47 protein-coding genes and 2 rRNA genes (1 of these 49 running past the window's edge) are annotated in these 56,239 nt (G+C 41.3%); 32 read left to right on the top strand and 17 right to left on the bottom strand.

The window, feature by feature from the left end:
- Together BMY70_RS30240 and rrf are read left to right on the top strand one after the other, a co-directional pair.
- Positions 1-285 (top strand): 23S ribosomal RNA (locus tag BMY70_RS30240); the annotation flags it as partial.
- Positions 286-429: 144 nt separating this feature from the next.
- Positions 430-541, top strand: a 5S ribosomal RNA gene (rrf, locus tag BMY70_RS30235).
- Between the two features lie 274 nt (positions 542-815).
- On the opposite strand, the gene BMY70_RS30230 is transcribed toward rrf, so the two are convergent.
- From BMY70_RS30230 to BMY70_RS30200, 7 genes are all read right to left on the bottom strand, one after another.
- Complete coding sequence (locus BMY70_RS30230) at positions 816-1,610, bottom strand: class I SAM-dependent methyltransferase (RefSeq protein ID WP_090342334.1); 795 nt, start codon at positions 1,608-1,610, stop codon at positions 816-818.
- Between the two features lie 553 nt (positions 1,611-2,163).
- Positions 2,164-2,586: a secondary thiamine-phosphate synthase enzyme YjbQ gene (locus tag BMY70_RS30225; protein ID WP_090342328.1), complete on the bottom strand. Its 423-nt coding sequence runs from the start codon at positions 2,584-2,586 to the stop codon at positions 2,164-2,166.
- A 128-nt stretch (positions 2,587-2,714) separates the two neighbouring features.
- The gene (locus tag BMY70_RS30220; RefSeq protein WP_090342324.1) at positions 2,715-4,139 is read right to left on the bottom strand and encodes an amidohydrolase family protein; all 1,425 of its coding nucleotides are present in this window, start codon (positions 4,137-4,139) and stop codon (positions 2,715-2,717) included.
- A gap of 30 nt (positions 4,140-4,169) precedes the next feature.
- On the bottom strand, positions 4,170-4,865 hold the full coding sequence (locus BMY70_RS30215) for an ankyrin repeat domain-containing protein (protein ID WP_374754733.1): 696 nt from the start codon (positions 4,863-4,865) through the stop codon (positions 4,170-4,172).
- An 82-nt stretch (positions 4,866-4,947) separates the two neighbouring features.
- A complete protein-coding gene (locus tag BMY70_RS30210; protein WP_090342318.1) occupies positions 4,948-5,784 on the bottom strand; it encodes a helix-turn-helix domain-containing protein in 837 nt (278 codons plus the stop codon).
- 90 nt (positions 5,785-5,874) lie between these two features.
- Entirely contained in the window at positions 5,875-10,446 is a 4,572-nt protein-coding gene (locus BMY70_RS30205; RefSeq protein WP_229209831.1) for a carbohydrate-binding protein, read from the bottom strand.
- A gap of 176 nt (positions 10,447-10,622) precedes the next feature.
- Entirely contained in the window at positions 10,623-10,964 is a 342-nt protein-coding gene (locus tag BMY70_RS30200) for a four-helix bundle copper-binding protein (RefSeq protein ID WP_090342309.1), read from the bottom strand.
- Positions 10,965-11,109: 145 nt separating this feature from the next.
- Here BMY70_RS30200 and BMY70_RS30195 point away from each other — a divergent pair, with 145 nt between their 5' ends.
- The 4 genes from BMY70_RS30195 (at position 11,110) to BMY70_RS30180 (ending at position 14,242) form a co-directional block, all read left to right on the top strand.
- Positions 11,110-11,691: an ASCH domain-containing protein gene (locus BMY70_RS30195; RefSeq protein WP_090342305.1), complete on the top strand. Its 582-nt coding sequence runs from the start codon at positions 11,110-11,112 to the stop codon at positions 11,689-11,691.
- 143 nt (positions 11,692-11,834) lie between these two features.
- Positions 11,835-12,257 (top strand): response regulator, encoded by a 423-nt coding sequence (locus BMY70_RS30190; RefSeq protein WP_090342359.1) that lies wholly within the window; start codon positions 11,835-11,837, stop codon positions 12,255-12,257.
- Positions 12,258-12,272: 15 nt separating this feature from the next.
- Positions 12,273-12,818: an O-acetyl-ADP-ribose deacetylase gene (locus BMY70_RS30185; protein WP_090342302.1), complete on the top strand. Its 546-nt coding sequence runs from the start codon at positions 12,273-12,275 to the stop codon at positions 12,816-12,818.
- 134 nt (positions 12,819-12,952) lie between these two features.
- On the top strand, positions 12,953-14,242 hold the full coding sequence (locus BMY70_RS30180) for an MFS transporter (RefSeq protein WP_090342299.1): 1,290 nt from the start codon (positions 12,953-12,955) through the stop codon (positions 14,240-14,242).
- Positions 14,243-14,310: 68 nt separating this feature from the next.
- Here the strand turns inward: BMY70_RS30180 and BMY70_RS30175 are convergent, their stop codons facing one another.
- A complete protein-coding gene (locus BMY70_RS30175; RefSeq protein ID WP_090342295.1) occupies positions 14,311-15,120 on the bottom strand; it encodes an alpha/beta hydrolase in 810 nt (269 codons plus the stop codon).
- Positions 15,121-15,249: 129 nt separating this feature from the next.
- On the opposite strand from BMY70_RS30175, the gene BMY70_RS30170 reads away from it, so the two are divergent.
- From BMY70_RS30170 to BMY70_RS30160, 3 genes are all read left to right on the top strand, one after another.
- The gene (locus BMY70_RS30170) at positions 15,250-16,209 is read left to right on the top strand and encodes a YjgN family protein (protein ID WP_090342291.1); all 960 of its coding nucleotides are present in this window, start codon (positions 15,250-15,252) and stop codon (positions 16,207-16,209) included.
- 7 nt (positions 16,210-16,216) lie between these two features.
- Positions 16,217-17,305 (top strand): M48 family metallopeptidase, encoded by a 1,089-nt coding sequence (locus BMY70_RS30165; protein ID WP_090342286.1) that lies wholly within the window; start codon positions 16,217-16,219, stop codon positions 17,303-17,305.
- Between the two features lie 69 nt (positions 17,306-17,374).
- Positions 17,375-18,142 carry an SHOCT domain-containing protein gene (locus BMY70_RS30160; RefSeq protein WP_090342356.1) on the top strand — a complete coding sequence of 256 codons (768 nt, stop codon included), beginning with the start codon at positions 17,375-17,377 and terminating at the stop codon, positions 18,140-18,142.
- Between the two features lie 100 nt (positions 18,143-18,242).
- Here BMY70_RS30160 and BMY70_RS30155 read toward each other — a convergent pair whose 3' ends face one another.
- The 4 genes from BMY70_RS30155 to BMY70_RS30140 all read right to left on the bottom strand — a co-directional run bounded on the left by BMY70_RS30155 (position 18,243) and on the right by BMY70_RS30140 (position 21,685).
- Complete coding sequence (locus tag BMY70_RS30155) at positions 18,243-18,716, bottom strand: ferritin-like domain-containing protein (RefSeq protein WP_090342281.1); 474 nt, start codon at positions 18,714-18,716, stop codon at positions 18,243-18,245.
- A 177-nt stretch (positions 18,717-18,893) separates the two neighbouring features.
- On the bottom strand, positions 18,894-19,859 hold the full coding sequence (locus BMY70_RS30150) for a lipid A deacylase LpxR family protein (protein WP_090342277.1): 966 nt from the start codon (positions 19,857-19,859) through the stop codon (positions 18,894-18,896).
- Positions 19,860-19,919: 60 nt separating this feature from the next.
- Complete coding sequence (locus tag BMY70_RS30145; protein ID WP_090342274.1) at positions 19,920-21,020, bottom strand: DNA topoisomerase IB; 1,101 nt, start codon at positions 21,018-21,020, stop codon at positions 19,920-19,922.
- A 218-nt stretch (positions 21,021-21,238) separates the two neighbouring features.
- Complete coding sequence (locus BMY70_RS30140; RefSeq protein ID WP_090342269.1) at positions 21,239-21,685, bottom strand: response regulator; 447 nt, start codon at positions 21,683-21,685, stop codon at positions 21,239-21,241.
- Positions 21,686-21,992: 307 nt separating this feature from the next.
- Here BMY70_RS30140 and BMY70_RS30135 point away from each other — a divergent pair, with 307 nt between their 5' ends.
- The 20 genes from BMY70_RS30135 to BMY70_RS30040 all read left to right on the top strand — a co-directional run bounded on the left by BMY70_RS30135 (position 21,993) and on the right by BMY70_RS30040 (position 42,736).
- Positions 21,993-22,556, top strand: a complete 564-nt coding sequence (locus BMY70_RS30135; protein ID WP_090342266.1) for a DUF4142 domain-containing protein — start codon at positions 21,993-21,995, stop codon at positions 22,554-22,556.
- A gap of 201 nt (positions 22,557-22,757) precedes the next feature.
- On the top strand, positions 22,758-24,194 hold the full coding sequence (locus tag BMY70_RS30130; RefSeq protein WP_090342260.1) for a phytoene desaturase family protein: 1,437 nt from the start codon (positions 22,758-22,760) through the stop codon (positions 24,192-24,194).
- Between the two features lie 25 nt (positions 24,195-24,219).
- Complete coding sequence (locus tag BMY70_RS30125) at positions 24,220-25,299, top strand: formylglycine-generating enzyme family protein (RefSeq protein ID WP_090342256.1); 1,080 nt, start codon at positions 24,220-24,222, stop codon at positions 25,297-25,299.
- Positions 25,300-25,518: 219 nt separating this feature from the next.
- On the top strand, positions 25,519-26,073 hold the full coding sequence (locus tag BMY70_RS30120) for an RBBP9/YdeN family alpha/beta hydrolase (protein WP_090342254.1): 555 nt from the start codon (positions 25,519-25,521) through the stop codon (positions 26,071-26,073).
- Positions 26,074-26,230: 157 nt separating this feature from the next.
- Complete coding sequence (locus tag BMY70_RS30115) at positions 26,231-26,839, top strand: YceI family protein (protein ID WP_090342352.1); 609 nt, start codon at positions 26,231-26,233, stop codon at positions 26,837-26,839.
- Between the two features lie 220 nt (positions 26,840-27,059).
- Positions 27,060-28,202: a beta-1,2-mannosidase gene (locus BMY70_RS30110; protein WP_218148692.1), complete on the top strand. Its 1,143-nt coding sequence runs from the start codon at positions 27,060-27,062 to the stop codon at positions 28,200-28,202.
- Positions 28,203-28,344: 142 nt separating this feature from the next.
- The gene (locus BMY70_RS30105; protein WP_090342245.1) at positions 28,345-28,905 is read left to right on the top strand and encodes a fasciclin domain-containing protein; all 561 of its coding nucleotides are present in this window, start codon (positions 28,345-28,347) and stop codon (positions 28,903-28,905) included.
- 393 nt (positions 28,906-29,298) lie between these two features.
- Positions 29,299-30,060: a 3-keto-disaccharide hydrolase gene (locus BMY70_RS30100; protein ID WP_229209830.1), complete on the top strand. Its 762-nt coding sequence runs from the start codon at positions 29,299-29,301 to the stop codon at positions 30,058-30,060.
- Positions 30,061-30,123: 63 nt separating this feature from the next.
- On the top strand, positions 30,124-30,975 hold the full coding sequence (locus BMY70_RS30095) for a sugar phosphate isomerase/epimerase family protein (RefSeq protein WP_090342238.1): 852 nt from the start codon (positions 30,124-30,126) through the stop codon (positions 30,973-30,975).
- Positions 30,976-31,084: 109 nt separating this feature from the next.
- Complete coding sequence (locus tag BMY70_RS30090; protein WP_090342234.1) at positions 31,085-31,912, top strand: sugar phosphate isomerase/epimerase family protein; 828 nt, start codon at positions 31,085-31,087, stop codon at positions 31,910-31,912.
- A gap of 142 nt (positions 31,913-32,054) precedes the next feature.
- Positions 32,055-32,873, top strand: coding sequence for an alpha/beta fold hydrolase (locus BMY70_RS30085; RefSeq protein ID WP_090342230.1), 819 nt, complete (start codon positions 32,055-32,057; stop codon positions 32,871-32,873).
- Between the two features lie 84 nt (positions 32,874-32,957).
- Positions 32,958-34,034, top strand: coding sequence for an aldose 1-epimerase family protein (locus BMY70_RS30080; RefSeq protein ID WP_090342228.1), 1,077 nt, complete (start codon positions 32,958-32,960; stop codon positions 34,032-34,034).
- A 22-nt stretch (positions 34,035-34,056) separates the two neighbouring features.
- Entirely contained in the window at positions 34,057-35,271 is a 1,215-nt protein-coding gene (locus BMY70_RS30075) for a class I mannose-6-phosphate isomerase (RefSeq protein ID WP_090342224.1), read from the top strand.
- Between the two features lie 77 nt (positions 35,272-35,348).
- On the top strand, positions 35,349-36,383 hold the full coding sequence (locus tag BMY70_RS30070) for a sugar phosphate isomerase/epimerase family protein (RefSeq protein ID WP_090342221.1): 1,035 nt from the start codon (positions 35,349-35,351) through the stop codon (positions 36,381-36,383).
- Positions 36,384-36,424: 41 nt separating this feature from the next.
- The gene (locus BMY70_RS30065) at positions 36,425-37,588 is read left to right on the top strand and encodes a Gfo/Idh/MocA family protein (protein WP_090342218.1); all 1,164 of its coding nucleotides are present in this window, start codon (positions 36,425-36,427) and stop codon (positions 37,586-37,588) included.
- Between the two features lie 220 nt (positions 37,589-37,808).
- A complete protein-coding gene (tnpA, locus tag BMY70_RS30060; RefSeq protein WP_090342349.1) occupies positions 37,809-38,261 on the top strand; it encodes an IS200/IS605 family transposase in 453 nt (150 codons plus the stop codon).
- A gap of 68 nt (positions 38,262-38,329) precedes the next feature.
- Complete coding sequence (locus BMY70_RS30055; protein WP_090342215.1) at positions 38,330-39,823, top strand: sugar ABC transporter ATP-binding protein; 1,494 nt, start codon at positions 38,330-38,332, stop codon at positions 39,821-39,823.
- Between the two features lie 55 nt (positions 39,824-39,878).
- Positions 39,879-40,829, top strand: coding sequence for an ABC transporter permease (locus tag BMY70_RS30050; RefSeq protein ID WP_090342212.1), 951 nt, complete (start codon positions 39,879-39,881; stop codon positions 40,827-40,829).
- A gap of 53 nt (positions 40,830-40,882) precedes the next feature.
- A complete protein-coding gene (locus BMY70_RS30045; protein WP_090342209.1) occupies positions 40,883-41,827 on the top strand; it encodes a sugar ABC transporter substrate-binding protein in 945 nt (314 codons plus the stop codon).
- 336 nt (positions 41,828-42,163) lie between these two features.
- The gene (locus BMY70_RS30040; protein ID WP_090342206.1) at positions 42,164-42,736 is read left to right on the top strand and encodes a DUF4136 domain-containing protein; all 573 of its coding nucleotides are present in this window, start codon (positions 42,164-42,166) and stop codon (positions 42,734-42,736) included.
- Positions 42,737-42,804: 68 nt separating this feature from the next.
- Here the strand turns inward: BMY70_RS30040 and BMY70_RS30035 are convergent, their stop codons facing one another.
- Both BMY70_RS30035 and BMY70_RS30030 read right to left on the bottom strand, forming a co-directional pair.
- On the bottom strand, positions 42,805-43,608 hold the full coding sequence (locus BMY70_RS30035; protein ID WP_090342202.1) for a DUF2490 domain-containing protein: 804 nt from the start codon (positions 43,606-43,608) through the stop codon (positions 42,805-42,807).
- 189 nt (positions 43,609-43,797) lie between these two features.
- A complete protein-coding gene (locus BMY70_RS30030) occupies positions 43,798-45,258 on the bottom strand; it encodes a TlpA family protein disulfide reductase (protein WP_090342197.1) in 1,461 nt (486 codons plus the stop codon).
- Between the two features lie 238 nt (positions 45,259-45,496).
- Between BMY70_RS30030 and BMY70_RS30025 the strand changes: the two genes are divergently transcribed.
- Positions 45,497-48,448 carry an FAD-binding and (Fe-S)-binding domain-containing protein gene (locus BMY70_RS30025; RefSeq protein WP_090342195.1) on the top strand — a complete coding sequence of 984 codons (2,952 nt, stop codon included), beginning with the start codon at positions 45,497-45,499 and terminating at the stop codon, positions 48,446-48,448.
- Here BMY70_RS30025 and BMY70_RS30020 read toward each other — a convergent pair whose 3' ends face one another.
- Complete coding sequence (locus BMY70_RS30020) at positions 48,449-48,703, bottom strand: hypothetical protein (protein ID WP_090342190.1); 255 nt, start codon at positions 48,701-48,703, stop codon at positions 48,449-48,451.
- A gap of 253 nt (positions 48,704-48,956) precedes the next feature.
- On the opposite strand from BMY70_RS30020, the gene BMY70_RS30015 reads away from it, so the two are divergent.
- Positions 48,957-49,685, top strand: coding sequence for a hypothetical protein (locus BMY70_RS30015; protein ID WP_143072182.1), 729 nt, complete (start codon positions 48,957-48,959; stop codon positions 49,683-49,685).
- Positions 49,686-49,778: 93 nt separating this feature from the next.
- Here the strand turns inward: BMY70_RS30015 and BMY70_RS30010 are convergent, their stop codons facing one another.
- The gene (locus BMY70_RS30010; protein WP_090342183.1) at positions 49,779-51,239 is read right to left on the bottom strand and encodes a SusD/RagB family nutrient-binding outer membrane lipoprotein; all 1,461 of its coding nucleotides are present in this window, start codon (positions 51,237-51,239) and stop codon (positions 49,779-49,781) included.
- A 24-nt stretch (positions 51,240-51,263) separates the two neighbouring features.
- On the bottom strand, positions 51,264-54,407 hold the full coding sequence (locus BMY70_RS30005) for a SusC/RagA family TonB-linked outer membrane protein (protein WP_090342178.1): 3,144 nt from the start codon (positions 54,405-54,407) through the stop codon (positions 51,264-51,266).
- Positions 54,408-55,044: 637 nt separating this feature from the next.
- Between BMY70_RS30005 and thrA the strand changes: the two genes are divergently transcribed.
- Positions 55,045-56,239: the beginning of a bifunctional aspartate kinase/homoserine dehydrogenase I gene (gene thrA / locus BMY70_RS30000; protein WP_090342175.1), read on the top strand. The gene runs 1,262 nt beyond the window's last position; 1,195 of the gene's 2,457 nt are visible here — the first part of the coding sequence; its start codon is at positions 55,045-55,047; the stop codon falls past the right edge of the window.

Raw genomic sequence — 56,239 nt, 5'->3', positions numbered from 1 at the left:
GTTCGGTCCCTATCTGTGGTGGGCGTAGGAAGATTGACGGGGGCTGCCCTTAGTACGAGAGGACCGGGGTGGACCCACCGCTGGTGAATCGGTTGTCCCGCCAGGGGCATGGCCGAGTAGCTATGTGGGGAATAGATAAGCGCTGAAAGCATCTAAGTGCGAAACTAGCCCGAAGATGAATCTTCCACACAAGGGTCGTTGTAGACTACGACGTTGATAGGCTGCAGGTGTACGTGTAGAAATACATTCAGCTGAGCAGTACTAATTACCCAACAGCTTGCATAACTTTTACCTCATTCTCTTTTGCTTCCAATATGACATTGATTATACACTCACAAAGATATTGTTGGTGACTATTGGAATGGACGGTGCGACGATTCGCTTCACCTGTTTCCATCCCGAAGTCACAAATTACCAACAGAAAATCTTGTTGGTGACTATTGGCCTGGTGTTCACCTCTTCCCATCCCGAACAGAGAAGTTAAGCCCAGAACCGCCGATGATACTTGGGTCAAACCTGGTAAAGTAGGTAGTCGCCACAATACTATTATAACAAAAAGCCACTCTGCATAAGGGTGGCTTTTTGCGTTTTTGACCTCTTCCCATCCCGAACAGAGAAGTTAAGCGCGGCTGGCCAAGCCGGGGGCGCCTATATCAGCGTGATCCCGGCCAAAACCGCCGATGATACTTGAACTAGGCGTTCCCGTTCAAACCTGGTAAAGTAGGGGGGACGCCTGGTGTAGTCGTCACAATACCATTTAAAAAAATCCCATCTTCATAAGGAGATGGGATTTTTTTGGTTAACACCATATTAACCTAAACCTGGAGAATAGCAATACTTGTTCCACCTATGTGCTTAATGTTTTTGTATCTGGAATCAGATTTATAAAGCTCGTTTAAGGCAGTCCAAACTCCTTCCCAGTTGGTATAATCATGCCAAATAATTAATCCACCCGGACGCATAATTGACAGAACTTTATTACTGTCATTTAAAACATACTCGTAAGCATGAGATCCATCAATAAAAGCCAGATCGATGGAGTTATGATGGTCTGTAAATGGGTATGTTGCTGAATCTCCAAAAACTTGTGTGATTTTGTCGGCCATTGGGTGTCCTGTAAATCTTTCTCCTGAAACGTCTTTTTTTACATATCTCACTTCTCCTTCTTCAATATTCAGCGCAGTTGTGTTCAAGCCCTCGCTGGGCAAATCTAATGTAGTGATCAATGCTGTGGGATTTGCATTTATAGCCATGTTTAGAGTAGTCCTTCCTTGAAATGTTCCAATTTCAAAAATGCGGTCTGGGTTAAACTTTTTGACTAAGTTGCTGATGACTTTTAATTCGAATTCTGTGGTATGCCCAAATCCGCATTCATAAACTCCCTCATACTGAGCATTGTCATTTCCAAATAACTCAAACACATCGGTTTTTGGAATTACAAAAGGGTCAATGGGAGTTATATCCTGCTGGCCCAATTTAGTTTCATATTGATTGTAGAGAGATAAAAGCTTTTCTCTACGGTCTTTATTCAACATTCCGAGCGAAAGGGTATGGCCAACCCTTCGACAAACACCCAGATATAACCGAAGATTGTTTGAAAAATTTCCCATGCAACTTTACAGTTTATATTATTTTTAAGTAAAATAATATTTATTTCAGAAAATATACAAGAACAGAGAAGACAGATATCAGCGATAGTGGATTAAACTTATTTTGATCCTATGCTTTGTAATCTTGTTAAGGAAAATAACTCAAATTAGGCTTCGGAAATTTTTTACACCTGAATAAGTTCTTTATTGTGCAGCTATGAAATAGGTGTGGTGTACCCGAAAAGTATCTATACCATCTCGCAATCGAATTTTATTTATGAGAAACTGCTAATTATTCCTTGTAAAATCTTTTTCTATTAAAACTCTTTTATGCCCCCCATCACAAACATTATCCCGGAGACTTACTTCTACCGATACACTTCGTGGATTTAATAGGTTTATGATTGAAGGCGGCGGTAACTTTATTTTTGATTGAAAGGGAAAAACAGGCCTTAGCTTTAATGCTCAACAGCTGATCAATTTATTCATCCCGAATGGCCTGGATTCGGCATTCGGACGTTTTAAAGAAAATGAATGCCACACTTTAAAAATGAAATATTTGAGGCCTATCCTCTTAAGCACCCCACACCGTTACAATTAGGTTTCGGGAACCGCCACGATCCCGGTGTTCACATAGATAAATTCCCTGCCAGGTTCCCAGAGCTAATTTCCCGTTACGAATCGGAATCATAACTGAGCTTCCCAGAATAGAAGCTTTAAGATGTGCAGGCATATCATCAGAGCCTTCGTAATCATGTTGGTAATCAGGATCGTTTTCCCTCACAGTTTTATTAAAAAACATTTCGAAATCTTTTCTGACCGTCGGATCTGCGTTTTCATTGATGGTTAATGAAGCGGAAGTATGCTGAATGAATACCTGGCAGATTCCTGCCTTTATTTCAGTGATCTCAGTCATTCTTTTCATAATTTCACCGGTTATCAAATGAAAACCTCTTCTCACTTCCCGTAACTGAATACTCTCCTGATATATTCTCATGTTTTATTGCGTCTTGCTCCGATTTTACTGATCAAGTAAATGTAAAAATAATGCCTGAGTTTTGTCGGGGTACAACAAAAGGAAACAAATTACCTTGTTTCCTTTTGTTAAATCAGGGAATAACCAGTTTATATGCCTTTCGCTGTTTTACTTCTCACCTCTTCCAATGTCGATTTAATAGCGGACTGGTCGAGAACCTTACCTTTAACAATGACTGTATTGATTTTTTCAGTTGCCAAAATATTCAATACCGGGTTTTCGTCCAATAATAAAATGTCAGCTTTTTTTCCTGCAGAAAGACTTCCATATTCCTTTTTATTCAAGAAAAGCGGAGAATTAATGACTGAAGCCTGCAATGCCTGAAGCGGCGTAAGTCCACTTTTTACCATTAGCTGCAATTCTTTATGTAAACCAATTCCCGGATAAACATAAGAATTTAAATAACCGCCGTCTGTTCCTGCCATAATTTTGACTCCGGCTTTTTCCAGCAATGGAAGTAATGAGTTCGATTTGTCATTATATTTTTTTCGGAACGTTATCGCATCCGCATCATCTTTCATGGCACGCTCGACTCGGCCTACATATGTTTTTTGAAGTCCTTTTCCAATATATTGCAGGTATTCATCCTTATTGTGATCGTCCTCGTCGATATGTGATAACAAATGCGGTAGGGAAAGTGTAGGCGTTACAAAAACATTGTTTTTTGCCATTTTTTTATAAGTTGCGAATGCAGCATTTTCATCAAAATCAGCCAGAATTTTATTACTCAATTCTCGACCTTTCAGTTTCCCGGAAGCTGAAAGCTGTGCGATTTCTTTCTCATTTTTTGTGGCTGCTCTTAAAATATAAGACATATGCTCGATCGAACTGATACCGGCAGACATGACGTCATCCATTGTCAGAACAGAGGGAATATGCCCGGAAACTTTATACCCGCGTTTTCTTGCTTCCCGGACACTTTCCAGAAATAGATCGGGCTTCATGGTATTATCCGTTATTTTAACAAAGTCAACCTTTAACCCGTCCAGAGAGTCCAGCCCCTTTTGCAACTCTGCAGACGTTGAAATCTCGATATCTCCCAGCCATACTGATTTGTAACCTTCCAGTTTTGGGCCCGATGTGAAGATAGTCGGCCCCATAAGCGTCCCCTTCTTTATTTCTTCCCGCCATTGAAGAACACTATCACTGATATCGGCAGAGCAATCTCTTACAGTTGTGACTCCATAGGCCAGATATAACGGGAGCAGATTTTTATTTTCATGAACGATTTCCTGCCCGCCGCCAAAATGCACATGCATATCCCATAAGCCTGGAATGGCAAATTTTCCTTTCGCGTTGACCGTTTTCGAAGGCAAAAAACCATTTGCCTTACTTTGATTAAATACGCCTAAGATTGAATCATCTTTGATAACGATATATTGATTTGAATTTACCTTTCCCGATTTTACATCAATTACATTTACGTCGGCAAGAATCAAATCAACTTTTGTTTTCTGAGCAAATGAAGTAGCTGAAAACAAGATCAGCGTTGAAAACAAGAATAACTTTCTCATTTAGTTTTAAGTAAGTAAACGTGGTGTTTTTTAATGTCCGCCAGCTTTTTCAAGCATTGTGACGATTTCCCTGTAACCATTTCTACGCGCATGCGTAAGTGATGTCACGCCGTCTTTATCCGGAATATTTACATCACAACCGGCGTCAATAAGTAGTTTCGTGATCTTCGTTTGAGTTTCGATTCCGCCTTTTCCAATGACCATTACTTCGAGTAAGGCGGTCCAGCCAAGATTATTGATATGGTTTATCGGAAATTTTTTGTCCTTCAATAATTCGATAACTGTTTCAATATGGCCTTTTTCACAAGCAGGGATCAAAGCACTGCCTCCGAAGCGATTGTAAACTTTATAATCTGCTCCGTTTTTTACACATAACCGTACAATTTCAGTAAAGCCTGATGCACCAGCATATAGAAAGGGGCTATTAAGAATATTGTCTTGTGCATTAACGTTTGCGCCTGCATCAATCAATAATGTAACAACGGGTAGCGAGTTTTTGTAAGTTGCAGACATTAAAGGAGTCTCATCTTTGATGTTTCTTATTTCCAAATCCTTTTTTTGTTCAATGTATTCCTTTATTTTATGAATATTATTTTGCTCAACTGCTTGAAAAATTGATTGTTGAGATGTAGTCATCGGTTTAAGTTTTTGAGACTGACAATTTAGGGCGCAAAGCAATACCGGAGAAATTAGCAAAATTGAAAGTCGGATGGACGATAGAGTCATGAGATCTGTATTCAGATGATTTACAAAATTAGTATGAGGGAATTTTGTAAAATGGCACAGATTAGCACATTAACCGGACAGACTATATTTTTTTGCGAAAAGTTAGGGGCGTCTGGTCGGTATACTTTTTGAAAAATCGGGAAAAATATGAAGTGTCGTTAAAACCAAGTGCGTATGCTATTTCCTTGATATCATCATTGGTGAGCTTCAGCATACGTTTTGCTTCTAATAATATTCTGTCTCTGATCTGTTCGCCGGCAGTCAGACCAGATTCTTTTTTACAGACATTATTAAGATAACTTGCTGTTACATGTAGTTTTTCAGCATAAAATGCAACGCTGCTATCCTGATTATAATGCGTTTCCAATAATGTCAGAAAGCTTTGTATTAATCTTCCGTTTTTCTCAGTTGATTCGACCGGATATGTTTCGTCATACCATCTTTTTAGCAGGGCAAGGATTATATGGAGGCGTCTTTGAATGACGACCTCGGAATAAGTTAAATTTCTTTCTATTTCAGTTTCAATCAAAATAAGTTCAGCCGAGACTTCGCTAAAATTCTTATCTGTGATTTTTAAAAAGGGAAACGATTTCGGTTTAAAAAACGGAGTGTCCGGGTGACCTCCTGGTAGGAATTCAGGTGCAAACAGAATTTGATATCCCGTGGTTTCCGGAGCCAGATTCCATTCATGTGCCTGCCCCGGAGCAAGAAAGAAAACGGTAAAATCAGAAACTACGTAATTTTCAAAATCAATGGAGTGAGTTCCGGAACCGTGTCCAACGATTAGTAACATGTAAAAATCATGTTTATGGGCCTCATTGATGAGCGGCATGTTGATAGGTGCATGGCGCATCATTTTAAAAGATTCCGAAAAAGACGGAGCTTTCATAATTTTATCAATTCCCAGGATCGGTAGCATAAGGGTAAAAATAACCTAACTTTCCTGTAACACAAAACGGGATTCCAGATGTCATTCTGAAATCCCGTTTGATAGTCAAAGAGAAGAATATTACATGCCTTTCACAACTTTTCTGAAAGCACGGTCATTTCCTTGCTTAATTTCTAAAATGTATATGCCGATTGGCAAGCTTGATATGTCGATTTGTTTAATCTCCGAAGCGTTTCCAGACTGAATTTGAATTTTCTTGTGAAGTCTTCCAACTCCGGCATCAAAAAGGTTGATTTCAATCGGTGCGTTACTTTTATTTTTCATATCAACCGTGACATGGTTCACACTCGGATTAGGATAAACCTCAACCGAATTGTGTAGACTTAACGGTTCTTCCAACGGAGCGGCAAGAGCGTTTACAAAAAAAATCGAATCCACTGCGGCTTGTCTGGCATTTGATGCCGACGACGGAATAATAAAGGTTGGCGTTTCTGTTGCTGTAATTGTTAAATTTCCACCAAACGCGTCAACTTCTTCCATATCCATATTATCACTTCCAGCCTTTGGACGATACACTTTGACACTGTTAAAATTGCCAATATTCAGAGTATGATTCACAGTTCTGCCTTTTTCATCCGGAACTGTCAAAATATAAAGTGACTTTCCGTTCAGCTCATATCGATCGACAATGGGATCCTGATTTGTTGTTTCCTTATACATATACTCACCAAAAAGCTTATTAGCCTGAAGGAAATAATCAGCAGCTGGCCGGCGGGACATGTCGGAATTAATCAGCCCGGAAGTACCAAACATTCCACCAGAAGTGTTGTCATCATACATCTGGTAAAAGAATACTTTTGATACACCGTGGCGGGCGGAAAATAAAGAAGTTCTTAAAATCCAGTCTCCCTGAGTTTCAAAAGCCGTTTTGTTTCCAATTGGAATTGCCTTTAACGGACTTTCCTGATGGACATCATAGCCAGCTTCCGTAATCCAAACGGGCATATCCTGTGAAACATCGTGAGAAACTTCTGCAAATCTTTCCAGAATCGTGTTAGCGTTGGTCACTTCCGGTGCAGCGCCACGAGTGGAAGTCCCACTCTGAGAAGAAGAACCGTCGTCTGTATATAAGTGGAAATTCACAACGTCCCAGCATAGATCAACCGAGCCGTCCGGCTTATATCCACGGAATTCTTTACACCAGTCAACCATTCCCTTTACATAATCAGAACCCGTTACCAATCCTGCAATAACTACTTTCATATTCGGGTCGGCGTTTTTTATACCAACGGCTGGCCCCATCGTATTTTTGTGGCCATCATAAAAAGCAGATAAGTTGGCGGCATATTCGCGTGCTGTCTGGTATGCTTTTCTCCCTTTCCACCATTTATCCCGCTCATTGTCACATTCAATGTACTTAATTAGGTTCATTCCGATTTTTATAGAGTTTGGCGTATCGTTGTACCATCTCGGAATTGTGTAAACGCTTAGTAAAGAAGGATTTACTGCCGTATTGCTTCCGTAACGGGCAGCGTATTGAAACGCGACCTTGGCCTGTTCGATGTAAGACAGCGGATCTGCGAAATCTTTACCAAAACGCACCGGGACATTTTCCCCATCCCGTTGTCCGTCAGGGTAAGAATCTTGCATCCATCCCGGAATTTGTTTCAGGCAGGCCAAAACTTCAATGTTGGCGGCTTTACAACGCTCGTAAATTGCATCATAATTCCATCCGCCGCTAAGCGTAGGGTTAAATGAAAATACTCCCTCCGAAGATTCAAGTTTTTCCCAGTCCATATAATGCCGGATACCTGAAAAACTTTTTGCCACATTCATTCTGTCTTCGTTGATCTGCCAAGGCGTGTTACCATCCTCGAAATTCCATTCGTAAGCATTTACACCAAATAAGTCACGTAGTTTAATATTTTTTGCCGGAACGGGTGTGACAGGTTTTGTCCCTCCTGTATGCGTACCGTAAAATTCAATTTCAGTAGGTAAGCCACTTTTAATATTGATGACCAGATAGCGGATATTAGAAATCGGCTGATCAAGCTTGAACTGGGCATTTCCTGAAAGTTGTCTGTCTGGGTAAGGGCCAACCCAACCGTTGTAAACTTCACCGGTAAAGGTAGCAATTGGAATGCGTTCCCACTGATCCGTAATAACCGATATTGTCATCGGGTTTTCTGAGAAGTTACCCATGAAGTCAAAGAGCTTGATACTTTCCAATGTAAGTTGTTCTCCGTCCAGCAGCGGATAATAGGCATCCCACGAACTTAGGGCCAGTCCCCAACCCAACTGCACATCCGTTTGTGTATCTCCGTCAAACAGTCCGTCAAGGCCTCTTGCCGTATTATTTAATTGATACCAACGCTTCGGATCAAGAGTGATTTTTTCACCTTTTATAGGCTCGTCAGGAGTAGTTGCCGGTTGAATCACCTGATTTCTTGTAATATTTCCCGCAGCCAGAAAATTGGCACTTTCTGCCTGTACAGCAGTAATCGTGACGGTGCCTTCTGCGTGGATCGTCGCTTTCCAATTACCCGTTTCGTTCGATACCGATACGATCGAGGGATTTGAGGAGATAAATGTTATCGGTGTCTCGGTATTAGTACTTGTTGCAACCAGATCAAAAACTCCAGAGCCTAAACCTTTTGCAGAAAGTTCGGGGAAGGTGATAACGGCCTGGACTTTTTCAGGTATTGACAGGTCTTTTGTAACTTCAAACCAGTTGAAATTAAACGCACCTTTTTTAGCATAAATTCTTAAAATTTGGCTACCTGCTGAAAGATTAGCTGTTGTGCTGATGGTGGTATACGTTTGCCAGCCTCCTGTGCGGGGCACATTTACTTGTCCCAACACATTTCCTGAGGTATTTTTTATTTCAATCATACCATCGCCATAACTATTCGCTACGCGGAAATTGAAAGCGTAAGAACCGGCAGAAGTAACATTGACGTTATAATCTATAAAATCTTCGTCATCAATGTAACTTACATTTTTAACTCCGTCGATATCGCCTGTGTCTTCTGTTCTGATATCACTCGAAACGTCATAATTTTCTGCTTCAATTTTTCCCGGCAAAGTTTTCGAACCAACGGCCTCAAACCAGTTTAAGCTGAAAACTCCTTTTTTCGCGAATACGCGGATCAACTGATCGCCGGCTGGCAGAGAAGCAGTTACGTTCGTCGTGCCCCAGCCTTGCATTCCTCCGGTACGCGGAAGATTATTAATTGTACCTAAAACAGTCCCGTCCGCTGCACGAAGTTCGAGAGAGGCGTCATCACTGAAACCATTTGCAAACCGGAATTTAAAAGTATAAAGGCCTGCTGTTACCACTTTGACGTTGTAATCAAGCCAGCTGTTATCCCCAATCCAGCCAACATCCAACCCGCCTTCTGCATCGGCTGTTGCTTCGGTACCAAGTCCGTTAGTTGCCGAAAAATCTTCCGCTTCGATTTTCCCGGGAATAAGATTTGCTTTTTTAGCTTCAAACCAGTTGAAATTAAATGACCCGCGGTTAGCATAGATACGGATAACCTGACTTCCTGCTGCCAATGAAGCAGTTGTACTAATAGTTGTATATGTTTGCCATCCGCCTGTTTGTGGTACATCGACATTGCCTAAAACAGTTCCACTTGCATTTTTTATCTGAATATTTCCATTTCCCCAACTGTTGGCGACACGGAAATTGAATACGTAATTACCCGCAGAAGCTACATTGATATTGTAATCCAGAAAATCTGCGTCGTCAATGTAACTGACATTTTTTGCACCGTCAACGTCCCCCGTATCTTCCGTTCTGATATCGCTGGAGAGATCGTAATCTTCTGCCTGGATTTTTCCTGGTAATGATGTCGAACCTTTAACCTCAAACCAGTTTAAACTAAAAACTCCTTTTTTTGCAAAAACACGCAAAGTTTGTGTTCCCGCTGGCAAGTAGGCAGTCAGGCTCGCGTGTCCCCAGCCTTGCATCCCGCCCGTTCTTGGAAGATTATTTATTTCACCCAAAACTGTCCCATCTGATGACTTCAAGGAAAGTGCGGCGTCGTCGCTGAATCCATTTGCGACGCGGAATTTGAAAGTGTAAACTCCGGATGTTAAGACCTTTAATTCGTAATCCATCCAGGCGTTATCGCCAATCCAGCCGATATCCAATCCTCCTCCAAGATCTCCTGTATTTTCAGTTCCTGCGTTGTGTATAGCAGTATAAGATTCAGCTTCTATTTTTCCGGGAATCAGATTTTCCTGAACAGCTTCAAACCAGTTGAAATTAAATAAACCACTTTTAGCGAAAATCCTGATCGTTTGTACACCGGCAGGAAGTGCTGCTTGGGTGCTGACCGTAACATAATTTTGCCAACCGCCAGTCTGTGGAATATTTGCCTGACCGAGGACAGTTCCATCTATGTTCCTCAGTTCCAAAATTCCGTTTCCATGGCTGTTTGCAACCCTGAAATTAAAGGTATAGGCACCTGCAATCGTTACGTCAACCTGGTAATCCATCCAGTCTCCGTCTTCAATGTAGCCAACGTTTTGTCCACCGCCAGCATCACCGGTTGTTTCAACTGCTACCCCGCTCATTTGGGTAAAGCTTTCTGCTTCCAGCTTACCTGGAAATGAAGGAATTGTCTGAGAAAAACTCAGCGCAGCAGTCAAAAGAAGAATTAAGCAGAGGAGAAGTTTTCTCATAGATGATCTGTTAAAATTTTTCATCTAAGATACTGTTTGTTTCAAATTTTTTTGGACAAAATTTTATATTTGTAGAAAAAATTCGCTGCGTTGGGTAAAATAAATGCTCTATATAAACCGAAGAAGCGCCATGTTAAAACTTGACGCTTCTTCGGTTTATCTTTCTAAGATTAAGTTTAGGCCGCCACCATTTCCGAGCAAGCCTCAGCGCATTTACGGCACGCCTCAGCACATAGTTCGCAGTGCTTCATTCCCATTTCTGCATGTTTTTCACATTCTTCGGCGCAAGCATTACAAACGTTCGCGCATACCTTACATAGGTCATCCGCGAATTCACTGTCCAAGGTCAATAATTGTGCAGTAGCGTAACATAGTGCGGCACATTGTAAATCAAGATTGATACACTTTGCCTGCATATTTACATCTTTTTCTTTCAGGCAAGCGCTTGCGCAGTAGTTGCAGGCTGCGGCACATGCGTTACAAAGGTCGATACAATTTTGTAGTGTCGGGCTGGTCATATTTTTTTCGTTTAGACATTGATGAGTTATAAAGGCATTAATAAAATCCTGCCAGCTGGTTTTTAGAAAATATGTTGAAGTGAGCGGTCAAAATTTTTTGCCTTAGAAAGGTTATCTTTATGAAAATTTTGAAATTGATCTAACTATGCTAATCAAACAAAAACACCTCGAAGGGATTAAGGCGGGCACTATTTCACTGGCTTTTCGTAAGTGGAAAAAGCTGGCTGTGACTGCCGGAAGTCTGGTGAAAACCAGTGTGGGTGTGATAAAAATTGTTTCAACGAAAGAAATATCTTTAAAAGAAATAACTGATTCAGAAGCTAATAAGGCTGGCTTTTCAAGCGCTCAGGCATTGATTCAGCTCTTGGAAAGTCAGAAAGACGGTCTGATATACAAGATAGAAGTTGCGTTCGATTCAGAAGATCCGCGCGTTGAGTTAAGGGAAAATGTCACGCTGGAAGATGAGGATTTTGAAACATTGAAAGCAGCTTTGGACAATTTGGACAAATTCAGCAAAGTGGGTAAATGGACAACCAAAACGTTGCAGGTTATTCAGGAAAACCCCAAAATGAAAGCTGCCGATCTCGCTGTCAAAGCGAAGAAAGAAAAAGAATGGCTCAAATTAAATATCAGAAAGCTGAAAGGGCTGGGACTTACGATCAGTCATGAACCCGGGTACACATTATCGCCTAGGGGAGAAGAATATTTAAGATTGATAAGCAAGTGATTTAAAAGCCGGATATTGTCCGGCTTTTTCCGTTTTAACCAATAAACGTAACTGAGATACTCCAAATCCACTTTTAATCAGGAATGGTTATTGTAAATACGTCTGCATAGTAGTTTGTGATTACTCAAATAAACATGTGGGGTATGAATAATGACGGACCAATAATTGTCATTGAAGATGATTTGGAAGACCAGTTTTTAATTGGCGAGACATTTAAAAATCTCGCTTACGAAAATCCGGTGCTGTTTTTTGAAGATGGCTACAAGGCTCTGGAGTACTTAAACGAGACAGACGCAAAGCCATTGCTGATTTTGTCGGACATTAATTTACCGAGAATCAATGGAATGGAAGTGCGGGATGAGGTACAACGTAATGAGCATATCAGAGTGAAGTGCATTCCTTATCTGCTTTTTACAACTGCGACGAATCAGAAATTTGTTATTGATGCCTATTGTTCTTCGATACAAGGGTTTTTTCAGAAGCCAGCTTCATTTCAGGATTTCGAAAAAACGATCCGGATCATTGTGGATTATTGGAAGGTGTGCATCAGGCCAGATGAATGTTAATAAATTACCAGCACTATGAAAACACTTACTTCGAGAATTGAGATTGTCCAGGGTGATATAACCAAATTAAATACAGACGCCATCGTAAACGCAGCAAATTCTTCACTGCTCGGTGGCGGAGGCGTGGATGGAGCCATTCACCGGGCGGGTGGTCCTGAAATATTGGAAGCCTGTAAGAAAATTGTAGAAATACAGGGCGGTTGCCAGACTGGTGAAGCTGTCATTACGACTGCCGGGAAGTTGCCTTCCAGGTTTATTATCCATACTGTCGGCCCTGTGTGGCGTGGCGGGAAAAATGACGAACAGGAGAAATTGGCGTCCTGTTATATTAATTCCCTGCAGCTTGCGGTGATCAATGACTGTCAATCCGTTGCGTTCCCCAATATCAGTACCGGAGTTTATGGATTCCCTAAAGTGCAGGCCGCTCGGATTGCTGTGAATACAGTTTCGGGCTTCCTTTCAAAAAATAATAGAATCGAAAAGGTGATCTTTGTCTGCTTTGATGAAGAAAATTATCGTCTGATTAAAGAGCAATTGAATGTTTTAAGCATGTATTCCTGAAAATTATATTTTTTGATTTATTTTTTGAACTTTAAAAATATAATTATTCAAAAAGTTTTCAGGCAGAAAAACAATGTGAAAATCAAGAACTCAGACTGATATTTATTGTTGTTTAAATATGGGCTAACCCATTTATGGTCAGGGTTAGTTGTTATCCAACCAATTTGAACGACACGTTGAAATTACCAGAAAAGCACGACGCATACTCCGCACTTCGTTTTCCCGAATTCCGTTATTTTCTTGCCAACAGCTTTTTGTACCGGTCCGCACTTCTTATTCAGGAGGTGATTATCGGGTACGAATTATATCGGTTAACTCACGATCCGCTTGCCTTGGGTATGATCGGTTTGGCAGAAGTTTTACCATTCATCGCCGTATCGCTGTTCGGCGGTCACGTAGCCGATCGCTATGACAGAAGAATAATTCTTCGGATCAGTCTGTCGGTTATTATTGCTGGTTCTGCAATTCTATATTTTTTATTCCAGCCGGAATGGATTGCAGCGCTGAATACAAACCAGCATTTATGGTCGGTTTATTCGGTATTTTTTCTGATCGGTTTGGCGAAAGGATTTTATTCGCCAGCTTCGTCATCTTTGAAACCATTTCTGGTACCAAGAGAATTTTATTCGAATTCATCCACATGGAGCAGCACTTTCTCCCAGGCCGGAGCAGTTTTAGGACCTGGAATTGCAGGTTTTTTGTATGTCTATCTTGGCCTGACCGAAACACTGCTCGGCATTATGCTTACAATGGTATTTTGTCTTGTGCTGATCACATTGATAAAAACGAACCCTATCAACGTTCGTAAAGGAGGTATTTCTATTTGGGAAAGTCTTCGCGATGGGCTAAAATTTGTTTTCAGTACCAAGATTATTTTATACGCACTTTCACTGGATATGTTTTCGGTACTGTTTGGTGGGGTGATCGCGATTCTGCCTGTTTTCGCAGAAGATATTTTGCATGTAGGACCGGAAGGTCTGGGATTATTACGCGCTTCGCCATCGGTAGGTGCGTTGATAACGATGTTCGCTATGGCGCATTTTCCACCGACGCACCAGGCGTGGCGCAATATGCTGATCGCTGTGGCCGGCTTTGGCGTTTTTACAATTATTTTTTCATTATCGACCAATTTCTGGCTGTCGTGCGTGGCTCTTTTCGCGACTGGTGTTTGTGATAGTATCAGCGTAGTAATTCGCCAAACGATTATGCAGATTTTTCCGCCGGATGAAATGCGTGGTCGGGTAGCTTCGGTAAGTGGGATTTTTGTCAGTTCATCAAATGAACTTGGCGCGTTTGAATCAGGACTGGCGGCAAGAATTGCAGGCCCAATTCCAACTGTTTTAGCCGGTGGAGCGATTACGCTTCTAGTCGTTACATATGTTTATTTAAAGTCGAAAGATTTATTTGCGATGCGGTTGACTTGAGATAGATTTTAAACAAAAAGGGCATTGTTTTGACTAAAACAATGCCCTTTTTGTTTACAGCTAAATTCCTACCGCTTAAAAAACTTCGAGAAAAACAACGCCTGATAGCCAATTGCGTTACTCCAGTATTCCCAGTTGTGTGCTCCTTTCCGACTTATGAAATCGTGCGGGATATTGTTATCCAAAAGCTTATTGTGCAGCTTCAAGTTAACGCCGTAAAAGAAATCCTCGGTTCCACAATCGATGATCAGCGGAAGTGATTTGGCTGTCAATAAATGCGTTAAATTAATAACGCTGCTATTATCCCATCGCTCTGGAAATTCTGAATATGATCCCAGTCTTTTTGCAAGATCCCAGTTTAGGGGAAATGGTCTTAAATCTACACCTCCGCTCATACTGCCCGCCGCTCCGAAAACATCCTGATGTTTGAAAGCAATATACAAAGCACCATGGCCGCCCATGCTCAAACCTGTTATCGCCCGTCCTTCTTTTGTATTGATCGTTTTATAATGCGAATCGATCCAGGCCGGAAGTTCAGTGCTGACATACGTTTCGTACTTCCAGTTTTTATCAACCGGACTGTCAAAATACCAGCTTGAAAAATTGCCATCCGGGCAAACAATGATCATTTTATATTGATCTGCATAATCTGCTACTGTTTTTACTTTACTGATCCAGTCTGCCTGATTGCCGCTATAACCATGTAGAAGATATAAAACCGGGAATTTGTCTGACGGATTGATCGCCTCGGGGGTGATAACAACAGCCTTGATATTCTTCTTCATGGAAGTACTATATGTTGACACAGTATCAACTTTGGACGCTTTTGCGGAAATGAAACCGGATAAAAAGAAAACGAAGGCAATCAGTTTTTTCATTTTAGAAAGAGATAATCGGCCAGGGATCATGAAGGTTTTGGATATTTTATAGTATAAATTAACAAAAAGGTGACTTTCAGTAACAAATCCCAAAGTTAAACTCTCAACCTCTCTAACGGTCAATCATTTATGGAATCAGATCAAAATTATTCACGTAAGATCACATTTTATGGCGAAGGTAACAAACTGTTCGGTATCTATATTGTCAATGTTTTACTAACAATTTTCACGCTGGGGCTATATTATCCCTGGGCTAAGGCAGCAGTTCTTCGCTACGTTTATCAGGAGACCGAATTTGAAGGAAGCCGTTTTTCATTTCATGGAACCGGGAAAGAAATGTTCAAAGGATTTATAAAAGCGATCGGGATCTTTATTGGGCTGTACGCCATTTTAATTGGTGCTATTCTGACGAAAATCAACGCGATTGCTGCAATCGGCGTTATTTTTTTCTATATCGCATTATTGTTACTAATCCCTGTTGCCATTCATGGTTCACTAAAATACAGAATGTCGCGTACGTCATGGAGAGGGATACATTTTGGATATCGCGGTATACTCAAAGATTTCATGGAAGAGTTTGTCGTCGGCGGCTTGCTGACGATCGCAACGTTGGGAATTTATTCTTTCTGGTTTACAATCAAATTAAGAAAATACATTTTTAGCAACATCCGCTTCGGGAATATTTCATTTTCGTACAAAGGTGACGGTACGGAATATTTCATGCTGAATCTCAAAGGCTATTTTCTGAGTTTCCTGACTTTGGGAATTTATTCCTTCTGGTTCGTAAGCGATCTTTTTGCTTATTTTATTGACAACATGCGTATGAATCAGGAAGGGTATGTGATTAAATTTAGATCGACTGCATCTGCGGGCGGTTATTTTGGCTTGATTGTGGGAAACCTTTTGATCGTAATATTTACGTTGGGATTGGGCACACCATGGGCAACCGTGCGTACGCTTAATTTTGTTTTTTCAAATATTATCATCGAAGGAACGATTGATGTCAATGCAATCCAGCAAACGGAAATGGACTACAAAGACGCCACCGGAGAAGATATATCAGACATGATCGATATCGGTTTGATTTAAAAATTTCATGCAAAAATTCGAAATTTCATACTACGACGGAGAAACTTCGGTTTCCCATAATGCCTTTTTATCCTTGCAGCACGATTCCTGGATCATCGAATATATTCATCCGCTTTTCGGTAACCGGGCGGTTAAATGGGAGATTGATCGCGTTGAACGAGATATGGGATTTACGTCTATTTTCATTTTCCGTTACGGCGATTTTCCCAAACAGACGCTTGAATGTAAGGATGAACGTCTGCTAAATTCGTTAAAAAAATTTTATCCTGACAAACCTTTTTTTGATAAAAAAATTGATTTTTTGTTAAGGCAAAGCACGACACTCATTCTTGGTTTGACTGCTTCGTTAATCGGTTTAATAATCTGTTCATATGTTTATATTCTTCCATGGTTTTCGGAAAAAGCGGCCGGGCAGATTCCGGTTTCTATGGAGATTAAACTTGGTGAAATGATGTATGAGAATACGATTGCGCGCTATACAAAAAATGATAGCTTAACCGCATGTGTTAACGATTTTGTGAAAATAATCGATTTTAAGACAGATTATCCAATTGAAGTCACGGTCGTTGCTGAAGACGAAATGAATGCATTTGCAATGCCCGGAGGACATATCGTAATTTATAATCAGTTGCTTGCAAAAATGAAATCGAAAGAGGAACTGGCCGCGCTGCTTGCTCATGAAGTTTCTCACATACATTACCGCCATTCTCTGAAAAATATTTTCCGGACCTTGTCGGGATATCTGGCTATTTCACTGATGCTGAACGATGTAAATGGGATTGCGGTTGTACTTGCTGATCATTCCAATATGCTTGTCAATTTGAATTATTCAAGAAATCTTGAACAGGAAGCAGACGAAAAAGCGATTGAAATTATAAAAGCAAACCATTTGAACCTTAACGGTTTCGTAGATTTACTGGCTCTGCTGCAAACCGGCAATACAGACCTGCAGCCTTTCAAACTATTAAGTACTCATCCGCTTACAAAAGAAAGAATTGCATTTGTGAAAGAAATGGCAAAGGGGCAGACTGCAATGAAGAAGAATGATAGTCTGGAACAAAAATGGCAGACGATCGTCGCATTTGAAAAGAGGTGATTCCTATCCAATGGCACCATTTTTGTTGGACTAACTTAATAGTAATGTTTAAGTTAGCTAAAAATGATTATGAAATCACTCACAAAAGAAGGCGAGAAGAAGATAGAAGATATAGCGTCCAGGTATGAATTGAGTAAAGATAGCGTTGTGTCGCTGTTAAACGCAATTATCCAGGGAAACGCAACGATGGCTCAATTTAATATTCCCGAACTTGGCGGTAATGGTCAATGGATGAGAGGCGGAATGACGATGGTTGGCGACATGTTCAATCGGTCATTAAAAATTACGGTTGATGAACTTTGTACAGAACTTGCCACCCTGGTAACAACAGAAATTTTGTTTGAAGGAGTGGGCGAGTCTGAAAAACCTGGGGTAGCAAGCGTCGACAAACCATGGCCATCCGTATTCGGAACGCCAACGACAAGCGGATCTCAGAATAATTTCCGATACGCTTATTTTGCGCCTGTACGACGTTTGGTGATTGAGAAAAACGGAAGCCGATCTATTTACGATACAAAACATCATCAGATATCCGGTGTTTCACAACAGCAGGGGTCGAGTCAGTCTTTCGTTTTAACGAGCAAGGATGGTCCTGTTGATATTTCAAGCCTTCCCTTGATTTCTGAGCCGGGAACTTTAACCCAGACGACGCCAGAGTTGCAGTATGATGTCGCAAAATCAGAGGGTTGGAAAGAAGGAAGCGCTTCATCAGTTGATAAGGTTTCGGAAGATGCGATTTTCACAACTATTGAAAGACTTTCAGGATTGTACGAAAAAGGACATATTACAGAGGAAGAATTCAAAGCGAAAAAATCAGAACTGCTGGCGCGTTTATAACAGACAGTCAAGTCTGTCTGTTTCCTGAAATTCTGAATTTAATGTACAAAAAAAATGGGCTGAGATTTCTCTCAGCCCATTTTTTTTGTACTATTTATTGTTATAAGCTATTTACAGCTTTATGTGCATCACGATATTTTTTAATCAAATTATGTGATGTCAATAGCGAAGCTTTTTGATCTGTAATCATTTGTCTGATTGAAACAGGCAAATCTGCGTCAGTCGCCAATGCATCGTCATATGCTTCCTGCGCTGCATCTTCACCGTACTCACAACTTTCAAGTACCGACTGTCTGTCATGACCTGAGAATGTAGCTTTAATATCCATCCAAACTCGGTATATTTTACCTGAACTGGTAGTTCCTGTTGCTACTTCACCTCCCAGACTTAAAACCTGGCTGGTCAGTTCTGAAACGTATTCGCGGCTTTCATTTGCCATTTTTTGAAATAAACCCTGAAGATCTACATCAATTTCGTCTGTCTCCTTAATCGCTTTTTCATAACCATCAATACGGTCGTTGTTAATACGGATTAAGTCATTTAATGTTTCTATAAGATTATCGTTCGTTGACATGACATTTTAATTTAAATGAATAATAACCAGTCAATTAAAAACTTTATGCCATATCATTACCCGCCTGGAACCAGCATTTTTTAGCGCCAAGTGTTGCTGATTTTTCCCGTTGATGCGTAATCTGCGTACTTCTCGTGGAAGGCCTTCCCGTGGAAAAATTGCCCTCTTCATTTTGGGTTAAAATGCCACACCAATTCTTAATCCACCCCATTGATGCGTCTTTCCTTCCTTAAATTCCTTACTGAGAAAAACGTGATTGAATTCGAGATAAATGTTTCTGAAATTAACGACCGCCCCGAGAGAGTTTTGATATACTAATCGGTTAATCTGACTGGATTTTATGGTATAAGGACTATCTCGATTAAAAATTCCCCCTTGCATCGTGGCGTCATAGCCTACAAAATTGATAAGTGGCTGGACATACAGATAAAGTTGAAAGTTTTGTTTTGTTTCCTTTTCTGTCGCCGCAAAAGGGGAATCAAATTTTCCCAGCGTCAGTGTTGCACCTGCTTGTATTTTATCAGAAAGTGTACCCAGCCGTATCTGAGAATTGGTGTTTAGGGAGATAATATTGGGAATATTGAAAAGCTGTTTTTCAAAGTTCACTTCATAATTTATTGCCGCATCATTTTTAATCTGAAATTGCCAGCCCATCGGCTCCGCATCACCAGTCCAGGTGTGAATTTTCTTCTGCATCGGTCCGGCAAAGGCGACAGGTCCGATCATACCAGTGCTTATAACCGAAGACAGACGTGTGCGATGAATGGTGTCAACGGAGATTGAAAAACTTTTCAACATAATGACACCGGCATATGGACGATCATTAAAAAGAATAGAACTACTGGCTATAATAGTGGGGGTAAATCCGTAATGCTCCAATGCAATCCCATATTTAACCCTGCTGTTTTTCAGTTTTAATAAAGTATGCGAGAGTGGATTATTTTTGAAAGCTGGTTGTACAACTTCAAGATTATATCCCTGCGTATAATAGTAGTCAGATTTTCCCCAGAAGTCATTGTCGTAATGAAGCCTCACATATTTATCGCCGGAAATATTTCTAAAAGAGACAAGATTGTCTATTCTCTGTGCTGGCGACAAGAATGGATATAAAAAAAGCAGCAGTCCTGAAATAAATTTTCGCATATAAGATATACGATTTCAGAACTGCTGCGGATTTAAAAAATTCTCGTTGAGTTTTTATTTTTATGCAGGATGAGCCAGTAATGACTTTACGTGTTGCTCATTTCCTGACAAATAGGGTAAGTCGCTGACTTCTTTACTTAAAATTCGTTTGATCTTTCCTTTTTCATAAGCAAGAAAAACAGCTGGATGAACATAATATTTCTTACAGACCGTCCGTGTATTTCCTAAATGAGCAGCAACCGCATCGAGACAGGTATTTACTGTTCTCGTAAACTCGCGTTTAGTTTTGTACTCCATATGTTCAGTCAGATATTCGAAAGCGGTCACGGTGCCCATCCATGTCCGGAAATCCTTCGCAGAAAAACTGGCACCGGTATGAATACGGATATATTCATTTACATGATTTGCCGACAAAGCACATTTCTGCCCATCTTCATTGATATACTGGAAAAGCCGGCGTCCGGGCATTTCCTTGCACTGTTTTACCAAACGGGCAAGTTGAATATCTTTTAATGTGATATCCTGTTTTATCCCTTTTTTTCCTTTGAACATAAACCGGATCGTTTTTCCCTTTACAGTCGCATGGCGCGCGTCAAGCGTTGTAATGCCAGATGATCCGTGTTTTATTTTATAGCGTTGATTTCCGACACGAATGCAGGTTTTGTCCATTAATTTGATAACCAATGCAATAGCCTTATCCATATCAAATGTGCGTCTCCTTAAATCAGCGTCTACTCTTTCTCTCAGTTGAGGGAGAGAATCAGAAAATGTTAGTAAACGGAAATATTTCGTCTGGTTCCTGACAAGATTCCAATGTGGATGATAGCGATATTGTTTTCTTCCAGCTTCATCAATTCCGGTTGCCTGCAAATGACCGTTTGGATCTTTGCTTATCCAAACTTCCTGCCACGCGGGAGGCAAAACCAAAGATTTAATTCTTTTTATCGCTTCCTTATCCTTACACCTGCTCCCATCTTTTTCGGTATAATAAAATCTGGGTGCTTTTCCTTTTCTAAGGTATCCCGGTGCATCGCTACCGGAAATATAATTAAGGCCCGCAGCAACGGCAGTTAATGCGGGGTCTTTTTTCAGTTTTTTAAATTGTCTTGGCGAAATGACTGGCATTTCTGTCAATGTTCCTGCGGCTGCGGCTACGGACATGATTTCGGTACATTTATTTGAATTATTAACAGATAATAAATCAGTACCAGAGGGAAAATTTCAAAGTGAGGAATTTGTTTCTTTATACAAATTATTGTTAATCAGTAATTTATATAAAGAAACTTTGCTTGTTAACGTATAAAATCCGAGATGGGCCTGTCTATTTGCGGAAGTATATACTCAACATCTTTAAAGTGGGGATTGAAAAGTTCAAATCCTTATTCATTCGCAATAAGAAATTCAGACAATTCCGGTCTGTTAATCAGATTGCTTTTTTTTAAAAGACATTTCTTTAAAATTGTTACCAGATTAGAAAAACTGGTCGGTTTTTGAATATACAGGTTTGCCCCTGCATTGTAAGCATCTTCCAGCAGATAACCTGCCACAGACGTAGAAAGGATGACCACTGGGGTTTCATTATACATTTCGGATCTGCGTAACTCGTGCAGACATTCCATGCCATTTTTGACAGGCATATTCATGTCCAGGAAAATAAGATCCGGGACTTGTTCCGTGGATCCCAACTTTTTCATCAACTCCATACCGTTTTCAGCGATCACCAAATCCGTCTTTACGGGAATTTGTCCAAGTGCTTCCTGAAATAGGAAAGTATCGTCTTCATCATCATCTGCCAAAAAAATATTGCAGGTCTCGTTCAAATTCATGGTTTGCGTATTGGGAGCGTCTTTTCAAATATGCGCTAAAATTAATATAAGTTTTTTCAAAAAAATATTCTCAACCTCACTTTGGACGATCTTTCCATAGCCTGCGGTTGTAAGTTAATCAAATTTCATGTAAAATCTTCATTACCGGTAATGCTGAATATTATCAACAGTATGGGTCATGGAATATTCATATAGCCGAGTGGTAATTTGACTTAACATGTCTGATCAGCAGCAGACCGCATATCGCCTTGTTTGGCATAACTTTTTCTTATATCTAAACATAATATCACTAAAAATGTAAATAATTATGAAAAAGATAACATTAAGCGCTCTGTTCCTTGCCAGTATAATCACATTTTCGTCATGTAACAGTTCGGAGAAGAAGGATAGCACCGAGGTTGCAGAAGACGCAAATGAAGCCAAGTTTGACGACACAAAACTAGAAGACGATACTGAGTTCGCCGTTGGCGCAGCAGATGGCGGAATGTTCGAAGTTGAATTAGGAAAGCTTGCTGAAAAGAATGCTGTATCTAGAGAGGTGAAAGATTTCGGAGCAATGATGGTAAAAGATCATTCGAAAGCAAACGACGAACTTAAAGCACTGGCTTCTCAAAAAAATATAACTTTACCCGATTCGCTTAGCGAAGACAAGCAAAAAAAATATAATGATCTGGCTGAGAAAAAAGGAACAGATTTCGACAAGGCGTATGTTTCACTAATGGTTGATGATCACAAAATGGATATTAAGGAATTCGAAGAAGCTTCAAAGGATGCAAAGGACGCAGAAGTTAAAGCCTGGGCAGCTGGCAAATTGCCCGCTTTGAACCATCACCTTGAAACAGTTCAGAGTTTGAAAGATAAATTGAAGTAACAAATAGATAGCTTCAAATTGGAAAAGAGGAACGGTTGAAAAACTGTTCCTCTTTTTTTGATGTCTGCGTATCAACCGCAGGAGCTTTTAAATTAATATTTGCTTTTTGAATGTATATGAAGTTATTTTGTCTACTAATCTTATAGAGTATTTGTACGTAAGATGCTGTTATATCTTAGGTGATATCTGAATTGACGAATTGTGCAAAAAACGGAGTATGATGCCATCGTAGTAGGATCTGGCCCTAATGGGTTCGCGGCCGCTATTACTTTAAAACAACAGGGACTTTCCGTGTTGCTTGTCGAAGGGAAGAAGGAACTTGGCGGCGGGATGCGCACAAAAGCCTTGACTCTTCCGGGATTTATCCACGATGTCTGCTCCGCAGTTCATCCGATGGCGGTATTATCTCCGTTTCTAAACAGTTTATCATTAGAAAAATTCGGCCTTGAATTAATTCATCCAAAATGTGCTGCGGCCCATCCTTTCGATGATGGAACCGCAGGCGTTTTGAACGGATCTGTGGAAGACACAGCTAACGGGCTTGGAAAGGACAGGGAAGCTTATCTGAATTTCATGGGCCCCGTTGTGCATGAGCTGCCAAAACTTTTACCCGATCTGCTGGGGCCATTTCCATTGCCGAAATATCCACTTGCTTTAGCCAAATTCGGCTTGAAGGCGTTGCCATCAGCAACATGGATCGCCAGAAGATTTGAGACAAAGCAAGCCAGAGGTTTATGGGGAGGCATGGCGGCCCACGCAATTCAGCCTTTGGAAAATCTGACGACGGCGGCGATTGGACTGATGCTTATGGCAGCCGGGCATGTTGCCGGATGGCCAATCCCCAAGGGAGGCTCACAATCACTCGCAAATGCACTATCAGCGGTTTTTTTGAGTTTAGGCGGAGAAATACAAACTGATAATATGGTGAAATCCATCGACCAGCTTCCACCCGCGAAAGTTTTTTTGTTTGATACAACGCCCAGGCAGCTGGTCTCGATTGCAGGAAATAAATTGAGATCGTCCTACATTAGCAGATTGGATAAATATCGCTATGGAATGGGTGTTTTTAAAGTTGACTGGGCTTTAAGCGAGCCCATTCCATTTACTGCTGATGCCTGTCGCAGTGCTGGCACTGTACATCTGGGAAACACGCTTGAAGAAATCGCCGCAACGGAAAAATCGACCTCCCAGGGAAAACAGGCTCAAAATCCTTACGTTTTATTATCTCAGCCAAGCTTATTTGACAAAACGCGCGCACCGGATGGAAAACATACAGTTTGGGCTTATTGTCACGTTCCAAATGGATCAACGGAAGATATGACTGATGCAATCGAAAATCAGGTCGAACGTTTTGCTCCGGGTTTTAAAGATACCATTATCGGACGGAGCACGATGAATACCGCGCAGATGCAAGATTATAACCCGAATTATATAGGGGGCGATATTAACGGTGGGATTCAGGATATTTACCAGTTATATACACGCCCGGTTTTAAGCGCTTCTCCATACCGGACTTCGGCGGAAGGAATTTATATTTGTTCATCGTCCACGCCTCCCGGTGGTGGTGTTCATGGAATGAGTGGATATCATGCTGCGAAACAAGCGCTTATCGATGTTTTTAAAATTAAGTTGAAGTGAGAAATTTCTGGTAAAAAATAGTTAGATGAAAGCTTTTCAAAATTTTTGCCTGCTGATCTTACTCGCAGGAGTTAGTTTTAATTGTAAAAAAAAGCAGACAGCAGAGGAAAAGACAGCCGATAGTTTAGCGCATTGTATTGCGGATGGTATGCCTTCAAGAGCTTCTGCAATCTTGGCAAGCCAGAATGAAATCAAGGAAGGAAAGGGCGATACTACAGATATGGTATGGATCAGCGGAGGCAAATTTTTGATGGGTGCAGATGAATTTCCTGATTCCCGACCAATGCACCAGGTATCGGTTGATGGTTTCTGGATGGATTCGCATGAAGTTACGAATGCAGAATATGCCCGATTTGTAGCGGCGACCAATTATAAAACAGTTGCTGAACGTCCTCTGAATCCAGCTGATTATCCGGGAGTTCCTGCCGACAAACTGGTTCCGGGTTCAGCGGTTTTTACACCGACCGTCCAAAAGGTTTCTTTTGAAAATCCGCTGCAGTGGTGGAACTATGTTCCCGGTGCAAGCTGGGCTCATCCGGAAGGAAAAGGAAGCTCCATAAAGGGACGGGAAAATTATCCTGTTATACACGTTTCTTACGAAGATGCGGCCGCTTATGCCAAATGGGCCGGGAAACGCCTTCCCACAGAAGCAGAATGGGAATTTGCTGCGCAGGGCGGTCGTGGAAATCATACTTACTATTGGGGTGATCAATTGAAACCGAATGGAAAATGGGTCGCGAACATTTATCAGGGAAGTTTTCCTGATAAAAATTTGAAAGAAGACGGGTATGCCGGTGCGGCTCCGGTGAAAACTTTTCCAGCTAATCCGTATGGCTTATTTGATATGGATGGCAATGTCTGGGAATGGTGCGAAGATTTGTACCGCCCCGATTATTATCAAAAAAGCCCCGCAAAAAATCCGACGGGTCCTTCGGATAGCTATGATCCCGATGAACCTGGGGCCGTCAAACATGTCCAGCGCGGAGGATCTTTCCTTTGCAGTGACGAATATTGTATTCGTTACAAAGCAGGAAGTCGTGGAAAAGGCGAAACATCCAGTGGAAGTAATAATCTTGGATTTCGTTGTGTGAGATCCGGTAAGTAGAGATTTTATTCTAAGTATTTGTTTGTCAGGTAATTGGGATTAAAAATTGAAAAAATAACCCAAACTTCCGGGATTTAAAAAACAATTTATTTTAATCTATTAAATAAATAGACTTAATATACTATTGTTTATTTAAATTATTAAGTATTACTTTGTGATATAGGATTTGACTACAAAGTGTAAGATCAAATTGAAATAAACAGACCGGCACAGTATATTATGAGTACTCGCTTTCTGACAGTTCCGGGCTTAGCAGGCTCCGGGCCACAACATTGGCAAACGATTTGGGAAACACAACATCCGGATTCTTTCAGCAGGATCGAGCAGGACAGCTGGGATTGGCCAAATCGCCTGCTCTGGGTGGCAAGGTTACAGGAAATTATCAGTCACCTGACCGAGCCTGCAATTTTGGTAGCTCATAGCTTGGGATGTATAACAGTCGCTCACTGGGCTGCGGAATTTTCATCGCCTTTTATTGAAGGTGCCCTGCTGGTTGCCCCGGCAGATGCTGAGTTGTCTAAAAGATTAAACTTTGTGGAGGGATTTACCCCAATTCCCTTGCAGCCTATATCCTTTAAAAGTATTGTCGTTGCCAGTACCAACGACATTTATGCCAGCATCAGGCGCTCGAAGTTTTTTGCAGACGCCTGGGGAAGTGAATTTATCAACCTTGGTAAGAAAGGACATATTAACGCAGTTTCAGGCCTGGAAGACTGGCCGGAAGGCAAAACGATATTAAATCAACTGGTAAGTTCAGAACTGGCAGGCATCTGAACTGAAAACGGTTGAGTTTCAAAATTTTGCATATCAAGTAGTAATTGGGCTAGTACAGTGTATCGGGCATGAATTTACGTGCCCGTTTACCTTTTTTTACGCATCACATTTCCTATATTTATACAATTCTTTAATCCATTTAATGTCAAACAAAATCATGAAAAAAATTATTCTATTTGCATTGGTTGGTCTGTTTGTAAATTCTGCTGTGATCGCCGGTCCGGATAAAACTAAAGCCGCGGATAAAACACTGGCGGTTGATGCAAAAAGCAGCAAAATTACCTGGGGAGCAAAAAAAGTAACAGGTACGCATGCGGGAGAAATTCCGTTGGAAAGCGGTTCACTGGTTGTTGATGGAGCAAAGTTAAAAGGAGGAAGTTTTGTATTTGACGTAAAAAATCTGACTGTAACAGATATTAAGGATGCAGAAATGAACGGCAAGCTGACTGGTCACTTGAAAAGCCCTGATTTTTTTGCTGTTGAATCACACCCGCAAGCGAAATTTGTGATCACCTCTGTGACTCCAAAAGGTGGAGATGTTTACGATGTTACCGGCAAACTAACAATTAAGGGAATAACTGACGAAGTTAAGTTTCCTGCGACAGTGAAAGCCGACGGTAAAAAAGTGGTTGCTGATGCTAAAATCGTTGTAGACAGGACTAAATATGATATTAAATTCCGTTCAACGAATTTCTTCGAAAACCTTGGCGACAAGGCGATTTCGAATGATTTTACTTTGGATGTTAACCTTGTTGCGAATAAATAAAACAACCTAAGTTAAAAGCTTGGCTTTACTTAACGTTTTGAAGAAATCCTGTCTGATTCAATTCAGGCAGGATTTTATTTTGAGGGATTGGTAGTCGTCTCAATTTTAAATGTACTATCGGGTCAAAGATTTTAATTTTTAATGTCGGCAGAAGGGTAAGGAAAGTTTGTAAATTTCTTTGCCTATTAAGCTATCATCAAAAACAGAAATGAGAAATTCAATGAAGGGAATAATACTGGGATTACTTTTTGCCGGAATTCAGGCAAATGCACAAACTGAAAACAAACTGCCTGACTGGGCATTTGGTGGGTTCAGGCGGCCTGCTGATGTAAATCCTGTCATCTCGCCGGATACTAGTTCAAGATTTTTTTGTCCAATGAACAAAAAGATGGTAGACTGGGAATCTAATGATACTTTCAACCCTGCCGCTACCATAAAAGATGGCAAAATTGTTGTATTATATCGCGCAGAGGATAAGGCTGGTAAGAATATTGGTTTTCGGACTTCGCGTTTGGGGTATGCTGAAAGTTCAGACGGAATCACCTTTAAACGAAAAAAAGAACCAGTTTTTTATCCTGACGAGGACGGTCAGAAAGCAAATGAGTGGCCCGGCGGTTGTGAAGACCCAAGAGTGGCGGTTACAGAAGACGGGACTTATGTTTTAATTTATACGCAGTGGAACCGTGATAAAGCCAGACTGGGAATTGCAACTTCCAAAGACCTTATTAAGTGGGAGAAACACGGGCCTGCGTTCGTAAAAGCCTACAACGGAAAATTCAATAACATCTGGTCAAAATCAGGGTCGATTGTTACAAAACTGGTAAATGACAAACAGGTGATTGCCAAGATTAATGGAAAATACTGGTTGTATTTTGGAGAGGCTAATGTCAATGTTGCAACGTCGACAGATCTGATAAACTGGACGCCGCTGGTGGATGATAAAGAAAATCTTATCAATTTAATTTCTCCGAGGAAAGGATTTTTCGATAGTAATCTGACAGAGTGCGGCCCGCCTGCAATTGTTACAGATAAAGGAATTGTACTATTATATAATGGCAAAAATGACGCAGGCGCAAATGGCGATCTTCGATATACCCCCAATTCTTATTGCGCCGGACAAGTACTTTTTGACAAAAATGATCCATCAAAACTGATAAGCCGTCTTGATGTTCCCTTTTTCAGGCCGATGGAGCCTTTTGAAAAAAGCGGCCAGTATGTTGCCGGGACTGTTTTTATAGAGGGTCTTGTTTATTACAAGAAAAAATGGATGTTGTATTATGGATGTGCCGACTCGCGGGTAGGTGTTGCAGTATACGATCCTAGTGAAAAAAGACTGGCGGATTCCATACCCGCTAAATTATAGAGGCTGTATGAGAATAATATCAATTTTTTGTTAACTCGGAAATGTGTATTAAAAAGAGTTTGTAAAAATACTTTCAGCGTAATCGATCTAAATGATTTTGTTTAACGTATGTACAGAAAACTTAAACAAACTAAATCGTACTATGAAAACGCTTAAAATCAAATTTACAGGATTACTTGCATTTGCTTTACTGACTACGTTCGGCGCTTTTGCTCAAAAAGAAAAGACAGTAATGGTGGGTGGCGCAGAAATGTATCCTTCGAAAAACATTATTGAAAACGCAGTAAATTCGAAAGATCACACAACCCTTGTTGCCGCTGTAAAGGCAGCAGGATTAGTCGAAACTTTATCAGGTACAGGTCCTTTTACTGTTTTCGCCCCGGTTAATTCTGCTTTTTCAGCTTTGCCAGCAGGGACTGTTGACAATTTGCTAAAGCCGGAAAATAAGGATATGTTAACTTCTATCCTTACTTATCACGTAATTCCTGGTAAAGTGGATTCGAAATCAGTGATGATGATGATCAAAGACGGTGGTGGAAAAGCAATGGCGAAAACGGTTCAGGGTGAAGAACTTACTTTCTCAATGAAAGGTAAAAACGTGATCGTAACGGATTCGAAAGGAAACATGGCGAAAGTTACAACTGCTGATGTATTCCAATCAAATGGCGTCATTCACGTGATTGACAAAGTCTTAATGCCGTAGTATCAGTGTTTAGTTGAAAAAAGTAGTTCGTGTTGATTTCAGCCCCTTTTGCCGACCGGAATATCCGGTTTGCGAAAGGGGCTGATTTCATTTCTTAGGTTTGGCAAATCAAAATCATCAGACTAGAAAATGTAACTCATAATATACAATTAGGGAATTGCGTTTTCAAAAGCGGCGGAAGTTGACAGATTCGGCCAAAAAAATCACTTTTCTGACTTTTAAATATATCAAAGCAGGCTAGTACAGGATAGTGTGGTCAATAATTTTAGGAATTTTTGGATATTAATTTCTTCTTTTTAAAGAGTATTATCGTTAAAATACGTCTTGTAAGATTGGAAGCATAAGGGTATTTGTTCATTCAGAAGTCTAAAAACGTATAAAATGTTGTCGAAAATGAGTTCCAAATTAAATATCGCTGCTGCCGCGATTCTAGTAATTACCCTGCTTTCAGTCCAGAATTCATGCCTTGCTCAAAAGAAGGAAAAAGGATTTGTGCAGATTTTTGATGGCAAATCTTTAAAAGGCTGGGAAGGTGATACGAAATACTGGCGCGTCGAAAATGGAAATCTGGTTGGGGAAATAACTCCGGAAACGCTATTAAAAACGAACTCATTTATTATTTGGAAAGGAGGCGAACCAGGTGATTTTGAATTAAAAGGTTCATTTAAAATAACTGAAAAAGGTAATTCGGGGATCAACTACCGCAGCGATCAGCTGACCGATGTTCCTAATGCTTTAAAAGGCTATCAGGCTGATATCGACGGATCAAACCGATATACAGGCCAAAATTATGAAGAAAGAAAAAGAACTACGTTGGCTTACCGTGGTGAAATTGTTACTGTGAACGAACCGACAGATAAATCTCCGGAAGCTTTTAAGGCAAATCTAAAAAATAACGCCTGGCTTGGCAGAACAGTAACAGGATCTCTTGGAACTTCCGACGAATTAAAAACAAAGATAAAGGGCGGAGAATGGAATGAATTTCACCTGGTCGTGAAAGGAAATCGTTTGCAGCATTATATCAACGGTGTTTTAATGAGCGACGTTACAGATAAGGATACTGTAAATGGGAAATCGAAAGGGCTTTTGGGCGTGCAGGTTCACGTTGGCCCTCCGATGAAAGTTGAATATAAAGACATTCGCATCAAACAATAATTGTTTGATCTTAAACGACTGGCGTTCATTTTCGCTCGTCGCTAATTGCCAATAGCTAAAATCATGAACAAAATAGGATTTAATGTGCTTGCCTGGACGGCGGCTGTGTCGGACGATTTATTTCCAGTAATTGACAGATTAAAGAAGATCGGTTATGATGGAGTTGAGTTTTATCTTGGAGCTCCTGATGCTGCCGCATACAAAAGGATGGGCGACTACACCCGCGATCTTGGTCTGGAAACGACAACGGTGATGACCATGGGTAAGGATGATAATCCAATAAGTGAGTCGGTCACTGTTCGCGAGAAAGCATTGGATAAAATCAAATGGGGCGTCGATCGTGCGCATGACTTGAATGCTAAAATTATTTGCGGCCCCTTTCATTCTGCGCATACAGTTTTTGTAAATCGCCCGGCTGTTGATCAGGAATATGCGTTGGCAGGCGAGGTGCTGAATGCCGCTGCAGCATATGCCGCTCAGGCCAATATCGTTTTTGCATTAGAAGCTCTCAACCGGTTTGAGTGTTACTTGTGTAACACCATGGAGCAGTTGTTGAAGTTGGTCAAAGCAGCGGACCATCCAAATGTCCGGGCGATGTTTGATACCCATCATTCTAATATCGAAGAGAAAAGTTACGCGTCGGCGCTGGACACAATTGGTCCTGTTTTAGCCCATGTCCATATAAGTGAAAATGATCGCGGAACGCCAGGTGAAGGACAGGTTTTATGGGATAATGCGTTTTCTTCTCTGGCGAAAATCAATTACCAGGGCTGGCTTACAATCGAAGCTTTTTCAAGAAATGATCCCGATTTTGCAAATGCGATAGGAGTGTGGAGAGAATTTTCAGATCCATGGGATATTGCAGAAAAAGGCTACAAATTCATCAGAGAAATGAGCCAAAAACACAACCTGTAATCCAAATTCTCAGTCCAGAGGACTTATCATCTTAACCCGGGGCATCGCCCTGGGATGCTGGTGTGCCGGGGTTCATGAGTACGTTAGTCAATCATCAAAAAATAAAATAATGTCACAAATACTCCCATTCCGTTTCGGCTCAGAAGTGTATACCTGGTTTATGAGTAATAATGGGCAAACCCATCAGGGACGTCTTGGGCACATGATTGAGGTTATTTCCAAAGCGGGCTTCACAGGAATTCAACCGATTTTTACCTGGATGGGCGAGCTGATCGATCCAAGTCTTCTTGAAGCAAAGTTAAACGAGCAGAAAATTGAACTTGCAGCTCTCGCTTTGGCACTGGACTGGAACGAAGCAGAAGAAACAGAACGGGAGAGAGAAGTGGCGGATCATGCGATAAGTGTGTTGCAGAAATTTCCGGGAGCCGTTTTGAATACGGTTCAGATACCAACAGGAAGACATAATCTGGCGGAACGTCAGCAAAATTTAATTAAAATCGTAAACCGGGTTTCGGCCAGGGCAGCAGAAAAAGGAGTGCCATGCAGCTATCATCCGAATTCTCCGCATACTTCCATTATTCGCACAGCAGAAGATTATAAAATTGTGCTGGAATCATTGGATTCTTCTGTAACGGGATGGACGCCGGATGTTGGGCATATCATAAACGGCGGTATGGACCCGTTGGAAAAAATGAAAGAATATCAGTCACTTATTAATCACGTCCACTTTAAAGACTGGGACGGAAGCCCTGAATTTGCCTTGATGGGAAAAGGGAAAGTAGACCTTTTGGGTGTAACGCAATGGTTAAAGGATATCAATTACAGCGGTTGGGTAATTTGTGAAGACGAAGGATCAGAAGCGCTGGAGGATCCTGATTTTGTAACATTACACGACGGAAAGTGGATTCAGGAAGAGTTGATACCAGGGCTTCGGTAGGGAGAGTTAGCTGTTAGGGATTAGCTTTTAAACTTTCTCTAACTGATCTCTTCATAGGACAAAAGTTGATATTCCTATTCGAGCTTATAAGCTTCAATTTTATGTCATTAACAAGTAACCGCTAAAAGCCGACAGCTAAAAAATGCCAACAGTAAAAACCAATGGAATTCATTTGCATTATGAAGAGCGCGGATCGGGAGCTTCTCCTGATGACGTGCCTTTGTTGTTAATAATGGGAATAACCGCTCCCGGGTCTGTATGGAATGTACACTTGGCTGACTGGCAATATCATTTCCGATGTATTATTGGCGATAATCGAGGTGTAGGCTTATCTGATAAACCTGCCGGACCTTATTCATCGGAACAAATGGCAGATGATTATGCCGGATTATTAGATGCAATTCAGGTCGAAAAAGTAAGAGTTGTAGGTTGTTCAATGGGAAGTACCATTGCGCAGCAACTAGCTATCCGCCATCCCGATAAGGTGCACTCGCTCGTGCTGATGTGTCCCTGGGCTAGATGTGATAATTATGCAAAATCGCTTTTTCAGCATATCATGAATTGCAAAGCACGATTCCGGCCGGAAGAATTCAGCTTATATATCCAGCTGCTTATTTTTTCCAAACCAACATGGGACAATACCGAAAAACATGAAGAACTTGGAATAGGAAGAAAGCAAGATAGCGTCAATCCGTTTCCGCAACCACTCCATGGGCTGGAAGGGCAGGCGGCGGCTTGCATAACGCATAATGCTTTGGACAATCTTCATAAAATTGACAAACCGACCCTGGTCATCGGCGGAAGACAGGATATTTTTACGCCTGTCTGGATGGCGGAGGAGGTTGCCAACGGAATTCCTGAATCAGAACTTTTTCTGTATGACAACCTTGGACATGCATTTCATTTTGAGAATACAGCCGACTTTAATCCGAGAGTAAGAAATTGGCTGTTAGAAAATTAAGTCATTTTACATACAAAAAAAGATTAAATAAGACATTTTACTGCCTTTTTTGATTAGGATAATATTTTTAATTAATAAAAAGAAATGAAGGATTCCGTTGAAATAAACCAGAATTGGAAAGATAAGATATCTAATCATATACAATTAGGTGGAATTGAAACTTCTGTGCTCGATAACGGTGCCGGACGAGGTACGCGGATTGCGTGGATTAATACCGGAACAGGCCTTCGTTTCAAAGTCGTTATTGACCGTGCGATGGACATTGCAGATGCATTTTTTAATCAACATAGCCTTGCATGGATCAGCCACGGTGGAATAACCTATCCGCAGCCCTTTTCAGACAAAGGGATTGATTGGTTAAGAACTTTTGGGGGCGGCCTGGTCACGACTTGTGGTTTAACGCATGTGGGCGGACCGGAATCTGATGAATTTGGCGACAGGGGTTTACACGGTCAGATCAGTAATTTGCCAGCCGAAATTGTGTCAATTATACAACCCGACCCAGGACGAGGGAATTTGGGAATGAGTATTACCGGCATAATCCGTGAAACGAAACCATTTGGCCCACGTCTGGAATTAAGACGAACCATATCGGCGACGCTTGGACAGGCGACCATACGCATTCATGATGAGGTAGTTAACAGAGGGAATACGCCATCTCCGCATTTGCTGTTATATCATTTCAATTTTGGCTGGCCGCTCGCGGATGAAGGAGCAGATATTCTGTGGAAAGGTAGCTGGTCTCCGAGAAACGGCGAAGAAAATGCAAAGATATTTAAAGAAGGTAATGATTTTAAGAAATGCCAGGCACCGCTGGATGATCATTCAGGCGGAGGAGAAGAGGTTGTGTTGGTCGATATAGAAGCGGACATTTTTGGACAAAGTGTTTGTGGAATATCAAATCCAAAGATTGGTCTGGCAGTTGCGTTGAAGTTTAAAAAGGACCAATTGCCCTGGTTTGCCAACTGGCAGCATTGGGGCAAAGGCGAATATGTTACAGGTTTGGAACCCAGCACGCACCCTTTGACCGGACAGGCAAAAGCACGGGAAGACGGATCGCTCATTTTTATTGAACCGGGCGAAAGCAGGGTTTATGAGCTTGAACTGGACGTATTGCATGATGAAGAAACAATCAAGGAGTTTTTAATAGATTATAACTAAACCAATTTTTCAATATCAAACAATGGGACTTTCAAGTATAGCAGAAAAGGCATTAGAACAGGGAAAAGGAATATTGCGTTTGGCTCCGACATGGGTGCCTAGATCATTTTGTGTGCCTGGTCGCAGAATAAAATTACATCCTGATGATTATTACGTTTTGGGAGGCGAAAGAGGCGGTATTGACGAACGCTGGCTTTCTTCAACTACTCCGGCAGAGAACGGTCCGCTTACCGGCGAAAATGAGGGTTTGAGTCAGATTGTTTTTCAGGATGAGTCAGGTGTTCAAAAAGTCACACTAAGGGATGCGGTGAATGAACTGAAAGGGGAAATTATTGGTGAAAGACTCTGGGATAAATATAAAAGCTGGCCAATGTATTCTAAGTTTTTCGATAATATGGGTCCATTGCCTCATCATATTCACCACAGAGATGAGCACGCTGCTATGGTTGGTCAGAACGGAAAGCCAGAAGCATATTATTTTCCTCCACAACTAAATAACCACGGCGGTGATTTTCCATACACATTTATCGGTATAGCTCCCGGCACCTCCAAAGAACAGATTAAGGAGTGCCTGATGAACTTTACCAAGGGTGATAATAAGATTACTAACTACTCGCAGGCGTTTCGTCTCGAACCGGGAACAGGTTGGGATGTTCCCCCTGGTATGTTGCATGCTCCTGGCAGTTTGTGTACCTATGAACCTCAAAAAGCATCTGATATATTTGCCATGTATCAATCACTTGTCAATGAAGCGGTTATTCCTGAGGAATTGCTTTGGAAGGGAACTCCGAAAGACAGAATCGGAGACTATGATTTGTTAATGGAAGTGATTGACTGGGATTTGAATGTGAACCCTAATTTGATGGAAAAGCATTTCATGCGGCCTAAACCAGTTAAAGACGTTGAAGAGATGGCGGCGGCAGGATATAGCGAAAACTGGATCTGCTACAAAAACGAGGCTTACAGTGCCAAGGAGCTCACCGTTTTTCCAGGACAGACCGTGACCATCAAAGATGCAGCGGCGTATGGACTTATCGTGATGCAGGGGCATGGCAAATTAGGTGAGTGGGAAATTGAAACACCCGCTTTGATCCGTTATGGTCAACTGACAAATGATGAGTTTTTTGTCAGCGAGAAGGCTGCTGTTGCGGGTGTTGTGATCAGTAACCCATCTACAACAGATCCAATTGTAATGCTGAAACATTTCGGGCCGCTGAACCCTGATCTAGTATTATAAGCAATAGGCTGTCGGCTATTACCTTTTTACGATTGCCAACGGCCGATAGCCAATCTTTAACATATAATTCTTAAACCATGCCAGAAAATAATTTCCCAAAGCTCCACAATGCCACATGGCCTGGTATTGTAGGAAAAGGTTCTGATTCAGAACCAGTTATTTCTTTTGATACGATGCTTGAAAAAACCGCCGCTGCTGAGGTGAACGGTGTAAAATTTGATGGTGTTGACATCGGCCTTTTTGATCCGCATATCGACTTGGATATGAGCGACGATGGTGTTAAAAAGCTGGTTGATAAAATCGGCGGGCTAAATCTGGAAATCGGGAGTCTGGTTGCTCCTATCTGGAGCGGATCTGCTATGGGCACCAAAGAAGCGCGTGATGAATTTGTCAATCAGGTGAAAAAAGCTTCGATTTTTGGCCAAAAACTAAGAAAGCTGGGAATCCGTCCGAATGGAATTGTTCGTATCGATTCGTCGAGTAAGCCGGAAGATTGGGCTTTGGATCCTGTGAATAATACGAAATTAATCGCCGAGACTTTCAGAAGAGCCTGCGATGTAGCGGCGGAATATGATGAAAAACTTGCCGCCGAAGGGGAAATTTGCTGGGGAGGTATGCATAGCTGGAAAACAATGATTGATACACTGGAAGCAGTGGATCGTCCGAATATTGGTTTTCAGGCAGATATGTCGCATACGTTTCTTTATCTCTTAGGTTATAACCGTCCGGAAGACCGCGTTCTGCCGGTAGATTTTGAATGGAGCGACCGCGCTGCGTTGGAAGAAGGTTTGAAAAAAATGACGAGTGCCCTGCGCCCATGGACAATTGATTTTCATGTTGCCCAAAATGATGGAACCGTTCACGGAACTGGTTCGCATGATAAAACAGGACGTCACTGTCTGGCGACTGACCCAAACGGGAAACTGGATATTACGCATGATGCGGGCTATTGGCTTCGTCATGAAAATGGCGAGCTGACTAAAGCTTTTCGTCATATTTGTTGGGACGGTTGTATGTTCCCTAACTCGGTAATGACGGATCAGCAAACGTGGAACGATATCCTGGCGGCAATGATCCGTGTTCGTCAGGCACATGGCTGGTATGAGGCCTGAGGAATAAAAAGTCAAATTGAATCAAAAAGCATTTCCACATTATGTCAAAGAAAAAAGAACTTAGAATTGGATTGATCGGGACCGGTTTGATGGGCCGTACGCATTCCAATGGATATAACAGAATTGATAATTTCTTTCCTGAACTGGAATATACCCCGGTTCTAAAAGCGGTTTGTTCAAGAAATGCGCAAAAAGTGCAGGAATTTGCAGACCAATGGGGCTATGAATCTATTGAAACAGATTGGAAAGTTTTGGTTGCAAGAGACGATATCGATGCAGTTGATATCTGTACACCAAACGACACCCATGCAGAAATCGCGATCGCCGCTGCGGCAGCGGGAAAGATGATTTTGTGTGAAAAACCTTTGGCAAGAACTTTGGCTGAGGCGCAAACTATGGTCGACGCGATCGAAAAAGCGGGGGTAAAGAATACGGTTTGGTATAATTACCGTCGTGTACCTGCCGTGACTTTGGCGAAACAAATTGTCGATTCTGGCAAGCTTGGGCGCATTTTCCATTACCGCGCCAATTTCCTTCAGGACTGGACAATAAACCCTGATGTTCCGCAAGGTGGTGCTGCCACCTGGCGTCTTGACGCTGAGGCTGCCGGTTCGGGTGTTACAGGCGATTTGCTGGCACATTGTATTGATACTGCTATGTGGATTAACGGTGGAATTAAGGATGTTTCGGCTGTTACTGAGACTTTTATCAAGGAACGTGTACATCAGGATAGTGGTCAGGTACAGAAAGTTGGTATTGATGATGCTTGTATTTTTCATTGTCATTTTGATAATGGATCTTTAGGTCTTTTTGAGTCAACACGTTATGCACGTGGACATAAAGCGCTTTACACTTTTGAGATAAACGGTGAACACGCTTCTATCCGCTGGGATTTGCATGATCTTAACCGATTGGAATATTTTGATCACTCTGACGATTCGATCGTGCGTGGATGGAGATCAATTCTGGTTACGGATGGCGATCAGCCTTATATGAAAAGATGGTGGATCCCGGGAACAAGTATTGGTTATGAGCATTCTTTTATCCATCAGGTAGCTGATTTCTTTGAAAGTCTAGAGACAGGAAAGGATTGCAGTCCAACGTTTAAAGACGCGCTGGAAACTCAGAAGGTTTGCGAGGCTGTGCTTGATTCGGCTAGTTCAAAGAGCTGGAAGGATACAGGTGTTGCATGGGAGGGATCTTGATGATATGTTGATCGGCGTAATGCGCGCCGTGCATTGAAAACATAGGGCGGTGCCCTATGCTAAAATAATAACCCTTTCAGGGTGGTGTTCGCGCAACGCCCTGAAAGGGCATAATATCTTAGGATGGGGCAACGCCCTATTGCTTTGGGGCATTGGCAAAACATATCCAACCAATTCCGCAGTCATTACACACATTATAAGCCTCCGGGCAATCATAAAAATGCCGCAATCATTATCGAAAATCTGTACACACATCGTGTTCAGCACCAAATATCGTCAGCCGTTAATTGACGATAAAATCGAGGCTGAACTTCATCGTTACTTAGGAGGCATTTGTAAAAAGTTCGATTGCCTTCCAATAAAAGTTGGCGGTTATGTGGATCACATTCATATTCTTTGTGTTTTATCCCGAAAAATTGCTGTGATGAAACTTCTTGAAGAAGTAAAGAAATCTTCTTCGAAATGGGTCAAGACACAAGGTTCTGACTATGCCAATTTTTACTGGCAGGATGGATATGGAATCTTTTCAGTTAATCCATATGAACTGGACGTGGTTGTTCAATATATTGAAAATCAGAAGATGCACCATGAGAATAAATCTTTCCAAACGGAGTATCGCGGATTTTTGAAAAAATATAACGTCGAATATGATGAGCGCTATGTCTGGGAATGATTTTCAAGTCAGTAGGGCGATGCCCCACGCTAAAATATAGCGCCCTTTCAGGGCTTTTCTGTTTTGCTATGCATGATGATATTCTCCATATAAGTAATCTCTCAAAGTCCTATTCAGGTATTAAAGCGCTGGATAATGTTCAGCTTTCTGTTAAAAGGGGCGAGGTTCATGCCTTGATGGGAGAAAATGGAGCGGGAAAATCCACTCTCATGAAAATTCTTGCTGGGCTGATTACTCCTGATTCAGGAAAAATTGTTCTGGATGGCGAAGTTTTAAAAAATACCAGTGTTACAGACATTATCAAAAAAGGGATTTCTATGATCCATCAGGAACTCCTGATTGTTCCGGAATTAACCGTTGCACAAAACATATTTCTAGGCCGCGAAAAGAGTGTAACCGGAACTAAGGTTGGATGGATTCAGGAGAAAATTCTGACATCCAAAGCCACTGAGCTTTTAGGTGAAATCGATGTTTCCATTGATGCGGATATCAAAATGAAATATCTGAGCGTCGCGCAAATGCAGATGGTAGAAATTGCGAAAGCCATTTCCAATGATGCTAAAGTGATTATAATGGACGAGCCCACATCGGCAATTTCCAATAAAGAGGTTGACACCCTTTTCCGGATTATCAGGGAATTGAAAAGTAATGGCGTTGCAATTATTTACATTTCCCATAAAATGGACGAAATATTTGAAATTGCTGATACGATTACGGTATTGCGGGATGGGAAATATATTGAGACCCAAAATGCTTCCGAGCTTACTAATGACAAATTGATTTCCTTAATGGTGGGGCGGGAATTAAACAGCATGTTTCCCGAGCCGGCCGTCTCAACAATGAATAGGATATTCGAGGTGAGAAACCTGAGCCGAAATGGTAAGTTTTCAAACATCAATTTTACCGTTCATGCAGGAGAAATATTTGGTATAGCTGGATTGATGGGCGCAGGAAGAACGGAAATAGCCAGAGCTATCTACGGACTGGATACACTGGATAGCGGAAAAATTTTGATCGACGGAAATCTGGTAACTATAAAATCTCCCCATGATGCCGTCGAATGCGGTATCGGGTTTGTAAGCGAAGACCGGAAAGGACTAGGTTTTATTCCTGAATTATCTGTTAAGCATAATGTTACACTTGCAAGTTTGCCAGAACATCTTCGTGGAATTTTACTCAGTAATAAAAGTGAAAATCATGCAGCGGACAAGATGATTTCCGAGCTTAAAATAAAATCGTTTGACAGAGATCAAAAAGTGGCTAATCTAAGCGGAGGAAACCAGCAAAAAGTCGTCCTGGGAAAAGTATTGCTGTCGTCACCGAAAGTGATAATTCTGGATGAACCTACGCGTGGTGTCGATGTCGGGGCCAAATTTGAAATATATAAACTGATCCGTAATCTGGCAGCCCAAGGTATCGCGATCATCATGATTTCGTCGGAATTGCCGGAAATTTTAGGATTGAGCGACCGGATCATGATTCTCTCAAAAGGTATTCAGAAAATAATTTTATCACGCGAAGAAGCGACACAGGAACTGATTATGAAGTATGCTGTGCATTGATTTATAGCCTTCATTTTTTTAAATAATTTAAAAATAGACTTTTAAACACGATCGGGTGGAAAACAGGTTTACTTCAAAGCTCCGGGATTTTGGACAGTATGGCATCTTCCTTGCCTTTGTGATTATTTGTCTCGTGTTGGCATTCAGCACTCCAAAATTTTTCACCCTATCCAATTTAATGAATATCGGAACCCAGGTTTCCATCAATGCATTGCTGGCTTTCGGAGTTACTTTTGTTATTATAACAGGTGGAATTGATCTGTCTCTGGGATCTATGGTCGCGGTGACGGGTGTGGTTGCTGCAACTTTTGCACATCCAGATACGTACCCGGTTATTATTCCTGTTTTTATTGGATTAGCCGCTGGCGTCGCGTTTGGTGCTTTTAATGGCCTTGTGATTACAAAAAGCAAAGTTCCACCCTTTATAGTAACCTTGGGGACAATGACAATCGGGCGGGGAATAGCGCTGATCCTAAGCAAAGGCAGACCCGTTTCAAATTTGTCGGACACTTTCAATTTTATTGGCGGAGGAAATGTTTTAGGAATTCCCTTTCCAATTATTATTCTCATCATTTCCTTTTTATTCTGTTCATTGTTGTTAAAAAAGACAATTCTGGGCAGATTTATGTACGCGGTTGGTGGAAACGAACAGGCTGCTCGCGCTTCCGGAATCAGAGTAAATCGCGTTAAGATGTGGGTTTATACGATCTGCGGATTACTTTCTGCCATGGGAGGAATTTTATTGACTTCCAGAATTACAACCGGTCAGCCAAATGCCGGAGCAGGATTTGAGCTTGATGCGATTGCAGCGGCCATAATTGGCGGCACCAGTACATCAGGCGGTACAGGCACCATGACAGGAACTTTGATTGGTGCCTTGCTGATTGGCGTTATCAGCAATAGCCTCGACCTGTTAAATGTGACTTCTTATTATCAGCAGGTTGTTATGGGAGCAATCATTATAGGCGCAGTCGTTTTGGACAGTATGGGAAAAGGCAAGAATTAATCCCTAATTCTTGAAAACAATTTACCAATTGCAATTTTTGGAATCAATCAACTATGAAACTAAAATCATTTTTATCGGCATCACTTTTTGCTGCAGTTTTGATTAGCTGTAATCAATCCAAAACGAACGAATCCGGGAAAGACGGTTCCGGCAAAAGAATTGTCATTGGCAGTACCATGTTGAGTATGCAAAATGAATTCGTTGTCAATGTGAGCGACGAGATGGAAGCAAAAGCGAAGGAACTTGGCGTGGAATTAATCACTGTCGATGCAGAGCGTTCCGCTTTGAAGCAAGTGGAACAGGTTGAAAGTTTTATTGCGCAGGGAGTTGATGCAATTGTGATGAATCCGTGCGAGGTAGAAGCCAGTTCTCCTTCGGTAAAACTTGCCATCAATGCAAAAATTCCTATCATTAATGTTAATTCCGAAACGAGTACAATACCAACCGCTTTCGTCGGTTCGGATGATACGGAATCTGCACGTATTGCCATGAATTATATTGTCAAAAAACTGAATGGAAAAGGAAATGTAATTATGATGCATGGATATATGGGCCAGGCGGCACAGATTAAAAGAGATAAAGGAGCAAAAGAAATCATAAAAGCAAATCCTGATTTGAAACTTCTGGCAGAACAATCGGGCGAGTGGGACAGGGCCAAAGCGATGTCTTTAACCGAAAACTGGATTCAATCTTATGGGACACAGATCAATGCAATTTTCGCTCAGAATGATGAAATGGGAATGGGCGTTGTAAAGGCTCTCGAAGCGGCCGGACTAAAAAGCAAAATTATTGTTGTAAGCATCGACGCAATTCCGGATGCTTTGCAAGCTGTAAAGAAAGGAACATTAGACGCTACAGTTTATCAAAACGCGAAAGAGCAAGGTGGGAAAGCTATTGAAACTGCGGTGAAAGCAGCAAAGGGTGAAAATTTTGAAAAGGAAGTATTGATTCCGTTTCAGTTGGTTACGAAGGAAAATTTGGGGGAGTTTTTGAAATGAAAGTGTTAATTACTCTCACTCATAACAATTTAGGCAAATTCAATTTTGATTTTTGATTTGCAAATCCCAAATCGAAAATCTGGTTTTACAACAAAATGGTATGACGATTGAAAACTTACTAATGAATTAAGTGTTCCCGATAATCTGGTTTATTGAAACGTTTCCAAGCGTACAAAACACTTTTCTGAGTTTTAGAAACGTTATCACAAATGAAATTTTTAGCACAATATATTAATTGCATGCATTTTTTAGTTTAATAGATATCTGAACGCAGGAATTAAACCTTTCCTCTGAAATGTTGTCAGATAAGTCGTAAACTAAAAATTTATCAACTGTATGAAAAGGATAGTGAAAGTGACGAAATCCATCGCAATGATGGTTGTGGCGGGGGCGTTAATGCTGGCATGTAGTCAGGCACTTCAAACGAGTTATGATTATGACTCATCCGTAAATCTTAAACAATTCAAAACTTTTAACGTAGAACCTGAAAGCAAAAACGAACAGGATCCATTGTTGGGAAGTGAGCTAAATAAAAGAAGATTGAAAGATGCTGTGGTTGAAGTTATGCAGGCAAAAGGGTATAAACTGGATAACAATCCTGAGATAATGGTTCGTTTTATGACGGACGTAAAAGAACGCCAGCAGGTTCGCTCAAACAATATGTATTCGCCTTACATGTGGTGGTATGGTGGTGGAAATAATATTTCTACGTACAATTATCAGGAAAGCAGATTTATCCTGAACATTTACCAAAAAAACAGCGACAGAATGATCTGGCAGGGATGGGCGTCTGGAAAAGTAAAAGCGCCGACTAAAAAAGATGATCGTGAAACGATGGTAAAAAACACAATGGCGGATATTCTTAGGACTTTTCCGGAAGCAACCTTGGATACGTACAGCAGAAAGTAATAGCTGGTCACATAAAATAAAAAAGGAGTTATAGCAATTGCTGTAACTCCTTTTTTATGAATGCAGGGCTAATTAAAATGCTTGGAAAACGGGTTCTGAAATATAATGTCAAAACATGCATAAGAAACCGGATCCATATGACCACCAGCTTTAAACTGTTCCATAATTCCCAAATCCACGATCATGTCCGCTTTCTGGAAAACGTGACGGAAATAGGCAGTAAACCGGTCTTCTGTAAAATGATAGTTTGACCAGGTATGATGATGGTCTGCAGGTATCGTTGATTGATATTCGTCAACTGCGGTTAGAAATTCATTTCCTCCGATCAGAAAATCAGTTTTATTTTGGTTTAAAGGAATACTGGCCGAAGCTTTTAAACGAATACGAAGTTCAAACGGATGGGAAGATGTATTCCAGTCAGACGAATAAAAAGTTCTTGCCTCCGGACGAAACGCGTAGTTCAAAGAAACTTTGTCAAATTGCTGACGGTAATAAAGCCGTCCATAATATCTTAATTCATAGCGATAAGATGGGTCTTCTGCTTCATATGGAGATTCTTCCGAATACAGGTTTTGCACGCGGAAACTGTTCGCTACGGAAGCCTGCCATTTGTTGCTGAACTTATAAAGTAATTCATGGTTGTAAACTGCTATCCCTTGTTTATGTGCCAAAGACCAGTTGTCCGGATCACTCATTCGCGCCGCTCCTCCATAAACAGTCAGGTTGAATTTTTTGCTTAACGCCTGGCTAAAACCAACAACTCCCCAGCCCACAGCTTTTGTGCCGTCGAGTCCCGGAGGAGAAACCTGAGCAAAAACAGACGAGTTGTAAAGTATTAAAAATAGTGCTGAAAAGTACTTTATGAATTTCATGATTCTCGATCGTAAGGTGTCAGAATGGTAAAGAATATTTACATTAATACATTTTATGTAAAACTATATTTCAATTCCGGAAACATCCGGGAATGAAAACATTCTGCAAAACAAATTTTAAAATTTGTTTTGCAGAATGTTTTCATATCTAGACCAGGAAATCAGAATGGACCTTCGAGGTTCAGTCCGTTACTTACCTATTGCCTTCATAATATCTTTTTCCAAAGTCTTGTTATTCGGGAATTCCTGAGGAATCCAGCGATCAACAATTTTTCCAGAACCATCCAGAACGACAAAGGGATAACGGATATCGACAGCATAATTTTGCTTTAATAATTCGGCGCTGTCTTCCGATGCCCATAAATGTTTCACCCCGTTTCGAGCCTGAGTATATGGTTTCCAGCTTCCAAACGGCATTCCTGAAATCATTGTGATATAAGCAAAGTTTACCTTGTCTGCATATTTTGTTTCCAGAGTTTTCATCGTCGGTTCGTGTGCCCCGATATTAAAAGCAAAAACCATAACTGTTGGTTTTCCTGCCAATTGTTTCAAAGAAACAGCAGCACTATCGCGATCAAGTAAAGTGAAATCAGGCGCCACTGAACCTGCTGTCAATTTTGATTTTGTCGTAAGAAGTTTTGTAAAATAGTCGGTATATTCTGACTTTGGATATTGGGTTTTATAATCAGCTAATAAAGTCTGACTTGTTTCCATCGTGGGGATAGCTGTCGCCGCGTAATTAAGCCAGTAAGTCAATAAATATTCCTGTTGTTTAGGATTGTTTTGGAGTTTCTCTTTGCTGAAATTATAAACATCCGTAATAGCCTGCGGACTTAATTCATAACGTGTTGCCGAATCCAAAGGGAATTTTCTTGTTGTTGGGATCAAAGCCCAGTTACGAAGTTCATCACGGTAAGACTGGCTCAATAACGCTTCGTCTGGTAAGATTTTGAAATTACTTAGAGTAAGATCTTCAAGTTCTTTTTGTTGTGCAGGTTCCAGTTTTTTAGCCCTGTTTCTGCGCATAATTTTTTCCTGTAATAACCTGTGAATAACGAAAGGCTCCGTGGTCGTAGTTGCGTTTATGTATGCATCAAAAGCAGGTACAGGAGCGTTTGCTGTCTTAAAAGCGGCATAAGCATTCTGGCGAATTCTCTGCAGACTATCGCTTTGCTGCGCCACACTTTTATTGTCAATTTGAGACGGTTTATAGCCAAATACAGGCAGGTACTGATATTGATTTTCCAGAAAATAAGTTTTGAGGAAATCCTGATAATTGGCATTTTTTCCTGAGAATGTTACATTAGCACCTCCCGAAAAAGTCGCCGTCAGATCATCACCAGGCTGGATGAACAACATCCAGGTTTTGTTTACTCCGCCACCGCTATATTGAAGACGCATTATTTTAGGTTCACTCATAGCGGCATTTACGCGTTCCGATGTTTTTTCCTGAAAATTAATCATCGCCAAAGGTTCAAGCCGGGTGTCTGCAAGTCCGATGCCCAGGTTGGGGTGAAAGTGGACATCCTCTAAAACAAGTGAAACGATCGCTTGTTCAGGTTTGGCAGTTGTGAGTGTAATCGTTGAAGTCTTCTGCGCAAAAGATAACAGACTGGAAAGGAGAAAAATAAGTGTGGTAATTTTTTTCATAGTAAGCTGGGATGGTTTGTTAGTCGTTCGACGAATAATGGATTAATATTCAAAGGATTATAGCTTAGATTTTCAGAGCTGATAATTAAATAACTATGCCAATATCGGATTTCTTTTCGTGAATATGTTTGATCTGGGTTTCACCGTTCCGTTTTTCATGTCGTAAGGTTATCTTTGAGCGGAAAACAAGTTTCCTGAACGATAAGAAAATACTTGCTTCTGCAAGTGCCGTATAATGATGAACCGCCTTGCCTTACTGGATTTTAATTCCCTCAAAAACGGATTTGAAGGAGAACTATATTACGACGATTCCACTGTCCATACTGCTCAGAGACATATTTATGCAACCGATGCTTCTGTTTATCAGGAAATGCCGGTTGCAGTTGCTTTGCCGCGAACGGTGGAGGATATCCGGACGCTCATCAGGTTTGCAAATGAAAAAAAACTAACATTGATTCCAAGAGCGGCCGGTACTTCGCTCGCAGGACAAGTTGTTGGAAAAGGGATCGTGGTTGATATCTCCAAACATTTCGGCGCAATTTTGGAAGTGAATATCGGGGAGAAATGGGTGAGGGTTCAGCCGGGCGTAATCCGTGACGATCTGAATAAACATCTGGCACCTTATGGCTTACTTTTCGGTCCGGAAACTTCAACAGCCAATCGTGCTATGATAGGCGGAATGATTGGCAACAACTCGTGTGGTCTGCATTCGATTACCTGGGGCGCCACGCGTGATCATTTATTGGAAGTCAAAGCTTTGTTATCGGATGGAACAGAAACTGTTTTCAATAATTCTTCGACCGCAGACTATGTCAGGAAAGTAGCAGGATCCGGCGGTGGCAAGCGTGAGCAGGCGATTTACGCTGGTATGTGGGGAATACTTTCAAATCCGGTTGATCAGGATTTGATTAAAAAACAATTTGCTAAACCGACCGTCACGCGCCGGAATTCCGGGTATGCGCTGGATGCGCTTGTCAGTAATTTTGAACAAGATCAGGTCAACTTATGTAATCTCATCGCTGGTTCGGAAGGGACATTATGCTTTGTTACTGAAGCAAAAATTGCTTTGGTTGATATGCCGCCGGCCGCCGTTGGCGTTGTTTGTGTTCATGCCAACTCCCTTGCTGAGTCTTTGCACGCAAACCGGGTGGCGATGAAACATAATCCTAAGGCCTCTGAACTGGTAGATCGCTACATAATGGATTTTACCAAAGGCCATCATATTTATTCTAAAAACCGGTTTTTTCTCGAAGGCGATCCGGCAGCTTTGCTGATGGTTGAGTTTTGGGGGGATACGGAAGAAGAAGTAAAAGTGCAGGCAGATGCGCTTATTGCAGATCTGCGGGATGAACAATTGGGATACGCCTATCCCTTGCTATTTGGCGACGATGCAAATAAGGCATGGGAAATCAGAAAAGCGGGTTTAGGATTGATCCGAAATTTGCCGGGGGACACCCAGCCCGTTAACCTGATCGAAGACTGTGCCGTGGCGGTAGAAGATCTGCCGGCTTATATCGATGATCTTGAAAAACTGATTGAAAGTCATGGTTTGCATGCTTCGTACTACGCGCACGCTGGTGCTGGCGAGCTGCATGTGGAGCCAATGATCAATCTGAAAACTTCCGAGGGAAAACAGAAATTCAGGCAGGTGCTTGCGGATACTGCAGTGCTTGTTAAAAAATATAAAGGTGCTCTTTCCGGAGAACATGGCGATGGCCGTCTACGTGGAGAATTTATTCCCTTTATGATGGGAGAAGAAGTATATGAGATTTTCCGGCAGGTTAAAAGAATCTGGGATCCGAATGGTATTTTTAATGCTAATAAAATCGTTGATACACCTCCCATGAATGAATTCCTGCGGTTTGAGCAGGATAAGGAAAAACCGGTTATCCCGACAACTTTTGATTTTTCAAAAGATGAAAGTATGCTCCGTCTGGCTGAAAAATGCAGTGGCTCAGGCGATTGCCGGAAAACGGAATTGACTGGCGGAACCATGTGTCCCAGTTATATGGCAACACGCCGCGAACGTGATACTACACGGGCAAGGGCAAATATTCTACGTCAATATCTGACGCCAGGAGCTGCGCAGGTTGAAAGCGCGACAACTCCGGAAATGGTTAAGGAAGTCCTGGATCTTTGTCTTTCCTGTAAAGGCTGTAAATCCGAATGTCCGTCGAGTGTGGATGTTGGAAAGATGAAAGCAGAATTTACGCAACAATATTACGAAACGCATGCTATTCCGCTGAGGACAAATCTGATTGCAAATTTTGGCAAGCAGATGAAACTGGCTTCTATTGCCCCCTGGGCATTCAATGCGGTTTTTGGGAATGACACGTTGAGAAAAGTGGCTAATAAAATCGTTGGCTTCCATCCGGACAGATCCATGCCATTACTGCATACTACCACGCTAAAAAATTGGTGGGTAAAGCACAACAAGAAGAATACAAATAATAATACAGATTTAAAAGTGTACTTGTTCTGTGACGAGTTTACAAATTATAATGATGTTGAAATAGGAAAGAAAGCAGTCATGCTTCTTGAAAAGCTTGGATATCAGGTGATCATTCCCAAGCATGAAGAATCGGGGCGCTCTTATCTATCGAAAGGTTTGGTAAAAGACGCACAAAAGCTCGCGGTCCGGAATATTGAATTACTGAAAGATATAATTTCTCAAAAAACACCATTGATCGGAATAGAACCTTCAGCAATTCTTTCTTTCCGTGATGAGTATATCGACCTTGTCCCTGAGAATTTGAAAATTGACGCGCAGAATATCGCTGCCCATGCTTTGTTGTTTGAAGAATTTATTTCCAGGGAAATTGATGCAAAAAGGATAACAAAAACCACTTTCAGTCGTGAACAACGCTTAATCAAACTCCATGGGCACTGTCATCAGAAAGCTTTGTCATCTTTGTCAACCTCTAAAAAAGCGCTGTCGGTTCCTGAAAATTATAAGGTACAATTGATACCATCGGGCTGCTGTGGAATGGCTGGTTCCTTTGGCTATGAGGAAGAGCATTACGAAGTCTCTATGCAGATAGGAGAGTTAGTGCTTTTCCCGTCGGTGCGTCAACAACCGGAAGATGTAATTATTGCCGCACCTGGTACTAGCTGCCGTCATCAGATTAAAGATGGTACCGGCCGTAGGGCAAAGCACCCAATCGAGATATTATGGGAGGCACTGAACTAATTACTTAGTGCCTCTAACACTTTTCATGATTGTATCCGGGTGAACTTCCATGGATGTATCAGACGCTACAGTGTCTGAATTCATGGTTGCATTTTCAGAAGGAGTGTCTGCTTCACTGAAGTGTTCGTCATGATTGAAAAATCCTCCCCAAAAAGCAATTAACATTAAAACAATTCCAACACCCAAGATCCATTTCCAAACGTTCTTGGTATTTTTAGTAGCTTTCGCTTCCTTATCTGTTTCTCTTCTGTCCATGATAGTAGTGATTTGGTTTGTTTGTCACAATACCAATTTTGTACCAAATCAAAATGTTACCATTTAATAAGGTTTAGGTTAAATTGTGTTGAAAAAATTACCCTAAAACGCGTTAAATCGAACGAATAGTATACTAAAATGCGTTGGTTCAATGTTTAGCAACATAGTATCATCACTAACTTATGATTATAAGTTTTTTTATAAAATTCACTCCCCTATGATAAAGTTCAGTTTTTGCTTTTCAACGCTGATAATGATTTTTTTAACGACTAAATCCGAGGATGTTAGCGCACAGGATACGAAGAATTTCTTTTCGGTCACTGGTGGATATAGTTTACCGGTGGGAGAGCTGGCCACGGAAAAGTTGAATGATCCCCTTGCCGGGCTGGCTGGTTCCGGATATTTCGGACAAGTAAATTATGATCACAGAATTACCCGCTGGTTTGGAGTAAAATTGTCAGGTAGTTTTAATCAGAATACTACTAATTCTGACCCGATTATCGATAAGGCAAATTCTTATGTCACAGCCATAGACAGGACATATGCGTGGGACAGCAATGTTTCGAAATGGAAGTTAGGGGCGGCACTAATCGGGCCGGCACTATATCTTAATTTCAACCGGGTGCAATTTGAGGCGCACGTTCAGGCAGGAATTGTGAAAGCGACAACGCCTTCTGTATTGCTGATAGGAAAACAAACTAACTCGAGTGGTCAAATTATTGAGGGAGCCGAGGAAATACAGGTAAGCCTTAACAGAAAAATTGTAAATCCAGTAGGTTTTGGAGCAGGTGCGAGTTTACGTCTGCCGATATCCGGAGCATTATTTTTTCATCTTAGCGGTGATGTCATTGGGGCAAAAGCGGAGGTGAAAGATTTGGCTATAAGGGCTCAGGTTGCTGGTTTTGAACATAATGACAGAATCAATGAAAGTCGTTTCATTGGCGTGGTAAATATCGGAGCTGGTTTTGGCATTGCATTTTAAGAGGTCGAATAAATTCTGTCGTATAAAAAAGAGGATACCAGCATCAGCCGGTATCCTCTTTGTCATTTTAGGAGCAATGATCAGATGCTCATTTTATTTTGCAAACCATAATTTCAGTTTCATATCGTTCTTTCCACCTTGTTTTTTAAGGGCTGCGTCGTAGTTAGCAAAGTTTAGCGACTCTTCTGAACCAGGATATGGAAGACGTGTTGGAAGAACGTTTTGATTTGTGTTGTTTGTTGGAGTTACCAAAGCGGGAATGCCTGTGCGACGATATTCTGTCCACGCTTCCAGACCTTGACCATACAACGCGATCCATTTTTGTTCCATGATCTGGGTGAACCCGTCCGCTCCGCTTTTCAATGCATTTGCCGCAAGGTATGCAGTCGGTGCCGGAAGCTTGTATTGTGCAAACGACGCCGTAATTCCAGCCGCGTAATTTGTGGCTGCATCACCTGCCGATGTTACGCCCTTGTACGCAAATTCAGCTTTAAGGAATAATAATTCTGCGTAAGTCATAATCACACCAGGAGCTGTTGCTGCCGTAAAATAGTTTCCAACTTTTGAAGTTTTAGTTAAACCTAATGCGTTGGCATCAGACGATGCCAAACCGTTTGGAACACCTTTGTAAGTACCTCCATCTGCTGGTAAGTTTGCATAAATTGCAAGTCTGTCATCGTTCATTGCAGCCAGTTTGTTAACTAAAGTCGCACTTACACGGTGATCATCACGCGTTCTGCGGTTTACAAAAACAGGGTTTTGGTTGTTCGTAGCGTCCAGATAATTAAGCTGAATGTTTTCAGAAACTGACGTTATAACGGGGTATTTTGCAGGATCACCAAGGATTCTGGCGATCTCAGTTTTTACGTTAATTGGTGCATCGGCTTTGTCAATCATTCTGCTCAAAAGACGAAGGCTTAGGGTATTAGCAAATTTTTTCCATTTGGCCATATCACCGTTGAAAAGAATATCGCCTCCGATTGGCATCGATGTGTTTGCAGTGTTTATCGATTCGCCTGCTGTTTTCAATTCGGCAACTAATCCTGCGTAAACATCTTTCTGAGAATCATAAGTTGGAAGCAAAGTTCCTTCCAATCCCTGAATTGCCGTTTTGTAAGGAATATCTCCGTAAACATCTGCAAGCAGAGAAAAAACCCAGGAGCGAAGAATTACCGCAGCAGCCTGATAGTTGGTATTACCTGTTTCCTCGCCCAATTTGTAGATACGGTTATAATCAGCAAGCGCTTCGATATAAAGTCCCTGCCATCCGGCATTGTAAACGTCAGCGGAAACGGTATATTGATCAATATCCGTATATTGGATACGAGCCCAGTGCTGAGAAAATCCTTCGCCGATGTCCATACCAAGTGAACCGCCCGACTGAATATCTACGGCACTCTGAATTCCGTGCGGCATAAACAGATCAGCCGTTCCGGAAGATGCACTGTTTGGGTTTGTATTAAGTTTGTCAAAATCTCCGGTACAAGCCGTGGCACACAGGAAAGTGGCTGCTAATAATAGTTTGGAGCGGAATGAATATTTTAAACTTTTCATATAAAATCAATTAAAGAAAATTACTTAAAGATTGAAGCTGATGTTAAAACCGATAGATCTTGTTGTCGGAATCTGACCATTTTCTATACCTTGTAAATTACCATCGTTGTAGTAACTCGTTTCAGGATCGATGTGAGGAAGATTGCTTTTTAGAAGCGCAAGGTTTCTGCCTACAACCGATACTGCGATATCACGGAAAGGAAGTTTTTTCATCACTTTTCCAGAGATCATGTAAGTGAATTTCACCTCACGAAGTTTTACATAACTTGCATCGAAAATTGTGTTTTCGTTGTTTGTCAGCAAGTAATATTTATGGTGATATTCCTCAGATGAAATACTTTTTGTATTCGGCACATAGTTTGGTGCATCAGCTGTCCCTGTGTTTACTACACCTCGCCCGACAATGCCTGTTTCGCGACCCAGAGTAGTTTCTTTCAAAACCCCTGTGTAACGTCCTACGTTGATTGATTGCGAGAAAATATCGCCACCGTGTTTGATATCAATCAAAGTACTAAGCGAGAAGTTTTTGTATTTAAACACGTTGGAAATACCGCCGATCCAGTCCGGAGTGAAGTTTCCTAGCACACGGCTAACAGGGTCAAGCATCGGATAACCTTGTGCATCGTAAACAATTTGTCCGTCCGGAGCGCGTAGGAAACCCTTTCCGAAGAAAGTACCGTAAGGCTGACCAACACGTGCTTCAACGGATAATCCACGGAAACTGTTTGTTGAAGTGGTCTGAGTTAACGGATTGTAACTTGTGTTCAGCTGATAAGTAGTCAGGTTGTCAGCAAGAGAAACTACTTTGTTTTTGTTACGTGCCCAGTTCAAATTAATATCCCACTGGAAGTTTCCAACTTTAACAGGCGTTGTTGTCAACTGGATTTCAATCCCTTTGTTTGTGATTTTACCAGCGTTTAAAAGTTTAGACAAATAACCAGACGCATTTGAAACGTTTACGTCAAGGATCTGATCTGTTGAAGCTTTGCTGTAATAAGTAACGTCAAGTCCAACACGATTCTGCCAAAGTCTGATATCAGCACCGATTTCATAAGAAGTTGTGATTTCAGGTTTTAACTCAGCATTTAAAAGAGCGTTGTTTTCAGATAAACTCGGCGTGCTTCCCCAGGGATTTTCATATTTATAAGTACTTGCCAGACGATATGGATCGGTGTCATTACCAACTTGTGCAAGACCTGCTCTGATTTTAGCAAAAGATAAAACAGACGATTTTACATCAAACATATCGGAAAGAATCGCACTAACAGCAGCAGAAGGGTAGAAGTAAGATCTGTTGTTTCCAGGCAGGGAGCTTGACCAGTCATTACGGGCGGTAAGATCTACGAATAAATAATTACGGAAACCTAAGTTCGCCGAAGCATACAAACTATTTACTGTTTTCTCAATGTAGGAATTTTCTACAACCGGGCGCTGGCGAGAGTTCCCCATGTTCCAAACTCGTGGGATCGCAAGTTCGGTTGCGCCCATATAGTTTCTTTGTGCAAAGTTTGAACGGTGGTTACCTCCAATGTTTGCCGTAATATCAAATTCACCAAATTTCTTTGTTGCGTTCAGCAAGAAGTCGGAGTTGGACTCGCGAACAAAAACCTGTTCTTCGTTATAGGCATCATAAAGCTGTGTTGTTCCCAGTTTTGCCTGGCGGGCAGCAGTTCTTGTTTTACGACGATCTTCGTAAAAGTCAGTACCTGAACGGCCAGTCAGAGTAAGCCAGTCAGTCAGTTTGTAAGTAGCAGAGATATTTCCGTACAAACGATCGCGCTGATTCTCTCTTGTACTGTTGTTCAATAAATAGTAAGGGTTTGTCCAGTAGTTGTCGTTCCAGTTGTTCTGATAAATGCTGCCTGGTTTTGTATAATTTGTAAGGTTGTTCATATTAACCTGACGACCGAACCAGATGAAATAAAGTCCGAAGTTGTTACGGTTATCACTGCCATCTTTTACGTAGTTAACAGTGGCTCTTACATTCAATTTTGGAGTAAGGTTCCAGCCAGCGTTCAATGCCACGGTCTGGCGTTTGTAATTTGTATTTGGTAAGATACCATCTTGTTTCAGGTTTGTAAAAGACAAACGGAAATCGGCTTTGTCGTTTCCACCGGTAACACCAACGTTATTAGTATACGTTTTGCCAGTTTGGTAGAATTGGTTTACGTTATCAGGATTTGCAACCCATGGAGTAGGCGTTCTTGTCCCGTCAGCTGCAATTGGCGAATCAAACTGGGGTAATAATCTTCCGTCCAGTTTTGGTCCCCAGCTTTCATCCACACCGTCATTTACGCCGCCACCTTGGCCGTCTTTATAAGAGAAAAGTCCCTTTGCGCCTTGTCCATACTCATTTTGCCATTCTGGCTGACGGAAAACAGATTCAAAGGAAGTATTGGTATTGAAAGAAACACCAATTCCTTTTGATCCTTTTCCGCTTTTCGTTGTGATCAAAACTACACCGTTAGCGCCGCGTGAACCATAAAGTGCAGCTGCACTTGGTCCTTTCAAAACGTTGATTGATTCAACGTCATCCGGGTTGATAGATGCCGCAGCATTACCGTAGTCAACACCTGTTCCGGAACCGAAGTTACTGTTATCGATCGGTACTCCATCAACAACGAAAAGTGGCTGGTTGTTACTTCCGATTGAACTCGCTCCACGGATGATCATACGGGAAGAAGCTCCCGGGGCACCATTTGAATTTGTTACCTGAACACCCGCAAGTCTTCCTGATAATGAGTTTATTAAGTTCGTTTCACGGGCCTGAGTCAAAGCCTTTCCGCTCACTTCCTGCACAGAATAACCAAGTGCCTTTTTCTCCCTGGCGATACCAAGCGCAGTTACGACAACTTCATTAAATTGTGTCGCATCTTCTTCTAAAAAGATATCAAGAGTTGTTTTCGCTCCTACCGGAACTTCCAGGGATTTAAATCCGATAAAGGAAACAACCAAAGTTGCATTGGATGCTGCACTGATTGTAAATTCTCCGTCAGCGTTGGTTGTACTTCCACGGCTTGTTCCCTTGATTAAAACGCTGGCACCTGGCAAAGCCCCGCCGTCTCCTTTTGATGTCACCTTGCCTTTGATGGCGAGGTCCTGTCCAAAACTTGCTAAGCTTAGCAGCATTAGAAGCGACATGAAACCCATTGTAAAATGTTTTCTCATTAGTTAGATGTTATAGGTTGCTAAATAGTAATATTTGAATAAAATAGGAGTGAATTTTTAAATTATACAGGTTTACTTTAAGTCATTGGTGAATAAAAATGTGAGGTTTCTATAATTTTATGTTCATTATTTATCTTTTTTAAGTTATTAAGTGTTGGGTTGCTCTTATTTTGATTATCAAATTAAACTAATTTAATTCAGAATAATATTCTACAAAACTAAAATATTTTAAAATTAAAACTTGAAAAAAGTGATTAACTGGTAATTTAAATTAATTATTTATTAGAAATTCAATATAAAATATTAGTAAATATTAGAATTGTATAAGTTTAATAGATATTTGACTATAAATTGTACTTTACTAATTGCTTGTAGACGTTGATTCACGGAGCCAGCTGTGGGAGTTTCTGTATATTTAAAAAAGAAAGCATATGGACATCAGATACAGCGCTAATTCGTTTTAGTAATAAACCGGGATCAAAGGACAGGCTTCGAAATCGTGAAATATGCTACCGTTGCCCGCTTTTCATTCTTAAAATCACCCTTTAAGGCATTTGAATTACTATATTTGCAACCCGGCGTTCACGAGTGCCGGTTCAGTGCTCATATCAACTTTGTTAATTCGTAATAGCTTTAAATGAAGGTTCTTAAATTTGGCGGCACATCGGTCGGTTCGGTCGATAGTATCAAACAGGTAATTGGTATTCTTGAAAATAATCTGGCACAGGGCGAAAAGATCGCCGTTGTTTTTTCAGCGATGGGAGGTGTCACAAACCGTCTTATTGAAATTGGAAAAATGGCAGCGTCCGGAAACGGCGAGTATACGGAATTCCTGAAAGTCGTTGAAGAGCGCCATTTTGTAATTGTTCGCGGATTGATCAATGTAAAAAATCAAAGCAGTACGTTTGCTGCAGTACGTGGACTTTTTAATGAGCTGGGAGATATTTTGAAAGGAGTTTCCTGGATCCGTGAGCTGTCAACCCGCACGATGGACCTGATTATGAGTTTCGGTGAGCGTCTTTCCACACTGGTTATTACCGAAGTGTTGAAAAGCAGAGGTGTCGCAGCAGAATTTTGTGATGCACGCAAGATTATCCGTACCAATGCGACTTATGGTATGGGTGATGTGAACTTTGAAATTACCAATCAGCTGGTTTTAGAATATTTTGCAAAGGTGAATGCTTTGCAGTGCGTAACGGGGTTCATTGCCTCAACAAAAGATGGAATCACAACAACACTTGGTCGTGGTGGTTCTGACTACACTGCCTCTATTATCGCAGCGGCTCTGGATGCAGATTCGATTGAAATTTGGACCGATGTTGATGGGATGATGACAGCTGATCCGCGCAAGGTGACTAATGCGTTTACGATCCCGTCAATATCGTATTCAGAAGCAATGGAGCTTTCACATTTTGGAGCGAAAGTGATTTATCCGCCAAGTTTGCAGCCTGCTTTTGCGAAAAATATTACGCTGAAAGTTCTTAATACATTTAATATAGGTTTCGAAGGTACTTTTGTTCAGAAAGTTGCCAATAAAAAAGAATATCCTATCACGGGAATTTCTTCTATCGATGAAATTGCCCTTGTTAATATTCAGGGAAGCGGTATGATTGGTGTTGCCGGTATTTCCGGGAGACTTTTCACAGCTTTGTCCAACAATGCAATCAGCGTCATCCTTATTTCACAAGCGTCTTCGGAGCATTCGATCTGTTTTTCTATCGATCCAAAAGATGCCCAGAAAGCAAGTGAAGTTCTTGACAATGAATTTGCATCGGAAATTTCCTATGGATACATCGATAGTATTACAATAGAAAAAAATCTTTCGATCATTG

Origin of the sequence: Dyadobacter koreensis (assembly GCF_900108855.1) — a bacterium.
GTDB lineage: Bacteria > Bacteroidota > Bacteroidia > Cytophagales > Spirosomataceae > Dyadobacter > Dyadobacter koreensis.
The sequence above is the reverse complement of the archived record's forward strand: the minus strand, read 5'-3'. Positions and strand labels throughout refer to the sequence as shown.

What these genes read in the sequence shown, in the direction of transcription:
- BMY70_RS30230 (WP_090342334.1), bottom strand. Translation starts at nt 1,610, where the DNA reads ATGGGAAATTTTTCAAACAATCTTCGGTTATATCTGGGTGTTTGTCGA.
- BMY70_RS30225 (WP_090342328.1), bottom strand. Translation starts at nt 2,586, where the DNA reads ATGAGAATATATCAGGAGAGTATTCAGTTACGGGAAGTGAGAAGAGGT.
- BMY70_RS30220 (WP_090342324.1), bottom strand. Translation starts at nt 4,139, where the DNA reads ATGAGAAAGTTATTCTTGTTTTCAACGCTGATCTTGTTTTCAGCTACT.
- BMY70_RS30215 (WP_374754733.1), bottom strand. Translation starts at nt 4,865, where the DNA reads ATGACTCTATCGTCCATCCGACTTTCAATTTTGCTAATTTCTCCGGTA.
- BMY70_RS30210 (WP_090342318.1), bottom strand. Translation starts at nt 5,784, where the DNA reads ATGCTACCGATCCTGGGAATTGATAAAATTATGAAAGCTCCGTCTTTT.
- BMY70_RS30205 (WP_229209831.1), bottom strand. Translation starts at nt 10,446, where the DNA reads ATGAGAAAACTTCTCCTCTGCTTAATTCTTCTTTTGACTGCTGCGCTG.
- BMY70_RS30200 (WP_090342309.1), bottom strand. Translation starts at nt 10,964, where the DNA reads ATGACCAGCCCGACACTACAAAATTGTATCGACCTTTGTAACGCATGT.
- BMY70_RS30195 (WP_090342305.1), top strand. Translation starts at nt 11,110, where the DNA reads ATGCTAATCAAACAAAAACACCTCGAAGGGATTAAGGCGGGCACTATT.
- BMY70_RS30190 (WP_090342359.1), top strand. Translation starts at nt 11,835, where the DNA reads ATGAATAATGACGGACCAATAATTGTCATTGAAGATGATTTGGAAGAC.
- BMY70_RS30185 (WP_090342302.1), top strand. Translation starts at nt 12,273, where the DNA reads ATGAAAACACTTACTTCGAGAATTGAGATTGTCCAGGGTGATATAACC.
- BMY70_RS30180 (WP_090342299.1), top strand. Translation starts at nt 12,953, where the DNA reads ATGGTCAGGGTTAGTTGTTATCCAACCAATTTGAACGACACGTTGAAA.
- BMY70_RS30175 (WP_090342295.1), bottom strand. Translation starts at nt 15,120, where the DNA reads ATGAAAAAACTGATTGCCTTCGTTTTCTTTTTATCCGGTTTCATTTCC.
- BMY70_RS30170 (WP_090342291.1), top strand. Translation starts at nt 15,250, where the DNA reads ATGGAATCAGATCAAAATTATTCACGTAAGATCACATTTTATGGCGAA.
- BMY70_RS30165 (WP_090342286.1), top strand. Translation starts at nt 16,217, where the DNA reads ATGCAAAAATTCGAAATTTCATACTACGACGGAGAAACTTCGGTTTCC.
- BMY70_RS30160 (WP_090342356.1), top strand. Translation starts at nt 17,375, where the DNA reads ATGAAATCACTCACAAAAGAAGGCGAGAAGAAGATAGAAGATATAGCG.
- BMY70_RS30155 (WP_090342281.1), bottom strand. Translation starts at nt 18,716, where the DNA reads ATGTCAACGAACGATAATCTTATAGAAACATTAAATGACTTAATCCGT.
- BMY70_RS30150 (WP_090342277.1), bottom strand. Translation starts at nt 19,859, where the DNA reads ATGCGAAAATTTATTTCAGGACTGCTGCTTTTTTTATATCCATTCTTG.
- BMY70_RS30145 (WP_090342274.1), bottom strand. Translation starts at nt 21,020, where the DNA reads ATGTCCGTAGCCGCAGCCGCAGGAACATTGACAGAAATGCCAGTCATT.
- BMY70_RS30140 (WP_090342269.1), bottom strand. Translation starts at nt 21,685, where the DNA reads ATGAATTTGAACGAGACCTGCAATATTTTTTTGGCAGATGATGATGAA.
- BMY70_RS30135 (WP_090342266.1), top strand. Translation starts at nt 21,993, where the DNA reads ATGAAAAAGATAACATTAAGCGCTCTGTTCCTTGCCAGTATAATCACA.
- BMY70_RS30125 (WP_090342256.1), top strand. Translation starts at nt 24,220, where the DNA reads ATGAAAGCTTTTCAAAATTTTTGCCTGCTGATCTTACTCGCAGGAGTT.
- BMY70_RS30120 (WP_090342254.1), top strand. Translation starts at nt 25,519, where the DNA reads ATGAGTACTCGCTTTCTGACAGTTCCGGGCTTAGCAGGCTCCGGGCCA.
- BMY70_RS30115 (WP_090342352.1), top strand. Translation starts at nt 26,231, where the DNA reads ATGAAAAAAATTATTCTATTTGCATTGGTTGGTCTGTTTGTAAATTCT.
- BMY70_RS30110 (WP_218148692.1), top strand. Translation starts at nt 27,060, where the DNA reads ATGAAGGGAATAATACTGGGATTACTTTTTGCCGGAATTCAGGCAAAT.
- BMY70_RS30105 (WP_090342245.1), top strand. Translation starts at nt 28,345, where the DNA reads ATGAAAACGCTTAAAATCAAATTTACAGGATTACTTGCATTTGCTTTA.
- BMY70_RS30100 (WP_229209830.1), top strand. Translation starts at nt 29,299, where the DNA reads ATGAGTTCCAAATTAAATATCGCTGCTGCCGCGATTCTAGTAATTACC.
- BMY70_RS30095 (WP_090342238.1), top strand. Translation starts at nt 30,124, where the DNA reads ATGAACAAAATAGGATTTAATGTGCTTGCCTGGACGGCGGCTGTGTCG.
- BMY70_RS30090 (WP_090342234.1), top strand. Translation starts at nt 31,085, where the DNA reads ATGTCACAAATACTCCCATTCCGTTTCGGCTCAGAAGTGTATACCTGG.
- BMY70_RS30085 (WP_090342230.1), top strand. Translation starts at nt 32,055, where the DNA reads ATGCCAACAGTAAAAACCAATGGAATTCATTTGCATTATGAAGAGCGC.
- BMY70_RS30080 (WP_090342228.1), top strand. Translation starts at nt 32,958, where the DNA reads ATGAAGGATTCCGTTGAAATAAACCAGAATTGGAAAGATAAGATATCT.
- BMY70_RS30075 (WP_090342224.1), top strand. Translation starts at nt 34,057, where the DNA reads ATGGGACTTTCAAGTATAGCAGAAAAGGCATTAGAACAGGGAAAAGGA.
- BMY70_RS30070 (WP_090342221.1), top strand. Translation starts at nt 35,349, where the DNA reads ATGCCAGAAAATAATTTCCCAAAGCTCCACAATGCCACATGGCCTGGT.
- BMY70_RS30065 (WP_090342218.1), top strand. Translation starts at nt 36,425, where the DNA reads ATGTCAAAGAAAAAAGAACTTAGAATTGGATTGATCGGGACCGGTTTG.
- tnpA (WP_090342349.1), top strand. Translation starts at nt 37,809, where the DNA reads ATGCCGCAATCATTATCGAAAATCTGTACACACATCGTGTTCAGCACC.
- BMY70_RS30055 (WP_090342215.1), top strand. Translation starts at nt 38,330, where the DNA reads ATGCATGATGATATTCTCCATATAAGTAATCTCTCAAAGTCCTATTCA.
- BMY70_RS30045 (WP_090342209.1), top strand. Translation starts at nt 40,883, where the DNA reads ATGAAACTAAAATCATTTTTATCGGCATCACTTTTTGCTGCAGTTTTG.
- BMY70_RS30040 (WP_090342206.1), top strand. Translation starts at nt 42,164, where the DNA reads ATGAAAAGGATAGTGAAAGTGACGAAATCCATCGCAATGATGGTTGTG.
- BMY70_RS30035 (WP_090342202.1), bottom strand. Translation starts at nt 43,608, where the DNA reads ATGAAATTCATAAAGTACTTTTCAGCACTATTTTTAATACTTTACAAC.
- BMY70_RS30030 (WP_090342197.1), bottom strand. Translation starts at nt 45,258, where the DNA reads ATGAAAAAAATTACCACACTTATTTTTCTCCTTTCCAGTCTGTTATCT.
- BMY70_RS30025 (WP_090342195.1), top strand. Translation starts at nt 45,497, where the DNA reads ATGAACCGCCTTGCCTTACTGGATTTTAATTCCCTCAAAAACGGATTT.
- BMY70_RS30020 (WP_090342190.1), bottom strand. Translation starts at nt 48,703, where the DNA reads ATGGACAGAAGAGAAACAGATAAGGAAGCGAAAGCTACTAAAAATACC.
- BMY70_RS30015 (WP_143072182.1), top strand. Translation starts at nt 48,957, where the DNA reads ATGATTTTTTTAACGACTAAATCCGAGGATGTTAGCGCACAGGATACG.
- BMY70_RS30010 (WP_090342183.1), bottom strand. Translation starts at nt 51,239, where the DNA reads ATGAAAAGTTTAAAATATTCATTCCGCTCCAAACTATTATTAGCAGCC.
- BMY70_RS30005 (WP_090342178.1), bottom strand. Translation starts at nt 54,407, where the DNA reads ATGAGAAAACATTTTACAATGGGTTTCATGTCGCTTCTAATGCTGCTA.